Source organism: Clostridium oceanicum (assembly GCF_039521385.1).
Classification (GTDB): Bacteria; Bacillota; Clostridia; order Clostridiales; family Clostridiaceae; genus Clostridium_F; species Clostridium_F oceanicum.
In genome coordinates, this window is record NZ_BAAACG010000010.1 from 115,344 (window position 1) to 173,014 (window position 57,671).

The 57,671-nt window shown below is 28.1% G+C and carries 47 protein-coding genes (1 of these 47 only partly in view); 1 reads left to right on the top strand and 46 read right to left on the bottom strand.

Features of this window, described 5'->3' with window-relative positions; all coding sequences use genetic code 11:
• Positions 1-108: 108 nt before the first annotated feature.
• From ABDZ71_RS11015 to ABDZ71_RS11240, 46 genes are all read right to left on the bottom strand, one after another.
• The gene (locus ABDZ71_RS11015; protein ID WP_343761631.1) at positions 109-1,719 is read right to left on the bottom strand and encodes a mannitol dehydrogenase family protein; all 1,611 of its coding nucleotides are present in this window, start codon (positions 1,717-1,719) and stop codon (positions 109-111) included.
• A gap of 27 nt (positions 1,720-1,746) precedes the next feature.
• On the bottom strand, positions 1,747-2,814 hold the full coding sequence (gene uxuA, locus ABDZ71_RS11020) for a mannonate dehydratase (protein ID WP_343761632.1): 1,068 nt from the start codon (positions 2,812-2,814) through the stop codon (positions 1,747-1,749).
• Between the two features lie 42 nt (positions 2,815-2,856).
• Positions 2,857-4,167, bottom strand: coding sequence for a TRAP transporter large permease (locus ABDZ71_RS11025; RefSeq protein WP_343761633.1), 1,311 nt, complete (start codon positions 4,165-4,167; stop codon positions 2,857-2,859).
• Between the two features lie 15 nt (positions 4,168-4,182).
• The gene (locus tag ABDZ71_RS11030; RefSeq protein WP_343761634.1) at positions 4,183-4,668 is read right to left on the bottom strand and encodes a TRAP transporter small permease; all 486 of its coding nucleotides are present in this window, start codon (positions 4,666-4,668) and stop codon (positions 4,183-4,185) included.
• A 1-nt stretch (position 4,669) separates the two neighbouring features.
• A complete protein-coding gene (locus ABDZ71_RS11035) occupies positions 4,670-5,692 on the bottom strand; it encodes a TRAP transporter substrate-binding protein (protein WP_343761635.1) in 1,023 nt (340 codons plus the stop codon).
• Positions 5,693-5,827: 135 nt separating this feature from the next.
• Positions 5,828-6,775: a sugar kinase gene (locus ABDZ71_RS11040; protein WP_343761636.1), complete on the bottom strand. Its 948-nt coding sequence runs from the start codon at positions 6,773-6,775 to the stop codon at positions 5,828-5,830.
• A 16-nt stretch (positions 6,776-6,791) separates the two neighbouring features.
• Positions 6,792-7,439, bottom strand: coding sequence for a bifunctional 4-hydroxy-2-oxoglutarate aldolase/2-dehydro-3-deoxy-phosphogluconate aldolase (locus ABDZ71_RS11045; protein ID WP_343761637.1), 648 nt, complete (start codon positions 7,437-7,439; stop codon positions 6,792-6,794).
• Between the two features lie 67 nt (positions 7,440-7,506).
• A complete protein-coding gene (locus tag ABDZ71_RS11050) occupies positions 7,507-8,508 on the bottom strand; it encodes a LacI family DNA-binding transcriptional regulator (RefSeq protein WP_343761639.1) in 1,002 nt (333 codons plus the stop codon).
• A 156-nt stretch (positions 8,509-8,664) separates the two neighbouring features.
• Positions 8,665-10,071, bottom strand: a complete 1,407-nt coding sequence (gene uxaC, locus ABDZ71_RS11055; RefSeq protein ID WP_343761640.1) for a glucuronate isomerase — start codon at positions 10,069-10,071, stop codon at positions 8,665-8,667.
• A 516-nt stretch (positions 10,072-10,587) separates the two neighbouring features.
• Positions 10,588-11,133, bottom strand: a complete 546-nt coding sequence (locus ABDZ71_RS11060; RefSeq protein WP_343761641.1) for a sigma-70 family RNA polymerase sigma factor — start codon at positions 11,131-11,133, stop codon at positions 10,588-10,590.
• Between the two features lie 327 nt (positions 11,134-11,460).
• The gene (locus tag ABDZ71_RS11065; RefSeq protein ID WP_343761642.1) at positions 11,461-11,691 is read right to left on the bottom strand and encodes a hypothetical protein; all 231 of its coding nucleotides are present in this window, start codon (positions 11,689-11,691) and stop codon (positions 11,461-11,463) included.
• A gap of 133 nt (positions 11,692-11,824) precedes the next feature.
• Positions 11,825-15,490: an SIR2 family protein gene (locus ABDZ71_RS11070; protein ID WP_343761643.1), complete on the bottom strand. Its 3,666-nt coding sequence runs from the start codon at positions 15,488-15,490 to the stop codon at positions 11,825-11,827.
• Between the two features lie 523 nt (positions 15,491-16,013).
• Positions 16,014-16,838, bottom strand: a complete 825-nt coding sequence (locus ABDZ71_RS11075) for an amidohydrolase family protein (protein ID WP_343761644.1) — start codon at positions 16,836-16,838, stop codon at positions 16,014-16,016.
• A gap of 17 nt (positions 16,839-16,855) precedes the next feature.
• Entirely contained in the window at positions 16,856-17,674 is an 819-nt protein-coding gene (locus ABDZ71_RS11080) for an alpha/beta fold hydrolase (protein WP_343761645.1), read from the bottom strand.
• A 176-nt stretch (positions 17,675-17,850) separates the two neighbouring features.
• On the bottom strand, positions 17,851-18,135 hold the full coding sequence (locus tag ABDZ71_RS11085) for a hypothetical protein (RefSeq protein WP_343761646.1): 285 nt from the start codon (positions 18,133-18,135) through the stop codon (positions 17,851-17,853).
• Positions 18,136-18,330: 195 nt separating this feature from the next.
• Complete coding sequence (locus ABDZ71_RS11090; protein WP_343761648.1) at positions 18,331-19,905, bottom strand: P-loop NTPase family protein; 1,575 nt, start codon at positions 19,903-19,905, stop codon at positions 18,331-18,333.
• A gap of 176 nt (positions 19,906-20,081) precedes the next feature.
• Entirely contained in the window at positions 20,082-20,357 is a 276-nt protein-coding gene (locus ABDZ71_RS11095; protein ID WP_343761649.1) for a hypothetical protein, read from the bottom strand.
• A gap of 468 nt (positions 20,358-20,825) precedes the next feature.
• On the bottom strand, positions 20,826-21,737 hold the full coding sequence (locus ABDZ71_RS11100) for a hypothetical protein (protein WP_343761650.1): 912 nt from the start codon (positions 21,735-21,737) through the stop codon (positions 20,826-20,828).
• Between the two features lie 294 nt (positions 21,738-22,031).
• A complete protein-coding gene (locus ABDZ71_RS11105; protein WP_343761651.1) occupies positions 22,032-22,907 on the bottom strand; it encodes a hypothetical protein in 876 nt (291 codons plus the stop codon).
• Between the two features lie 213 nt (positions 22,908-23,120).
• Positions 23,121-24,206: an SEC-C domain-containing protein gene (locus ABDZ71_RS11110; protein WP_343761652.1), complete on the bottom strand. Its 1,086-nt coding sequence runs from the start codon at positions 24,204-24,206 to the stop codon at positions 23,121-23,123.
• Positions 24,190-24,486 (bottom strand): hypothetical protein, encoded by a 297-nt coding sequence (locus ABDZ71_RS11115; RefSeq protein ID WP_343761653.1) that lies wholly within the window; start codon positions 24,484-24,486, stop codon positions 24,190-24,192. Before ABDZ71_RS11115 ends, ABDZ71_RS11110 begins: the two co-directional genes overlap by 17 nt.
• A gap of 341 nt (positions 24,487-24,827) precedes the next feature.
• Positions 24,828-25,196, bottom strand: a complete 369-nt coding sequence (locus tag ABDZ71_RS11120; RefSeq protein WP_343762426.1) for an AbiH family protein — start codon at positions 25,194-25,196, stop codon at positions 24,828-24,830.
• Positions 25,197-25,829: 633 nt separating this feature from the next.
• Positions 25,830-26,537, bottom strand: a complete 708-nt coding sequence (locus ABDZ71_RS11125) for a hypothetical protein (RefSeq protein WP_343761654.1) — start codon at positions 26,535-26,537, stop codon at positions 25,830-25,832.
• 558 nt (positions 26,538-27,095) lie between these two features.
• The gene (locus tag ABDZ71_RS11130) at positions 27,096-27,698 is read right to left on the bottom strand and encodes a hypothetical protein (RefSeq protein WP_343761655.1); all 603 of its coding nucleotides are present in this window, start codon (positions 27,696-27,698) and stop codon (positions 27,096-27,098) included.
• Positions 27,699-28,075: 377 nt separating this feature from the next.
• Positions 28,076-28,363: a 50S ribosomal protein L7/L12 gene (locus tag ABDZ71_RS11135; RefSeq protein ID WP_343761656.1), complete on the bottom strand. Its 288-nt coding sequence runs from the start codon at positions 28,361-28,363 to the stop codon at positions 28,076-28,078.
• A 245-nt stretch (positions 28,364-28,608) separates the two neighbouring features.
• Positions 28,609-29,403: a nucleotidyltransferase domain-containing protein gene (locus tag ABDZ71_RS11140; protein ID WP_343761657.1), complete on the bottom strand. Its 795-nt coding sequence runs from the start codon at positions 29,401-29,403 to the stop codon at positions 28,609-28,611.
• 299 nt (positions 29,404-29,702) lie between these two features.
• Positions 29,703-29,975 carry a hypothetical protein gene (locus ABDZ71_RS11145; RefSeq protein WP_343761658.1) on the bottom strand — a complete coding sequence of 91 codons (273 nt, stop codon included), beginning with the start codon at positions 29,973-29,975 and terminating at the stop codon, positions 29,703-29,705.
• A gap of 428 nt (positions 29,976-30,403) precedes the next feature.
• On the bottom strand, positions 30,404-33,082 hold the full coding sequence (locus ABDZ71_RS11150) for a phosphoenolpyruvate synthase (RefSeq protein ID WP_343761659.1): 2,679 nt from the start codon (positions 33,080-33,082) through the stop codon (positions 30,404-30,406).
• A 366-nt stretch (positions 33,083-33,448) separates the two neighbouring features.
• Positions 33,449-34,063 (bottom strand): L-2-amino-thiazoline-4-carboxylic acid hydrolase, encoded by a 615-nt coding sequence (locus tag ABDZ71_RS11155; RefSeq protein WP_343761660.1) that lies wholly within the window; start codon positions 34,061-34,063, stop codon positions 33,449-33,451.
• Between the two features lie 4 nt (positions 34,064-34,067).
• On the bottom strand, positions 34,068-35,465 hold the full coding sequence (locus tag ABDZ71_RS11160; protein WP_343761662.1) for an ABC transporter ATP-binding protein: 1,398 nt from the start codon (positions 35,463-35,465) through the stop codon (positions 34,068-34,070).
• Positions 35,462-36,163: an energy-coupling factor transporter transmembrane component T gene (locus tag ABDZ71_RS11165; RefSeq protein WP_343761663.1), complete on the bottom strand. Its 702-nt coding sequence runs from the start codon at positions 36,161-36,163 to the stop codon at positions 35,462-35,464. The genes ABDZ71_RS11160 and ABDZ71_RS11165 overlap by 4 nt, the downstream gene beginning before the upstream one ends.
• Positions 36,163-36,756, bottom strand: coding sequence for an MptD family putative ECF transporter S component (locus ABDZ71_RS11170; protein ID WP_343761664.1), 594 nt, complete (start codon positions 36,754-36,756; stop codon positions 36,163-36,165). The genes ABDZ71_RS11165 and ABDZ71_RS11170 overlap by 1 nt, the downstream gene beginning before the upstream one ends.
• Positions 36,757-36,876: 120 nt before the next feature.
• Positions 36,877-38,622 carry an ABC transporter ATP-binding protein gene (locus ABDZ71_RS11175; protein WP_343761665.1) on the bottom strand — a complete coding sequence of 582 codons (1,746 nt, stop codon included), beginning with the start codon at positions 38,620-38,622 and terminating at the stop codon, positions 36,877-36,879.
• 1 nt (position 38,623) lies between these two features.
• On the bottom strand, positions 38,624-40,348 hold the full coding sequence (locus tag ABDZ71_RS11180; protein WP_425544714.1) for an ABC transporter ATP-binding protein: 1,725 nt from the start codon (positions 40,346-40,348) through the stop codon (positions 38,624-38,626).
• A 103-nt stretch (positions 40,349-40,451) separates the two neighbouring features.
• A complete protein-coding gene (locus ABDZ71_RS11185; protein WP_343761667.1) occupies positions 40,452-41,069 on the bottom strand; it encodes a TetR/AcrR family transcriptional regulator in 618 nt (205 codons plus the stop codon).
• Positions 41,070-41,183: 114 nt separating this feature from the next.
• The gene (locus ABDZ71_RS11190) at positions 41,184-41,801 is read right to left on the bottom strand and encodes an HXXEE domain-containing protein (RefSeq protein WP_343761668.1); all 618 of its coding nucleotides are present in this window, start codon (positions 41,799-41,801) and stop codon (positions 41,184-41,186) included.
• A gap of 186 nt (positions 41,802-41,987) precedes the next feature.
• A complete protein-coding gene (locus ABDZ71_RS11195; protein WP_343761669.1) occupies positions 41,988-42,491 on the bottom strand; it encodes a GNAT family N-acetyltransferase in 504 nt (167 codons plus the stop codon).
• A gap of 42 nt (positions 42,492-42,533) precedes the next feature.
• A complete protein-coding gene (locus ABDZ71_RS11200; protein WP_343761670.1) occupies positions 42,534-42,986 on the bottom strand; it encodes a MarR family winged helix-turn-helix transcriptional regulator in 453 nt (150 codons plus the stop codon).
• A gap of 183 nt (positions 42,987-43,169) precedes the next feature.
• On the bottom strand, positions 43,170-47,630 hold the full coding sequence (locus ABDZ71_RS11205; protein WP_343761671.1) for a hypothetical protein: 4,461 nt from the start codon (positions 47,628-47,630) through the stop codon (positions 43,170-43,172).
• A 718-nt stretch (positions 47,631-48,348) separates the two neighbouring features.
• Entirely contained in the window at positions 48,349-48,909 is a 561-nt protein-coding gene (locus tag ABDZ71_RS11210) for a GNAT family N-acetyltransferase (protein WP_343761672.1), read from the bottom strand.
• A gap of 312 nt (positions 48,910-49,221) precedes the next feature.
• The gene (locus tag ABDZ71_RS11215; protein WP_343761673.1) at positions 49,222-49,434 is read right to left on the bottom strand and encodes a hypothetical protein; all 213 of its coding nucleotides are present in this window, start codon (positions 49,432-49,434) and stop codon (positions 49,222-49,224) included.
• Positions 49,435-49,689: 255 nt separating this feature from the next.
• A complete protein-coding gene (locus ABDZ71_RS11220; RefSeq protein WP_343761674.1) occupies positions 49,690-50,472 on the bottom strand; it encodes a CPBP family intramembrane glutamic endopeptidase in 783 nt (260 codons plus the stop codon).
• 426 nt (positions 50,473-50,898) lie between these two features.
• A complete protein-coding gene (locus ABDZ71_RS11225; protein ID WP_343761675.1) occupies positions 50,899-54,324 on the bottom strand; it encodes an FtsX-like permease family protein in 3,426 nt (1,141 codons plus the stop codon).
• Between the two features lie 11 nt (positions 54,325-54,335).
• A complete protein-coding gene (locus ABDZ71_RS11230) occupies positions 54,336-55,037 on the bottom strand; it encodes an ABC transporter ATP-binding protein (RefSeq protein ID WP_343761677.1) in 702 nt (233 codons plus the stop codon).
• A gap of 49 nt (positions 55,038-55,086) precedes the next feature.
• Positions 55,087-55,806 (bottom strand): SAM-dependent methyltransferase, encoded by a 720-nt coding sequence (locus ABDZ71_RS11235; RefSeq protein WP_343761678.1) that lies wholly within the window; start codon positions 55,804-55,806, stop codon positions 55,087-55,089.
• Between the two features lie 515 nt (positions 55,807-56,321).
• Entirely contained in the window at positions 56,322-56,882 is a 561-nt protein-coding gene (locus ABDZ71_RS11240) for a hypothetical protein (RefSeq protein WP_343761679.1), read from the bottom strand.
• Between the two features lie 431 nt (positions 56,883-57,313).
• On the opposite strand from ABDZ71_RS11240, the gene ABDZ71_RS11245 reads away from it, so the two are divergent.
• Positions 57,314-57,671, top strand: the 5' portion of a protein-coding gene (locus ABDZ71_RS11245) for a helix-turn-helix domain-containing protein (protein ID WP_343761680.1). Its footprint extends 152 nt past the window's final position; only the first 358 of its 510 coding nucleotides appear in the window; its start codon is at positions 57,314-57,316; its stop codon lies off the right edge, out of view.

Here is a 57,671-nt window from a genome sequence, read left to right on the forward strand (position 1 = left end):
ACTCTTTAAGATTTAATTTAACATTCATTTAACATTAAAGATTACTTAAGCATTTCTTCAGATTGTAAACAAATAATATAGTTTACAATCTGAAGAAATTGTGAATGCTTATTTAGAAGTGTATTTTTTTAATGTTTCTCTAACGGATCCCTTTGAAGCTATTAATTCTTTAAAGTAGTTTTCGATTTTTTCACCTAGGCCTACTTTGTATAAATCAACTCCAAATATAGATTCCTTAGTTAATATTTCACTTAAGGCTTCGTGAACATTTTCTTCACTCTCCATTTTCACTTTAGAAATTATAGGAGTTAATGATGAAAGAAGTGGATCTGGGCTTAATTCAAAATTGTTTCCTCTATCATCTATAGCCATTAAATAACGGCACCATCCTGCTATGGCAAGTGGTATATATTCTAAAGATTTAACATCTAAATCTTCCGCTTTAATGTAAGCTTTGATTGTTTCTCCAAAACGTATGCCAATTTTTTGTGAAGTATCACAAGCGATTCTTTGAGGAGTATCTGGCATAAATGGATTTGGGAATCTTACGTTAATAACTTCATCTATAAAGTCATTTGGTGATATAATTTTTGGATTAACAACTACAGGAAGAGCTTCTTTATATCCTATATTTTTTATTAAATTTACAAGCTCTTTATCCTTCATTTCATCAGATATTTTATCATGTGAAAGCAAGCATCCGTAGACCGCTAGCGCTGTATGAAGAGGATTTAAGCATGTACAAACTTTCATTTTTTCAACTTTGTCTACTGTTTCTTTATCTGCATAGATTATGCCACCTTTATCTAAAGGAATACGTCCATTTTTAAAGTTATCTTCGATAACTAAATATTGTGGTTCTTCAGCATTAACAAAGCAAGATATATATGTGTTTTTTGAAGTAGTAACTAAGGCTGTATCTTCAAATCCAATTTTATTTAGCATTTCTATAACAGACTGAGCTGGTCTTGGAGTTATTTTGTCTATCATGCTCCAAGGATAAGATACATCTTCTTTTACATAGTTTAAGAAATCTTCTTCTACTAATTTATTATCTACCCAAGCTTTTGTAAATGTATTAATTGCATTTTCAAGTTTAGTTCCATTGTGAGAGCAGTTATCCATACTAACCAAAGTAAGTGGAGTTTTGCCATTTTTGAATCTTTCATATAAAAGAGCTGTAAGTTTACCTATATAGCTTGTAGCTGAAGATGGAACTTTTTTAAAATCACTTTCTACATCTTTTAGTAGCTCTCCTTTTCCATTTACTAAGCTATAACCCTTTTCTGTAATAGTGAAAGATGCCATTTTTAAGCTTTTGTTTGTAAATATCTCTTTTAATCTATTCCAATGTTTTTCATTAGCTGTATCTACACATAAAGCTTCTGCAATACTTCCTATTACTTTTTTATCTAAGTTTCCATCTTTTTTTAATGTAACTAAAACATTTAAATTATCATAAGCATTGTAGCTTTTTTCAATTATTTCATAATCATAACCTTCTGCTACTATTATTCCAGTATCAATTATTCCTCTATTTAATAAGTCTTGGCAAACTGCCGCTGGGAAAGCTCTAAATATATTTCCTCCACCAAAATGTATCCACTGTGGATTTTCTTTAGTATTTTCTACCATCTTATTTCTATCGAATTTAGGTAACTCAAAACCTGCTTCTTCCCAAATTTTATTATTAGTCAATTCCGCTTCTCTAAGTTTCAAAATAATACCTCCCTAAATAACTAAGTTTTATTTATTTGATTTTTCAATAGCCTCTAATAATCCATTTAAGTAAGCTGCGCCTAAAGCACGATCATATAAACCGTATCCTGGCATAGAAACTTCTCCCCAAATAGCACGACCATGGTCTGGACGAACTGGACCATCAAAGCCTGTTTCATAAAGTGTTTTCATTATTTCATACATATCAATTGAACCATCCTTTGAAAGATGGGAAGCTTCATCAAACTTACCTTTTGAATGATGTATTATGTTACGAACATGGGCAAAATGAATTCTTCCCTTTGAAGCTTTTATTATGTCGCAAAGATCATTTTCTGGATTTGAACCTAAAGATCCTGTACATAAAGTAAGTCCATTAAATTTAGCATCTACTGCTTTTAAAAGTTTTAAAATATTTTCTTTGCTGTTTATAATTCTTGGTAAGTTAAATACTGGCCATGCTGGATCATCTGGATGAATAGCCATCATTATTCCATGTTTTTCACATACAGGGCGAATCTTATTTAAAAAATATACAAGGTTATCAAATAAAAGCTTATTGTCTACTTCTTTATATTTTTCAAATAATTCTTTTACGTGAGCTAATCTTTCTGGTTCCCATCCTGGCATTACAAATCCATTACTGCTGCTATCAATTTCGTTAAACATTTTTTCTGGATCTATCTTATCTATTAAATCTTGATTATAGGATAAAACTGTTGAACCATCGCATCTTTCTTTTGCAAGATCTGAACGAGTCCAATCAAATACAGGCATAAAGTTATAGCAAACTAATTTAATTCCTGCTTTTCCTAGGTTGTCCAATGTTTCTATATAATTTTCAATATATCCTTCTCTATCCTCTGATCCTATTTTAATAGAATCGTGAATATTTACGCTTTCAATTCCTTCTATTTTTAAACCACTTTCTTCAACTTCTTCTTTAAGTTTTAATATATCTTCTAAAGACCAAACTTCCCCTACCTTGCTATCATAAAGTGTAGTTATTACTCCTGTAACATTTGGTATTTGTCTTATTTGGCTTAAAGTTACTGAATCATGTTTGCTTCCAAACCATCTTAGTGTCATTTTCATAATTAAAATTTCCTCCTCAAATAATTTCAAATATTTAATTTATTATTTTTTATAACCCATTAATAGAGGTAGCCACATAGTTACTTTTGGTACATATGTTGTAAGAAGCAACACTGCATATATAGCTACGTAATATGGTATTAATTTTTTCATTACATTTTCTATCTTGGTTTTTGCAACCTTAACACCTACAAATAGTATGTTTCCAACTGGTGGTGTTATTGTACCTATACATAAGTTGAATGTAATCATTATTCCAAACTGTATTGGAGACATTCCTAGGTTTTGACATATTGGTAGGAAAATCGGTGTAAAAATAAGTACTGCTGGAGTTATATCCATAAAAGTTCCTACAAATAATAGAACTATATTTATGATTAAAAGTATTACAACTGGACTATTTGTAAGAGTTAAAAGTGAGTTTGAAATAGCACTTGGTATTCCTGTAAAGGCCATAACCCAAGCCATTATGCTTGATACTCCAATTAAAAATACTATTATTCCTGTCATCTCTGCACTTTCTTTAAAGATATTATATAAATCTTTTAACTTTATAGTTTTGTAAAAGAATAGGGATAATACTAAACTATATACAACTGCAACTACTGAACCTTCTGTTGCTGTAAATACTCCTGCTATAATTCCACCTATAACAATTAAAATCAAAAGCAAACTTGGAACAGCTTCTAAAGCAACTTTTAAACCTTGGCTTAAAGTTATACGCTTAGTATTTTTATATCCTTTTTTCTTAGCTATAAAGAATGCAACTATCATACAACTAAGTCCCCAAAGTATTCCTGGAATATATCCTGCCATAAAAAGCGCCGCTACTGAAGTTCCTCCACTTACAAGGGAATAAGTTATAAGTACATTACTTGGAGGTATTAAAAGCCCTGTTGGTGCACTTGCTATATTTACAGTTGCCATATAATCTTTATCATATCCATCCTTTTCAGCAATTGGTCCAATCATAGAACCCATAGCTGATGCTGCTGCAACACCAGAACCTGAAATTGCTCCAAACATCATGTTTGCAATTGAATTTGTATGTGCCAATGCTCCTGGTACTCTACCTGTTAATACCTTTGCAAAATTTATTAATCTTAATGCTATTCCACCTTTGTTCATAATATTACCTGCTAATATGAAGAAAGGTATAGCTATCAATGTAAATACAGATATTCCTGAAAAGGTTCTTTGTGCACCAGTTAAAACTGCAGCATCAAAATTTAATGTTGGTAATATAGCTAGTATTGAAGATATTCCTAAGGAAATTGCTATAGGAACTCCTGCTAAAAGTAGTATTATTAAAACAACAGCTATTATTAATCCTGATATTAAGGCTATACTCATTTATCTCTTCCCCCTTTATTTAGAAGTTTCTGACTTTAATTTTGAAATCTCTTCGAATATATTTATTACACTGTACAAAGCAGTTAAACATCCACTTATAGGAACTATAACGTATATATAAGACATTTTGACTCCTAAAGATGCAGTTATTTGCATTGTTGTAAGCTTGGTAATTTGTGTTCCTCCATATATAAGAACAATTACTGCAAAGATAAGTATCATAAGTTCTGAAAAAATACTTAACATTACCGCTCCTTTCCCTTTAAAAAGATTTGCAACAAACTCCATTCTCATATGATCACGTTTTCCAAAAACTAAAGCAGAAGCAAGAAGTGCAAGCCATGTAAAGGAAAATGTAAGTAACTCTTCTGAAATTGTACTTGGAGAATTAAACACATATCTTGTTATAATCTGATAGGTTCCTAGGATTGTTATAAATGCAAATAATCCAATACAAATTACTTCTAAAATTTTATTTAAAGAATTTTTTAGAGCCTTCATATTATTTACCTCCCTTTACTGAATACTTTTTATTTACTTCTTGTATCTTGTCATAAATAGGTTTTAACTTTTTATTTTGAGACAACAGTTCTTTATGTAGTGGCATTACTTTTTCTTTAAATGGTTTTATGTCTGTCTCCCTAAACTTAACTCCCATTCCTTTTGCCTTTTTAATAGCTTCCTTAACTTGCTTGTCCCAATTTTCTCTTTCAACCTTTGTAGCTTCTTTAGCAGCTCCATCAAATACTTTTCTATCTTCAGTGCTTAAGCCTTCTAAAAATTTAACATTTGCTACTAATATATCTGGAACCATCTGATGCTGGTTATATACATAGTTTTTTGCAACTTCTCCATGTTTGTTATTTGTAAGTGCTAATTCATTATTTTCAGCACCGTCTATAACACCTTGCTGTATTGCTGTATAAACTTCTCCAAAACTCATAGGAGTAGCTGATGCCCCAAGTAGCTGCATCATTCTAACATTAACAGGACTTTGAATAACACGTATTTTCTTTGATTTTAAATCCTTTGGAGTTTTTATAGGAGTTTTAGCATAAAAGTTTCTTGTTCCTGCATCAAACCATGTAACTCCTTGGAATCCTGAAGCCTTTGTTGATTCATATATACCGTTAATTAATTTTTTATCTTCCATAACAGCATGATAAGCTTCAGTACTATCAAATAAATATGGTAAACTAAATATCTGATATATATTATCAAAAGTTTCAACATTTCCTGTACTTGTAAGTACATAGTCTATTGCACCGGTTTGAGTTAATTCTAAAGTTTTTACTGAAGGACCTAATAGTTCATTAGGGAATATTTGAACATCATATTTATCACCTAATCTTGATTCAACATATTTTTCAAAAGCTAAAAGTCCTAAATGATCTGGATGTTCCTGTGATTGACTGTGAGATATACGTACAATCCTCTTCTTTTCTACACTAGTACATCCTGTAAAAGAAAAAATCAAGGAACCTAAGGCAAGGATTATAATGGTTTTCTTCATGAATTTAAGCATAGTCATTTCTCCTTTTCATCTCAATATTTATAAACTGCAATCTTTTTATAATCATTTATCTATCCATAGTTTTTTTATTTTATATATTATTTTGTATTTTTTATATATTATTTGTACTTCCTTATTTGCACTATCCTATCTGTCTATGGTTTTTTTATCTCCCATAAAAGCTTCCAGTTGATTTAAATAGGGGTATCCTTCCATATCTCCTTTAACTAAAGTAGCCATAGCTCCTAGGGCATTTCCTAATTTGCCGCATTCAAAAAGGCTTAATTTTCTTAATATTCCGGATAAAAATCCTGCTGCAAAACCATCTCCTGCGCCTACAGTATCAACAGTACTTTTAATCTTGTATCCCTTTACATATGTATTATTATTTTTATCCGCTGCAAAGCATCCATCTGCTCCAAGTTTTACTGCAACAATTTTTGCTCCCATTTCTATAAACTTAGAAGCTATTTCTTTTTCATCTGAGCTTTCTAAAAGCATTTTCCCTTCATCTATTCCAGGAAAAATTATGTCTGACATGCTAGCTATTTTAAGAAGTACTGGCTTTGCTTTTTCAAGATCCCAAAGTTTTAATCTAATATTTGGATCAAAGGAAATAAGAATGCCATTTTCTTTTGCTACCTCTAAAACTTTAAACACAACATCTCTTGTGTCTTTAGATAGGGCTGGAGTTATTCCTGTAATGTGAATTATTTTAGCTTTTTTTATGTAATTTAAATCTAAGTCGTCTATGGTAAGAGTACTTGCAGCTGAATGTTTCCTGTAATAATACACATTAGGGTCTTCTCCATCAAATCTTTCTTTAAACAAAAGTCCTGTACTATAATCTTTAGTAAACTTAACTTTTGAAACGTCTACACCTTCGCCTCTAATAGTATTTCTAATATATCTTCCAAACTCATCATCACCTAGCTTTGAAAACCAAGCGGACTCATAGCCAAGCCTTGAAAGTGCTATGGCCACATTAGAATCTGCTCCTCCTATGGATCTATCAAAGCTATGGACGTATCTTAAAGGACCACTGTTTTGTGGACTAAAAACTATCATGGATTCTCCAAATGTTAATACTTCCATACTCTTTAACCTCCTTTTAAAGATTAGCTCTTGCTTTTTTTACTTCTTCTACAAACTTTTCTGCTGTTTTTGTAACTAAGTTATAATCTCCTGTTTTTGCTCCTTTAGTTAAATCTGAACCAGTTCCAACAGCTACAGCTCCTGCTTTTATCCAATCTTTTATATTGTCTAAATTAACTCCACCAGTTGGCATAAAGTTTCCTTGTGGAATTGGACCTTTAAAAGATTTTATAATGCTTGGACCATAAGCATTACCTGGGAATACCTTTAAAATTTCTGCACCATACTCTAGCGCCTCAACTGCTTCTTTAACTGTCATTATTCCAGGCATTACAGCTACTCTATATCTATTACATAGCTTAACAGTTTCTAAATCAAGATAAGGACTTACTATGTATTTTGCTCCTGCAAGAATACAAGCTCTTGCTGTTTCTGAATCTAAAACTGTACCTGCTCCTATTATTAAATCTTCATCTTTATAAATTTCAGATATTTCTTTTATAATATCTACAGCTCCTGGAACGGTCATAGTTATTTCTAATGCTTTTATTCCACCTTTTTTTACTGCATCAATAACTTTTATTCCTTCTTCTTTTGAATTAGCTCTTATTACAGCTACAACTCCACTTTCCATTATTTTTTCAATAGTTTCAATCCTTTTCATAGCTCCTCCTATTTATAACACTTATTGTTCACGTTAACAATAAGTGTTAAATTTTTAGGCGGCAAAATTATTTTAATTTTGCCACAGATTCTCTCTTAACAAGTTCTGTACTAACGTATATTTTTTCTCCACTGCTTCTTTTATTATTTATAATATCAAAAAGTCTTTCTACACCTTTTTGCCCTACTTCTTTAATAGGTCTTCTAACAGTTGTAATAGACGGTTCCATATATTCTCCAAATCTGTTATCATCAAAGCCCATAATTGAAATATCCTTTGGAACTATAAGCTGAGCCTCTGTTACAGCTTTCATAGCACCTATAGCCATTTCATCATTTGAGCAAAATACAGCAGTAGGTTTATTTTTAAGATTTAATAACTCTTTCATAGCCTTGTATCCACTTGAAGTAGTGTAATCTCCTTCTACCATATAATCACTGTTTATTCCTATATTGTTATCAATTAATGCATTTAAAAATCCTTCTTTTCTTTCAATTGTTGCATTAAAACCTTTTTTACCTTCTATTATTGCTATGTCTTTATGTCCCTTTTCTATAAGATAATTTACTGCCTTATAAGATCCTTTTTTATCTCCTGAAAGTATATTTACTATAGAACTATCATCTATATCTCTATTTAAAACAACTAAAGGTATCTTTTTATCCTTTGCATAATATATAAAAGAATTATCACTGCTGCTTTGACTCATAAGTATTATTCCATCAAAATTCTTACTATTTACAAAAGTAAAATCTTTATAATCATCAATTCCTCTAACTACTAAATTATAGTTATTTCCAATAGCACTATTAACTCCACTTACAGTTTCATAAAAAAAGTTAGGGGATGTAACTTTGCTTATAGTTGTGAAAAATAATCCTATATTATATGACCTATCAAGAACTAAGCTTTTAGCACTATAATTAGGTACATAATTTAACTCTTTTGCTATTTCTAATATTTTGCTCTTTGTTTCTTCATTTATAAAGGGACTATTATTTAATGCCCTAGATACAGTAGTATGAGAAACATTTGCAATCCTCGCTATATCTTTTATTGTGACTCCCATTTTCTACACTCCTAATTTCATAATAAATAATTATATCATACCATACCTTTAAGTACTTAACTACAAAATTTCGTTACTATAGAGGCTTTAATTATAATTTCTACTATTAGGAGTATTCCTTAAACACCTTAAATTTATAAGTAGTTTTTGTTCACGTTAACAATTTAAATCAAAATAATGATTTGCATTGTTAAAGCAAATTCCTTTAACTACTTCTCCTAAAAACTCTAGGTCATCTGGTATTTCACCATTACAAACCCACTCACCTATTAGATTACATAGTATTCTTCTGAAATATTCATGTCTTGTATAGGATGTAAAACTTCTTGAATCAGTAAGCATTCCTACAAATCTACTTAAAAGACCAGTGTTTGCTAAGACCTTCATTTGCTCTATCATGCCTTCCTTATTATCTAAGAACCACCAAGCAGAACCAAACTGCACTTTTCCTGGAATTTCTGTTCCTTGGAAGTTTCCAAGCATAGTAGAAAGCACATAATTGTCTTTAGGATTTAATGTGTAAAGTATTGTTTTTGGTAAAGAATTTTCTTTGTCTAGTGAATCTAATATTCTTGAAAGAGGATATGCTACTTTTTCATCATTAATAGAATCAAAGCCTGCATCCACCCCAATTTTATTAAACATTCTTGTATTATTATTTCTAAGAGCTCCTATATGAAGCTGCATTGCCCAACCTAATTTGGCATATAATTTTCCAAAGAATTTTAATGTGTAAGTTTGATATTTTATCTCTTCTTCTTTTGTTAAAGTTTCCTCTTTTAAAGCTTTATTAAATATAGCTTCTGCTTCTTCTTTTGAAGTTTCTATATAGCTTATACTATTGAACCCATGGTCTGCCACCTTGCATCCTACAGAGTTAAAAAATTCTATTCTCTCTTCTATTGCCTTTAAAAATTCATCGTAAGTTTTTATAGATTTATTACATATTTTAGATAGCTTGTCCACCCAAGGAAGAAAAGTATCTTTACATATATCAAGGCCTTTATCTGGTCTTACTGCTGGTAGTACCTTTACATTAAAACTTTCATCTTTTTTAAGTTTGATATGATACTCTAGAGTGTCTATTAAATCATCTGTAGTACATAGGGCTTTAACATTTGATTTAACAATTAAATCCTTTGCTCTAAAACCATCTTGTTGAAGCATTGCATTTACTTTTTCCCAAATTTCTGGAGCTGTTTTTTCATTTAAAACTTCCTGTATTCCAAAGTATCTTTGAAGTTCTAAATGAGTCCAGTGATATAGTGGATTTCCTATAGTCATAGGTACTGTTTTTGCCCAGGCCATAAACTTATCATAATCACTAGCATCTCCTGTAATGTATTTTTCAGCTATTCCATTGGTTCTCATAGCTCTCCATTTGTAATGATCACCATATAACCAAGCTTCAGTTATATTTTTAAATCTTTTGTTTTCAAAGATTTCCTTAGGACTTAAATGGCAATGATAATCTATAATGGGCATATCTTTTGCATAATCATGGTATAACTTTATTGCTACATCATTACTTAATAAAAAGTTTTCATCCATAAATTTTTTCACAGGTTTCACCTTATTTCTGTCAAATTATTATCATTGTTAACGTGAACAATCATTGATATTATTATAAATCAAAAATTCTAAAAATTCAATAGTAATTTTGATATTGTTTTCAGAAATTATAGATACGCTTTTAAAAAAGCATATATTACTAGAAATGCTCTTCACTTCATTAAGAAATCTTAATTTATTTTTTTAGATATATACTAAAAAATATTAACTCGCTAAGCTCAAACAAATATTTTTCTTAACATATATATCTTACTAGAAACCTCATCTTCATATGTTAGAATTGTTAATATAACTCCTTTTGAATTCGTTAAAGGAGTAAAATATCATAAAATACCTGCTTAAGCAACTTACACCAAATTAAAATTTAGGTAACTCAGATTCATCCTTCATCTGAGTAAGCGACTCACACCAAATTTTAATTTGGGTTCGCTACTTAAGAGTAAATTATATCTAAATTTCTATAATTTTTAGTTGCGAAACTTTTAACAACAATTTTTGTTTTATTTGTTAATTGCTAATTGCCTCTCTAATTTCTAGTTGCTTTTTCAGTTTTTCAACAATTCTAATCTTTTCATATCTTGTCTTATTGTAGCTTCTACCATTTTCTTTTGCTATATCTTTTATAGTTTTCTTTTCTATATAAAATCCATTTAAGATGTTTTTCTCTCTTTCAGTTAAAGTATCTATAGCTTTGTATATATCTTTAGTTTTTTCATAAGCTATAACTTCATCTTCTACAGTAAATTCATAAGGAAACTTATCATATTTTTCCTCTGGAATTTCACGATAGTGCTTTATCTCACCTTTTAGAAGTGCTTTGTAATTTTGCTTTATAGCCTTTATGCAGTAAAACTTAAAACTTTCACCGCTACCTTTATACATATTTGCCGCTTTCATAACTGATAAGTATCCATGCTGTACTAGATCCTCATAGTCATAGCATTTAACCCTATACCTTGAAGATTCTTTAAGTATAAGAGGAACAAAAGCTTCTATTATCTTTTCTATAGTCTTTTCGTCCCCTTCTCTGTATTTTTTCAAAAGTCTATACATAAAAATACCTCCTATTTTTAGATTGATAAAATCGTGTATTGCTAGAAAAACTCTTCGATTTGTTCATTGCTAATTGTTAATGTAACTCAGATTCATTCTTCATCTGAGTAAGTGATTCACACCAAATTACAAATTTGGGTTCTCTGCTTATGCGAAAAACCCCCAAGAGATTTGTCCCCTGAAGGTTTTTAGTAGCTTGAATTTTTAGTTAAATAATCTGTTTTTCTAGTAATACATCTTTTTACATCTTAATAATATCATGTATTTTTATGTACTTTCAATGGAGGTTTACTGTAGGTATACTGTATTTCTCATATGATGATTTCACTACTTTTGTTTCCACTCTGAATTTTTTCTAATTCTTGCATCTACAGCAATAATTGAACTTGTATCAATGTAAATTCTTCTTATATCTTTCATCATTATAATTACACAATCATCTTCTATCTTAATAGTAGTTCCTTTTCTCATAGATGTTCCTATATCCTTTTGTTTAGTTTTAAACATTACATCTTCAATATCTTCTCTTAATATTTTTTCTAGTGTTTCTTTTTTCATTAGTTTTCCTCCTTGGTACGATATACAATTGTTATTAAATTTTATGTGATAAGATTTTATATTAGAGTAAGGGCAAAATAACCTTTAAATGTTGTCTAAAATTCTGTATATACTCTTTGTTTCTATTCACTTATTAACTATTATCACTTCTAAATTTTTTTAAAAGCCTACTAAATATTTCATATCCTAAATCAACTCCATGATTACATATCTTAATAGCTAGCTTAGCATCCTTAGAATATATTTTTTTAACAATATCAGTAAATTCTATGCTAATATGATTTATTTTATCAATCATCATAAAAAGTATTTCACCAACATATTTAGCTTGTATACTATCAGTTATAAGTCTACTTCTGTTTTTTAATATACGATAATAATTATTTATACTTTTTACTTCTTTAATACATACACATATTTTGTTATAGATATTTTTATCAATAGCATTAACTACAGGCAAATAATTAATCATATCTTCTGCAATATCTTTAAATACTGACTCTTTAATTAACTCATCATATAATTTGTTCCAAATTTTTTCCGAATTTTTTTTATACTCAGCCGAATTGCTTTGATGTTTATAAAAATCAACGTCATTTATCATATTAAGAATTGAAGATATTTCTTTCTTTTTTCGTCTAAAAAGAACCAAATTAAAAATATTATTATTTTCTTCATCTTCAAAATCTATTATCTTATACAAAGTTATAAATTTAATATATATACCACGATAATCAACATTTTTATTATCATCATTAAATTCCTTACATTCATTAATCACATATTTATAAATACCACTAGTATGAAAGAATTTATGAATTTGTTTATATAATTCATTGTTTAAATATACATAACCTGTAATTGAAGCTATACTAAATCTATTATTGGGAGTAAAAAATAATTTTTTTAGATTTTCAAGAGTTCTATCAGCATTAAGATACATTAATGCATTTAATCTTGTTGCTACAATTGATCTTACTTTATAATTAATATCCTGTTCACTTAATCTTTCTTCTATATAATCTATAAGTTTCTCAGATATATTTTTGTTTCCATCAATTTCACATATTTTTAAAGCACAATCTATAATAATATCTATTCCATAGCTTTCAACTCCGCTAAAGCTCCTCGTATAAATTTTATCTATATCTTTATGTTCTTTCCAAGGCTTATGTTTTAAACACTCAATTAAAATATTGAATATTTCATTTAATTTCACAGTATCTGTTATACTATGTATATAATTATTTAGTATACTCAAGGTAATATTTATAGCATAAGTTACATCATCATTTATTTGTATTTTAGATAATCTTCCTATACACTTGATTGAAAAATCTAAAATAGAATCACCTAATAAACTATCTACTTTTGTTTTAATCATATTACATTTTTCAACAAAAATGCCTATCAATATTGGTGGCATTTTTATATAACATTCCAAAATGTACTCTTTTTTATCGATATGTTTTTCCAAATACTCAAATAGTTCCTCACCAGCGATAAATGAATCATATCTGTCTACCGTCTTGTCTTTAATATATTTACAAATATAATCATAAATTTCACTAGGTATTGTCTCATAAAATCCATCTGGGAAAAATGGTTTTTCTTTAGACCTATCAAGTCTTGATCCATTCATTTTTTCATTCAATTCTTCAAATGGATCACCCATATTATAGTATTCTTGTTCTTTATAATAATTTATAATACCACTAACTTCTGTATCAAATTCAGCTAAGAGCTCTAATACTTTTACCTTATATCCATTTATAACTTTATTACTATGTTTATCATTATTTTCGATTGAAAATTTTGTATTTTCAATCCATCCAATAAGTTTTTTCTTATTTTCGTTATCACTACAAATTTCTTCATTATTTTTCTTTAATAAATAATAGACTTGAGTATATATCTTATGGTCATTAAATGGATTTTTATCTAATTGAAAAAATATTTCATTAAAATCCTTATATTTCTCAGATATAATATAAATAGCCGCAATCTTATAAAATTCTCTTTCATCTGTAATCCATCTATTAATTACTTGATGTAACTCCTCCTTGTTTAACATTAATACAGAATAACGTAATAATTCAGTTAAAAATATATAATAGTCAATATCATTTGTATAATTTATAATATCTAAAACTTCCAATCTATTAAATGAATACGATTCATAATTATTCATATCAATTATTGATGTTATATATCTTTCTATAATTTCAACCATTATATGGGCATTGTTATTATTAATATTTGCCTTGATTAACTCAAGAACATCATTGAATCTATATTCTGCTACTATAGGCTTAATCTGTCCATTACTCGTACCTTCTTTTATATTATATCCTAAAATAAAATCATAAAAATATTTTTTAGAATCTATAGAAATTTTATTAAATATATTATTTTCTATTAAACCATCAATCCAAAGTATATTACTATCTAAATCGTATTTAATAGCTTTTCTAAAAAATTTGACTATTTTCTCAGTAATATATTTTCCAGGAAGATTAATAAATATAAACCACATTGAGTAAATAACTAACCAATTTTTCATTTTCTCTTCTTTATCACATATTTCATCTGAAATTTTTTCAAGTTGTTCATAAGCTATATCAAAAAATCTCTTATTAGTTTTATTCATTTTAATCAAATCCACAAAAACATACAACATATCCCAATATTGACCTCTATATCTACCATTATCAAGTCTAATAATATTAGGACATCTATCAATATTAAAATAATCCTTATTTATTAATTCCTCTATCCATAACATAAAATCTTTTGATTTTGGTAATTCATGCATAAATATATGTTCATTTTTTTTATTATTATTGATTAAATTAAAAATAATAATTTTATTTTGGTTTGAGTAATGCCTTATATTTTTTTCTATTTCGGAAAATTCATCTACAATCATAAATGTAGTATTTTTTATTTCTTTTACCCATTTTCTTATAATATTTATTTGTTGATTAAATCCTTTTTTATCCTTTGAATAGGGTATCAACTTTATACCTAATGTTTTATAATACTCCGCCATATGATTAGCATACTCTAATTCATAAGAAAAAAAGCCTTCAAGATAAAAATGCCTATCATTTACACCATTACTATTCTTACTTATTAAATAATCTAAAACTTCAAATTCATTTAATCCGTAACCTAAAAACAAAATTCTATAATTATCAAAAACAAATTGAAGAAATTTTTTAAATTTAGGATTGTTATAGGTTGATAAATACTGAGATGTTGTAAACACTAAGGAGTTTCTATCGTCTTTTCTCCCATGAATATGATAAATAAATGGTATCGTCTTTTTTTCAAGTACTGCTGATCTACAATCACTCACAGAAAAATATTTCACACTTTCTTCTTCATCGTTAAATAAAGCTTTTTCAAGTAACATATCTGCATTTGTTGTAAAATAAACACCTTTAAGTTTAGCTACCTGATTATATATATCAGAATTATTATTTCCATCAAGGTCTTTATTAAAAATCTTATAAAATTCCTCTAATTTATTCTCTTTTTTGTATTCTTCAAAAGCTATTGTGATAAGTTTTTTATTATCACTTATGCAACTTAATTGTTCTTTAGTTTTATAATCAATTAGATTATCTTCAGCTAATCCTTCTAATAAATCTTTAGCTAATTGGTTCCAACTTGAACAATTAGCCAACCTTGAAATTCCAGCCCCTAAAAAAATGGCTAATTCTTTTTTATTATATGCATCTCTTATTTCTTCTGGAAAATCAGGTATTTCTAATATTTGTTTAAATCTTTCCAATAATTTGTCTTCCTTTCCTATCAATAGTCAAATTTCTATAAATAAAGTTTTGTTGTTTATATTCTAATTTTTAAATATTTTAGCCCTTACATAAAAAGCTTATATAATACTAATCCACCATTATATAACTGCAAGAACTTTACATATTTATGTATATTTTAACATATCATTGTATATCATAACATACTTTTAAAATACAATTCTCCATATACTTAGCATCCATATAAAAATTTGAGTTAAGCTTTAAAAATATGCTAAATTAAGTTCTAATTTTAACATAAATACCAAAACTACTTTTTTTAAAAAAAATAAAAGCATTATTGTACATCTTACAATAATACTTTAATGTGTTAAAGATTCTGAAAGTTACTTTTACTTTTGACCATATACTTTTAACAATTTTGCTCTTTCTTTAATGACAAAAAGTCTCGATATTCATTACATATACTCCTTAATTTTGGGAAAGAATCTACTCCATGTATTCTATATATTCTTAATAATACTCTCCAATATTTTAAATGTGTTATATCTGCAATCCTAATAAATTTGAAAGATTATTCCCCATTATATTGTCTAAATCTTTTTCAGGTAATGATAATTGTTTTAGCCTCTTTTGTATCCTATTAATATTGTCAATTCCATAAGGAGTATCAGAACCTAAAATCAATTTTGTACTTGAAACTTCATTTATAGCCTTCTTGATTATTCTCATTGGATATAATTGAGGTGCAGATAAATCATAATATATATTAGAATTTTTGGTGTTCTTATTTATTTTTTCAAAACCAATCATATGTGCAACAATAAATGTGGTATTATTAAATTTATTTGCTACCTTAATAAACTGGAATACTTGTTTTTCTGATAATAAGTGTATAAATATTGGCATGTTTTTTTCTGTTGCCCACTTAATAATGTCAATGCTTTTCTCATCACAAATATCAAACCTATTCCAGCATTGATGCATTTTAATAATTCTAAAATTATACAATTTATAGAATTCATTAAGCTTTTCAAGACAATCTTCATCTTGGGGATTCACCCAGTAAGCATTTAATATCCTTTCTGGATATTGCATTGAAAGGTTATATACAAATCTGTTTTGCTCATCTATGTGATTAGCTACTCCACTCATTTTTGTTGCAAAGCAAATGATTTTATTAAAGAAATACCCCAAATTTGTACTTTTAAATGTATCTGATAACATTGGATAAGAATAATTTTTATCACTTTCTGGTTCTCCTGCACACAACAAAACCTTATCTATTCCATGGGAATCTAGATAACCTATTATGCTTTTGCCATTTAAATATGTGCCACAAGCATGTGCATGTCCATCTATAATCATAATTTATCCCTACCTTTTTATGATTTGTTAACTCTTTCAAGCCATTCGCTAACTAATGAATTAAACAAATCTTCCTGTTCTATCTGCAAATTGTGGCCTGCCATGTCTAGTATTGCAAAAGTGGCTCTTGGGTACTTTTCTAGAACATTCCAAGCATCTTTATAACCTACACAGGAATCTTGGCGTCCTAGTAACATAAGAGTAGGTTTATTAAATTCTTCATTTACCATAGCTTCATTGAATGAAAACTCATAACCATGCTTTTGAAAATTCTTCAAGAACTTACTATCTGCTAATTTGACTCCTGAAATTATTTCTTCTTTGTATCTTTTATATATTTTTTCATTTTGAACTACAGCCATAGAGGCAAAATCTTCAGCATCTTTTGAAGTTAATTTAGATAATAAATCCTTATCTTCTACTAAAACAACATGATTAGAAACATTTCTGTCCTTGCCTTCTGCTATTATGACGGGACAAATTAACAAAGCGCCATCTATTCTATTAGGCATTTTATAAATTAATCCTCTTGATAAGTAACCACCGTATGATTCTCCTGCAAGCAAGAAATTTTCATTTGGAATAACCTCATCTATAAATTCAATGAGTATATCAAGCATAATATCAGCATTTGTAATCCATGATTTAGCTTGTGACCTGCCCATTCCTGGCAAATCTATATATATTCTTTTATAATTATCTTCATTCTTAAAAATAGGTTCCATGGAAGCACTCATTAATCTATGATCTACAAAATAGCCATGCAACATAACAATCGGCTTCCCATCACCTATTATTTCATAGTTTATAGAGATATCTTTTATAGTACATTCCATACTTTTTCCTCCCTTTACGTGGTGCTATCTTTCCTTTAATTATTAGTAATACTACCTATAAAGATTAATGCAGGGGGATGAGGTTTCTTTATAAGACAAAACTTAATCATCGCCCTACATTACGCTCACCTATGTAATAAAATTTCTTATATAGATTATAAAGTTCTCATAGCAATCTAACATTTCCCTTTTGAAAATTCTATAGTTGAACGTCTTAATGAACTAGTTATAGCTACACATATAAGAATAATAAATGTAGGATTAACATTAAACCCTGAACTTACAAACACATTTTTCATAAATATACTAAAAGGAACAGCACATATTAAGCAAAAGATTAAACTTTTTACTGATTGATTGTTAGTTCCTATTAATTTGCTATCCAACTTTCTATATACAAATGCATATACTAAAACTGAAGCTAAAATTAAAATAGATTTATATGCTAAAGTTAAGTCCATAATCTCTCCTCCTCTTCTGTATTTCACTGTATAGATATACTTGTCTTATTAAGTTTTTCTAATTATACCACAAAATTACTATAAATTCATATTAAAATAAACTTAAGAAAATATGTATATTACTACTTATCTTCTTAAGCCTCTTGTTAGGATTTAATTTATTGTTTAAATTCTAATGATATGAATTAATCTATTTTAACAATAAACTTCCACTATCTTCTTATCTGCTAAATCTATAGAATTTTCTTCTTTATTTTCTGTGAAATTCTTGGATTTCCTTAAATCAAATATTAAAAGATATCCTTCCTTTAATCCATACTGATCTAAATATTTTCCTAATTGTATCAACCCTTTTTTATGATATTCTTGTCCTCTCCATATTTTAAGTTCTAGAATATACATTTTCTTATTATACGTTATTACTATATCAAATCTCTTTTCTTCTCCACCTTTTACTTCTTTAAATGCAAATCCAGTACCATTTATAATAGGAGCTAAAAATGCTAGAAAAACTAATCTTCCATCTTCCTCTAAAAAAGGATCTCTTCTTCTTGAATACTCATGTTTCATAAATTCTTGAAATTTTATTAATATTTTTTTGATATTTAAACTTCCATCTAAATTTAAATACATTTCTTTTTTATTATGAAATTCTAATTTTAGATTAGTTTCTATAAGAGAAGTCATGTAATTATATATTCTTTGTTCATATAATCTATTATTAATTTTAACTTTATCATTTGAATTTTTAAATATTCCATATATTATTCCCATAGTTATTAAAGGATTATCTTGATTATAAGTAATCTCATAACCATCTAATACTATTTTTCTTACTAATTCTTGAAGTTCTTTATTATTTTCTATATTCCCAATTAAACTATCAAAATTAGTATTACTCTCTTTTAAAATCTCCTTCACTGCTATTTCTAAATAAGCCTTTTCCCATTTCAAATTGTCTTTAGGCATTATTTTTTCATCTATTATTTTACAAAGTTTACTTACTAAAAAAGGGTATCCTGATGTATAAAAATAAAGCTTCTCTGCAAAATACTCTTTATCTAAATCTACTTTTTTATTTTCAGTATAATCATTTAACATAGTTTTTATCTCATCTATAGAAAAACTCATGTCCACATCAAAATCTGAAGCTATATTCCAAGGGCTATTATATTTATGTTCTTCATTGTCTCTAATCTTAAGTTTTAAAGTTTTTACATCGTGTACTCCTGCTAAAATCACACTATAAAATGTATAATCTCTTCCTTCATTTCTTAATAAATATTTATTTCTAAGCATACCTAAAAAACTTAAAAATAATTGATTGTTACTACTTTTATCCACTTCATCTATCATCAATACTATTTTTCTTTTAATCTTCATTATAAATTTAGTTATCACTCTTGATAAATCAATAAAGTTTTCAACATGATCCTTTTGTTCTTCTAAATATTCGGATATTTTTTCATCATTTATTAAAAAATAATCAGCCAATATCTGTAAAAACGCCTTAGAAAATTCTTGTTCTTTCTCAAAGACTAAATCTCCAATTCCTTCAAAGCTTATTTTTATAGGCAAATATTCCTTCATACTACTCAATTTTTCTGTTAATAAATACAATGTAGTTGTTTTTCCATATTGTCTTGGTCTATTTATAATAAAATATTCTTCATTATCTACAAGTTTTAATATGCTATTTAATTTATCAGATACATCTACCATATAATGTTTTTCTGGTATACAGGTTCCAGTTACATTAAATTTTTTCATATAACTTTCACTCTCCTCACACTATTATATTACCATAGAACAGAGTATTAAAACAGAAAGTTGGGAAATATCTATTTGTCTTTATATTATTCTATAAAAATAAACCTATCTTAAAAATTTAATTCTTAAGATAGGTAATTAATTTTTCTTTATAATTCATATGCCTATTTAAATACTTAGTTAAGTTGCTTTTTAATTTCTTTTATTTCTTCAATACTTTTTCCTGTTATACTTGAAATTAAATCTAATGTTAATCCATTCTCTAAAGAATTTCTAATTAGTTCAATATCTCTTTTTTGTATTCCTATTTTTTCCCCTTCTTTTCTTGCTCCATTTATCATATTAGCTCTTTCATGTAGTGATTTCTCTCTAGCTTTATAAATTTCTATTGTTTCTTTATCGCTGCTTAGATATTCAAGCCTTTTTTCTGCTCTTTTTATATCTTTATCCATCTCCATCAACTCCTTTAATTTTTCTTCAGGATGATTAAAGGTATCTCAGATTCATTTTTTCATCTGAATAAGCGATCCACGCCAAATTATAAATTTGGGTTCTCTGCTTAAGATTTAGACTCACTGCTTAAATAGATGTTATATTAAACTGGAAAACCAAAAACAATGATAATTTTTAGTTTTATTTAAATACATCACATGTTCATATTCAACCATAGTTAAATACCATTACTTTAAATCAATAATAGCACTTAGGTATTGATTTAACAAGCTTTTCCAAATATTTTCATGCTGATTTTTAACATTATAATAGAATATTCAGTATTTATTTAAAACCAATATTATACGCACTACACAGCATGTTCACCTCTACTCACGGTTTGGGTAATTAAAAATACTCTGTTATTGTATATCAAGTTTTTCATACAATATGGATAATAAGAAGCTTAGTATTTTCAAGTTATCAAACTAACTAGTCCAATAATCTAATTTTTGTATACTATCTTTCAGATTTTTAATGATTTCTTTCTTTCCAAATTTACTACGTAAATATTTAATAATTGATTTTCTTACACAATCTCTCAAAAACAGTATATCTTGATTTATAATTTTTGAACAATCTCCATCATGTACGAATTCAGACCTTTTCTTATATTGGTCAAGTAAGTTCTTATAACAAATTAATCGTTCTTTTTTACTTTCATATAAAAATACAGAACATCGTTTTGCCAATTTTTCTTTTTTTGCCTTTTCCCTACCTAGAAATAAAATCTCAAGACATGTAATTAACAAAGTAATCGAAATAAAATTCTCTTGATGATAAGATAAATCATAATATCTATGACAATTATTCAATAAATCATCTGATAACGGAAACTTCATAGAAGAAATATTTTTATTTAGTTTGTCGATTTCCTCATCATTACAATGAAAACCAGATATTGGATTTGTTACCATAGCTTCATTAATTGGAATAATGTTTTTAAATTCAGTTTCACCCTTCATTTTTATAGATAGATTTGTAAAACAAATAGGACTTTCAACAAACAGACGAATAGCTCTTATTTTATCATCAAGGTATTTAAGCACCTCATCACTCATTTTTGCAGTATACTCTTCAGCTTCTGTTTCATTCAAAGAAATTGTATCTGATTTAAAGACACATATTACATTAAGATTTTCGTTTATTTTTGCAGTTTCATAATCTTGACGTAATGCCATTACATCGGTTTCAAAAATTTCATCCAATTGATTTTTTGAGGGAATTAATGACATTAGCCTAAATTCAAACCCATTGTCGAGATTAACATTAAGTAAAGTTTTATCTACATTAAAAATCACTGCACATATTGTTACTGTATACCTTTGCTTATTATCCATAATTGTAATCCTCCTAATCTTATCATCTTTACGCTATTAAGTATGCTTTCAGGTGAAAATAACACCTGTATCGTGGTAAACAGACTCCCAGCTCAAGTCCCCACTGTCCACCAGCATCAACATTGTGCAAAAATAAAATTTAACTTTTATACAATAACTACATCCTGTTTTGTAAATATACTAATTTCACGTAAATACTTATTAACCTCTTTATTTCCTTATAATACACAGCTTTGATTTACATAACTGTAAAACTAAGCATTAAAAATTAATAACTGAACTTAATTTAATATTTCAATAAACTTTAATTAGTTCTTCTATAATTTCAAATGAATCCATACCATCATTAGCTAATTCATCTATCTTCTCTACATATTCATCAAAAGTCAATTGTCCTACTCTTATCTTTTTCTTAGTTTTTCTAAATATTTCAAAAAATTGTTCTGGAGATACAGGTATTGTAAGAATCTTATCAAAAAGATTAATCGTATCTCTGGAATGATTATCACATAATCTATAATTCCGACTAAATATGTATAAAGAATAAAATAATTCACATGCTTTATATAAATCAATTTGGCATACTGTTTTTATGATTTCTACTGATTTTACCCCTTCTTCCATATCATTGATATTTATTTTTCTAAAAGCAAATGCTCTAATTGCTTCAGCTTTTTCAATAGGACCTAATTGATTACCTAGTGTTGATTTATTAGCTATATTCTTAACCTCTTTATATATTTCATCATAATTATGCCTAATAGATAAATAGTTTGCAGCTTGAACCAATATACTCTCTTGTTTAATACTTAAACTAATACTCCCAATTATAAAAATCATTAAAGTAAAGACTAAGTAAAATACTATAAATAACTTAAAGTTAGCTTGTTCCCAATCAACACTAAATACAGTTAATATACCTAACATAAAAGTCAACATCGTTTCAGATATACTTTTATTTTTTACATAAATTGCAATAGAAACTATAAGTATTAATAAACACAATATGAATTGTTTATATTCAACTGTATTAAAATACATATTAATTATCCAATATACTCCAGCAATAAAACCAAAAAACAAAATTGGCATCTTTCTAAACAAATCCTTTATTACATTACCTAAAGCTTTTATAGCTTCATTAAGAGAATTACTTCTATTACCACTCATAATTATCTCCTTTTTCATTATAAATTTTATTTAACTTCTTAATGCCATACCCCTATCTAACAAACTATTTATAGAATTTGAGTAAATATACAGGCATTACGAAAAATTTAATAAACTATTTCATTCCCCCCCTATATACCCCTAATCTAAATTTCTAGTGTTCCCCTAATAGGTATAGACATAACTTGTCCAATTATATAAATACTAGGAAATTTATTCTATGTTAAATTTATAAATACGTTCAAATAAATTGAAATTCCTTGTTTCAAAATATGAATATGAATGGTTTTTAATATTTTCGTTTATCAAATGTCTACTTCCCAATTTTAAGAACTCATTTTGAGCATCTGCACTCCAATGTCGCCAAAGAATAGGTGCTACAGTCATATTTTCACAATTAAGAGTAAGCAAATTATTCAGATATTTAAGTACATATCTGGTTGGTACAATTTTTAACTGTTCTTTGAGAAATCCATATAGTGAGTTATCTTCCTTAAACCATGAAAAAATAATTTGAGTCCGTTGTTCTTGCGGAATTATAGAAATATAAACCATAGGTAAATCATATTTGGCATGTTCTATTCTATTTCCCAATATATCAAACATCAAATCAAAACACGTTGAAGCTGCAAAATAAACTCTATAATCTAATGTTAAATATATACTTTCAAGGCAATCATATTTATTGGTTAATATAGAATCGTCAAATTTCTTTTTAATCCCTTCTAATGCAGGTATTGACTTTTTCATCTCCCCATTCATAAAAACTGCATATGGATTGAAATTAATATCATATTTTTTCTTTAACTTAGTAAAACAATCTAACTCACGAACAACTTTATAGTATGTTGCTGCAAAATTTCTATATGCATATAGAAAAAAAGTATATTCGTCAAGATATACATCTCTTTTATCAATATCATAAAACATTCCATCATGTTTTGAACAAAAACAATAAAACTTAGTTGCCTTAGATTCAACTCCCATAGATTTCATTCTAAATTCATTTGTTACCCCGTAAACAACTGGCATAAGCACTTCTCCACGTTCTGCAATTAAATTTAAGACAGCTTTTTGTGAAATAGAATGCGCATGACTTTTTATATAAGAACATTCATCACTCTTTGGGTGTAAACATATCTTTCGATATTTTCTTCGTAAATCATCTAGATATAGCATAAATTTCTTATGAATAACTTGATTTTCATTTGGATTTATTTTTCCTTTACAACAATTTACATACTTTTTCCCACTTCCACATAAACAACGATCAGTAATTTTTTCAAATATCTCCTTCATACTTTTTAATCTCCCTAACCATCTCCAAGAAACTACAATTGCCCTCTACATATTCCCAATATACCATCATACGTAAACGAGATTTATCAATATTCGTTGCTGTACATTTTTGAGGACCAATAATAAATTCTTCAATTTCACATAATTGAAAAGTAATGTTTTCTACTATTTCTTCTGGTATCTTTTTATACATATTTTTACAGGAAACAACATTGTTTCTGATATTATCTAAAATGCCTTTTACATGATTAAGATCAGTAATATCCTTGGCATAAATCATATAAACACCACCTAAATCATTAGTATAGTTAGTTACCAAATTATTAATAGTTATAATATTCTCGTGTTCACAACGTTACTCAATCTTAGAAAGATAGATTCATGTGCTAACAAAAGTTAATAACCCACTAGCTTAGTTTTAACTTGATAGTAGGACCACTTACACTCACTCTTACAAATATCAACATCTTTTCGTAACCATTTTAAATACCTCAATAAGCATTCATATTCATTTATTCTATTCCTACTACTTTTGGTAAAATCATATTTTTCCTCATATGATTTAATTATTTCCTTTATTTTCTCAATTCTATCATCATTTCCATGTCCAATAATCAATTCTTAATCATCATCTTCCATACACTCCCCATGTAGATAATGAATCCTATGCTCTGAAATATTGTAAATTTTTTGAAGCGTATGAGTGTAGTTAAACACAAGAAAATAGTCCTCTTGTCCAAAATCAATTTTACTTGTTCCTTTATTCATAAATGAATTTATTATATGATAATTTACTTTTTTATCCAAAGTATTTTTAACCCACCTAATTAAATGTTCTACCAGATTATTAGCAGCGAAATCTTCATTCATTTCAATATCAATAGGCTCCGGGTTCTCTAGTCTTAAATCATCTTCATGTGTATCTAAAATAAAATCTTCGTTTGCATCACCAAGATGCTTTTCGAAATATCTTCTAGTATATAATAAAATTCAATATCAGGATATGCTTGATATATATTTCTATATTTCAAATCATATATTTTACCTATTTCTTCATAAAATTCTGGATTATTGTCTATTAAATAACATCCAAAATAATAATAACTACTAGGTAATCCATAAACAAATCAAAACCATTCTCAATAATATTTAAATACATACTGTAACATCACTCTTTTTTTAATAAGCTAGAATCACTTTTAATTTTTATAATGTAACATTATATACATAATGTTACATTATAAAAACATAACATAGTAATCATACCATAATATACCTGATCTTATTTATCACTATATGGTTTCAAAAATACATCTAAGATACATTTAATTATGTAAGACATTTTTTAACATCTTAAATAATTAACCTTAACATAGTAAAATAACAAACAAAACAAGTCTAAAAAATGAAATAGACTCGTCAATATTTTTCTGAGCTATCCTGTTTTGCAATAATTTTTTATAATATTATTTTATAAACACTGAAAGGCGTGTCCTCTACTATTCATGGAGTTAGATTCTCCCAAATACTCTGTTATTATATTGCAAGGTTTTCATATAACATGCATAATAAATCTCCTCAATTTAAGTAAAGATATATACCAATAACGCAACAGGCCTATATTTAAGTTCCTGTTAATTTAAATAATATATCACTATTTTTAGAAATAATAATTTCAAAGTATTCATTGCTATCTTGTAATCTATATATTTCATTTTCTATAAGCTTTCTAAGAATAATAACTTCACATAGATATCTACTCACATCAAAATCTATCTTACCTTTAAAATTTTCTTCTAAATATTGGCGAACATATATTTTAAAATCACACTTTAAGAATTTAATGGACGTGTGCATATCATTTTCATAGTAACACTTTAGTGATTTAATGACATTATTAACATCAACTAGTATTTCTTTATAATATTTATCAAGTATAAACCTATGAAATAACTTATCTTGAGTGTATGGATCCTTTAAAAACTCTAAATCTAAACTCTTCCTAATTCTCTTTAACTTTATTGTTTCTACTAATAACAATATTGGAAATATTAAATAAATACAATTAACAACACCTTCGTTTATATTCTTAAAAATCTCTGCAGTTTTTATAAGTTTCATAGCTATTGTATCCGATGAAAACCCAAACACAGTTAATAAAAAGGTAACCATTGTTGATAAAGAAAATGTACAAATTTTCCTATCAAAGTCTGACTTTATAACATCAATTTTAGCAATTAATAAACTTTCGAAATGTATTAACCTTTCATTATTAACTATATAATCAAAATATGATTTACAATCTATATTATTGTCACTAATTCTATTCATTAGTCCCCTCCAGTATAAATTCTATTATTGTTTATTCATCTTGTTTTTCAAACATCCATAGATTTAATACTTATATATAACTATTAAATCTATTAGTAGATAACATGTATAATTATATAACTAGCAATACTTGAACAAGTACACCATTTAATACCTACAACAATACTTCTGAAGAAAAAGACTATTTAGTTTTTATTAATATCTATAATTTAATAAATAAAAATAGAATACTGAAAAATACATAAAACTAAAGTACTAACCTATACTAGCACCTTTAGTATCATATTGTAATATTTTACGATTTTATTATATTTTCTTAGTACACTATTCTTTTATATTACAAGGTAAAAAACACCATAATATTTAATTTCCAATAATACATTGTTTCTTTTATTATTTATCTATAAATAGACTTAGCTATATGGTATAAGTTCCATTTTATATTTGTGTTTGGAAAATTCCATTGTATATATCCGAATTTCCTTACCTTTTTCTTCAACATCAATACAAAAACTTAAATCAAAAGGATGATTAAATACTGATAATCTGAACGCTAAATTATATCTTCAGAAAAGCTTTTAAATTAGCTATATCGGTGAATTTAATTTCTTTCACACTATCAAGAATTTTTTTTGTTTTCAATTTTCTTTTCAGTGACTTAATATTATATTTTGATTTACATTCACCTGTTATTAATTCTATTAGTTCTCTAATTTTAGAATAATTTTTATCAAATTTTTTTTCTAAATCAATTTTAAATGATTCCTCAAAATGTATTTGACCATCATAATAATTTGCAAAAATTAATTCTATATGATCTTTATCTTTATATATTTTATCATGTAATTGCTTAAACTCATTTTTTATACTAACAAAAGCTTCTAAATCAAAATAAACTCTGTTTTTATTTCCCTTAAAATCAAGAATTGTCTTTGTTGAACTTTGTTCATCTGGGCACAAATACGCTCCATATCCTGCCCAAAAAATATCTAGATATTTACCAGTATTTAAATTCCAATATTGATAACAATCTGATACTAAATTCTTAGCCATCCTAGTACCATATCTTGCCAATATAATTCCCACTATACGTCTTTCGTCATAGTCATATTTCTTACGTACATTCTCTTTTAATAAATCAATTGATAATGCTACTTCCATTTACTTCCCCCCATATTCACCTTATAGTATTCAATTTTGCATTTTATATAACACAATAACCAAAATTTCACTTTATTTACATCATTAAGTCTCTCAAATATGTAATTATTATATCATAAATTACTACTACAACGTAATATTTTACAATTTATACAATTATTTTGAATACGATTATTGTAATTTAAAAAATAAAAAAAGTCCTCACATCATGTGATACCATACTTCCAAAGTAAACAGCTTAATTAATTAACATTAAAATATCTATTTTGTATGAATATATAAAAAAACTACTTTAAAGCCTCTTGAATAAAACTCTAAAGTAGTATTATAATTCATATATAGATTAATCAATAAATCTACCAAATTTCTAAAAGCCACTATATATTTTTTATTTCCTGTTCTTTTAATGAATCAATATATTCTTTGGCTTCAACTAAGCCTGCTCCAGTAGCTATTCTATATTTTTTAACTGCTTCAATCCTTTTTCCTTCTAAAAGAAGGCCTTTTAATTGATCGGTTATTGTATCTTCAACTCCAACTTGTTTAGCAATTTTATTTAAATTTGCATTTATACGTGCAATATCACTTTGCATCTGTTTAATACTAGCTACTATAATCATTAAAAATCCTACCACTGCAAGACCTAAAATAACTTTATAATTCATAATTTTACCCCTTTCAAGTCATGATAGTTTCCCATTTATAATCTAAATATTAATAATTATAGCATATAATTCTAGCTACTTTATAAAATTTAAAATAATGTTAAACAAGTCACCCCATATTTCTCTATTAAAAAACATATGCCCTGCACCTTCTAATATACTTAACTTTGAATTAGATATAGATTTATGTAGCAATTTAACGTTTGTAGAGTTTGATGCTAGATAGTCCTTCCCCCTATAAATAACTAATTATTCTTATTACTTATTTCATTTAGGTAATCTATAACCGGTTTTTCTGCTTCTACTCGTTTAACAAAATCTTCAGTTATAAAGTGTTCTCTTAATTCTAAATACATTTGTATTATTACATTCAATGATTTTATGCAGCTTTCAGCATCATATGATGCTATAGTTTCTTTTAATAAATCTACAGTATTTGGAGCATAGAATTCTATTTTTCTTACGCCCTTTGGTAATTTACCATTTTTCATCAATATCAATGGACCTATTACCATTTGTCTTAATGATGATATACAATCTATAGCTTCAAAGATTTCACCTCGACCGATTTTAGTTGCTCCGTAATGAATCCATACCCAAAATCTATCTTCCATCCATTGTAAACTTGGAGCTGGAAATTTTGCACTATCTGATTTTATAGCCTCTGATATACAATTGTTTCTTTCCCATAAGATACATGGATCTTCAACTCTTTGTGCTATATCCTTTAAGGATACAAACTTCAAATCAACATGTAACAATTCTGGACCATATAAACATATTAATAGTCTTGGCTCACCAACATGATAACCAATAAAAGCTGACAACAATGTACCTAACTTTTCTGCAATTTCCTGTCTTTCATTCATTACTTCTTCATAAAATTTATCATCTATTCCGATAACAAGGTCAATATCTGAGTATTCATCCATTTCATTTGTAATATATGACCCTCCTGTTGCAACTCCTACAATCCTCATATCATTTTTTAATACTTTTATTGTGTTATCTATAAAACTTTTATGATTTTTTGGTATCATATAAAGCATCTCCTTTTTCCAACAAACCATATTTTAAAAGTAAATATTACTATAATATACCACATCTTAAAATATAACTCAATGGGTAATTGGAACCTATTAATTAAAGCAATTCTCACTTTTATAGGACTATGTATTAAACTATAATGAAAATTGCATCAAAATAAAAAAGCACTAGCAGTTAGAATCTTTCTAACTGCTAGTGCTTCAGTTCTTTATATTATTCTCTATTATATTGTTTGAATCTTTTTCAAGTAATAATAATTGTTTTAGTCTTTTTTGTATCTCATTAATATGACTTATTTTAATATACCTGTTTTTCTCCAAAAACGTGTAACAATAAATAATGCTAATAGGGAACCAATAAATAATATCACTTTTTTTATATCATTCGTAGTATTTAATGCAAAATATAAAAAGCTACACATTACACCTATATAAAACAAATTTACTAGAGCTATAATAACTACTTTAATAGCTTTTGGTATGCTTTCTTTTCCTATATATTCAATGCATAAATCAATATTTAAAACAAAACTTACTAGTATATCTAAAAAAAACTCTACAAACATTTTATAATTATTCCTCTCTATACTTTAAACTTATCATTAGTGGTATTTACATTCTCATTCTATGAATCATTTTAAATATACTATAGTCATTTAAATGATTTAATTACATCTATATATATTGATAAAACTTAGTTTTAAAAGTATATATACAAATTCTTGGATAAATTAAATAGATATTAATTTACTTTATATTATTATTATAAACATATAAAATTAATAAAGTCTTAATCAAACCTTTAGATATTATTAATCTTAGTAATTTTAAAGCTATATAAACAATCCCCTCCAAATTATCTTAATTTCATATTAACTTATTTCAATTAATATTGTCCACTCTAATTGGGGGGCCTATAGGCTGTTAATTGTTATCTCCTGTTTTTATCCATTATTGGTTTACTATTCTTGTTTCCCTGTTTACTTTTTATTTTTTATTTATTATTTGCTGTTTTATTATTTGCTGTTATTTTTTCCACGTATCCTGAAAAGCCGTTAACTCTAATCCTATCGCCTGTTTTTATTAGTTTGGTTGCGTTTTTTACACCGACAACTGCTGGCATTCCGTACTCTCTGGCAATTACAGCTCCATGGGTCATTAATCCCCCAACTTCTGTGACTAGGGCTTTAGATGAAATAAATAAAGTTGTCCAGCCTGGGTCTGTAAAAGGAGCTATTAAAATTTCACCGGATTCAAAATGAGCATTGTTTGGATTTAAGATAACTCTAGCCTTTCCTTCAATAACCCCCTGGGAAACTGGTATGCCTGGCAATGAATTAGAAGGTATATCCTTATTTACATAGTTACCATAATAAAGCTCGCCGTTACTTGTAATTACTCTTGGGGGATTGAGTTTACGATTTCTTATATATGCTTCTTTACGGCTTTTTATAGTATCTTTTAGGTTTCCTTTAAATTTATTTTCCACTACATCATGAATTTCATAAAACCAAAGGTAATAAACATCTTCTTTTTCATCTATAATCCCTTTATCTTGTAAAATTGCTGCTTCTTTTAATATGGACTTTTTAATAATCCAAAAGATTCTAATTAAGCAATACTTAAAGTGCTCTCTTAAGGCTATTCCTTTTCTAAAGGTGTCAATTAATTTGTCTAAGTTATCTATTTTATTTTTACTTAAGCCTTTAGCTTTAGCCTTTGAAATTATTTTGTTTCTTTCTTTTTCTACATCTTTTAATCCCTTATCAAAATTTATTTTATGCTCTCCATAGGATTTTGCATTGGCAACACTTATAATAGAAGGAAGCAAAGATAAAGGATTTTCAAGCCATCTTTCATTAGTTATATCTATCTCTCCAGGGCATCTCATTCCATACTTACTTAAAAAATCAGTTAATGCATCATAAAATTTAGATCCTCCATTAAATCTTTTAAGTTTATCTATAAAATTAGGATTGTTAGTTCTTTTTAAATAGTTAAGAACTTCTGGATATTTTCTTGCAATATCTCCTAAGTCTCCAATAGCTAAGCCCATTTCTGCAGTAACATTTCCTCTTAAAGACTTGTTTAAGGTTTGTATATTTAAGGATTCTCCAAAATACTTGTTATATTTTTTCTGTAATGATTTTTGTGATAACATGCCTATTTGTGTAGCCGGTGGCAAGGTGAGAAATATTCTATTTAAAGAATTTAGAATTTCATTTTGGATATAGTTCATTGCATCTTTGCCGGATAGCTTTTTAAGATTAGTATCAAAGGTAGTACAGATATTGTCTATAGTAGCATTTGTTCTTTGAAGCCAAGTTAAGGAAGCATCGTTTTTCGTTTCTTTTAGAAAACTTACTAACATTGTGCTTAAATTGCTTGCAATAATATGCTTTATAGAAGAATGCTCTATTTTGCTATGTTTAAAATCATCACTAGAAGTTGCTTCTTTTATTGAATTAATCATTAATTCATCCATCATTGGCGATTTATCCAGCAAGGTGTTTTTTAAGATTGGTGTCTTTAAAACTTCAGTTATATCTACATAAGCTCTGCTTCCTATATCCTTTACGAAGGGATTTTTCACCTCTTTTGAAGATTTGTCTCTAGGCATGCAAAAGAAACTGGCAACGCTTATCCCTAAAGGCTTTATTGCATTTGTCATCATTTGCTGATGGCCAAAGGACATGTATACATGGAAAAAATCATTGTGAGTTTTAGGAATAGGATATAAGGTTGTAATCCCCCTACTTTGAAGTATATATAACTTTTTATTGTAATAAGCCCATTCTATATCCTGTGGTGCCCCATAAAAATCTTCAATATCTTTACCAGTTTTGCTTAATTTTAATATCTCTTTATCCTTTAGCACTTGAGATTTTTTAAGGGAATCAGATATGGATTTTTTAACTATGCCGCCTCTATTATTGTTATACATTCCGATGGTCTTTGTTTTTATATTCTTTTCTATTATATTGTTAAGTTTTACTTTGTATAAATCTGAAGGAGCAATCCCCTGTACCAAGGTTTCACCAAGTCCGTAAACTGCATTTATACAAGTAGTGTTTCTATTTTCATTGATAGGGTCTGCAGTAAACATTACCCCTGAAGATTCTGATGGAATCATCCTTTGGACAACTACAGAAAGAAAGACCTTTTTATGATTGAATCCATTTTTAAGCCTATATAAAATAGCCCTAGTAGTAAAAAGTGATGCCCAGCATTTTTTTATATGAAATATTATGCTTTCAATGCCCATTATATTTAAATAAGAATCATGTTGCCCGGCAAAGGAAGCATAAGGCAAGTCTTCAGCTGTACCACTTGATCTAACTGCAAAGCTACCTTCAAAGTCAAAATTATTAAAAATATTTCTTACAGACTTTTCTATCACATAGGGCATATTAGCTGATTTAATGTAGGAAATAATCTCTTTGCTAAGTTTATTTATAGCGTTGGTTTCATTTACTTTTAGTTTAGAAAGCTTGGAATAATAACTATTCATATATGCACAGGAATTGATAAATTTTTTGAAAGCTTCCGTTGTAACAACAAAGCCTTCTGGTACATTAAATCCATTTTTACATAAGAGTCCTAGATTCAATGCTTTTCCTCCAACTTCTGGAAGACTAGATTTACTTATTTCACTAAATTTAGCTACATACAATAGATATCATCTCCTCTACTGACAATATCTATTGTATTCATAAAATACTGTTTTGTTTCTAGTATTGCTACGTTTTAGTGGATATCTTATAGTAGTGAAATAAATTTAATCCTTACGGGTATTGGTAGTAAAATAAAATCACCCACATACATAGCAAAATATAGCCCTTTGTAATTAAATATTACTTTTAGCTTAAACCTCTCTTTGTTTAATGCTCTTTTATTTAATGTTTTTTTAGCCTTCTGTAGTATTTAGGCATAATTATGTATTTTACAGATTGTTAATAGCAAAATAAATCTACCTCTTATGAGAAAGAAAATACCCCGGCCACATATAGCAAATCTGTGATAAAATTTTCATACATTATTATAATGAGTTTTTATGGTTTGACAAAAATCTAAAATCACATAATTCATCACCATTTCCCAGTGTTTTTTTTCTATCCCAAATCACGTTATCCATATTACCGTACACATAATCATCTATTTGGCAAAAAATCGGAACTAACTCTACACATCCTTCTTCTTTCATTATGTCAAAATATAAACACTTTTTAGCATGAAATTCTATAGTATCTTTATTATTTTTTATCCATTTCATTTTCCATCCTGGCTCACAAAAACTATTTTTTATCGCCAGAGGACATAATTTTCTAAATAAAGAATATCCAAAAGGTAACTTCCCTATAGTTTTAAAAAAATCTGCCATTGATTTATTTGCAATTATTGCTGAATCTTTTATATATCTTAAGCTTTCTTCTCTACTATATCCAAATTCAATCATTTCCATATAAACTGCTATAGATGGTAATATTGCCTTTTTCATATGTACAGCCATTTTTTTATTGGATAAATCATGTTTACTAATTAACAAAGTCAATCTATGGTTAATTTTTTTTAATAAAACTTCATTATCACATAATATCCCTTTAAATAAAAGATACTGCATTGAACTTTTCTTCAAAATTTTATTACAATTCATAATTCTATTCCCCCGTCAAATTATAATAATGTGTACAGCAGGCATTAACTAATTCATAATCATGAGTAATTATGAAAATAGCTTTGCCTAATGAAGCAGCATATTTTATGGTTTTAGCCAATATCTCCATATTTTTATAATCCAACCCACTACTTGGCTCATCTAATATTAGAATCTTTCTCTCTGATAATAAACCACACACTATTGATAGCCTTTGTTTTTGTCCTCCTGACAAAGCATATGGATGTTTATACCTTATATCGTATAGATCAAATACCCTTAATAGACTTCTAGCTTTATCTAATAGTTCTGGTGTTTTGTTAATTCCTGTAAGTATTTCTTGTTCAATACTATTTGTAAAAAATTGTGTTTGAGTTTCATTTGCACCATACCATACTTTTTTATTTCTTTTTTTGTGAGTAATTTTATTGCCTTCAATTAAAACATTGCCCTTACTCTCTTTGTATATGCCACTTATCACTTTGGCTAATGAAGTTTTCCCAGATCCATTAGAACCTAATATAGCTATTATCTGACCAGCATATCCTAAAAAGGAGCAATTATTTATTATATTTTTCCCTTTAATATTAAGTACTATATTCTTAATCTCTATTAAAGGTTTTTTGTCTTCTTTAATAGAAATTTTTTGTAAAGGCTTTATAGTTGTTTTAAAAGGGCATCTTATTCCTAGTTCTTTCTGTTTTAATAAACCAAGTGCCTTTATTTCCTCTTTGGTATATTCTCTAATAATCCTTCCATCTTTGATGTATAAAAACCTGTCAACTATATCCATTAGATAATAAATCCTATGCTCTGCAAATATCATAGTAGTACCATAATATTTTAAAGTCTTTAGTATACAACTTAGATTTTCAATGCCTTCATCATCAAGGTTTGCTGATGGTTCATCAAAAATCAAAATTTTAGCTTTAGCTACCATTGCAGAAGCAATAGCTACTTTTTGACGTTCTCCACTAGATAATCCAGACAATTTTTTCCCTTTTAATTCTTTTAATTTAAGTTCTTTTATAATGTCATTTGTATAATCTACTATCTTATCATGGTCAAAGCCATAATTTTCACATGAAAAAGCAATCTCACCTTCTACTTTATCGGAAAAAAACTGTGTTCTTGGATCTTGAAATACACTACCTACAATCTTACCTCTTTCCCACATAGATAATTCTTTTGTATCCTTACCATTTATATAAACACTTCCTTCAAATTTTCCTTCAGCAAAATAATGAGGTATTAATCCATTTATAGTTCGTATTATTGATGTTTTACCATTACCAGAAGGCCCTATTATAGCCACTGTTTCACCTTTTTTAATCTTAAGTGATACCTCTTTTAAACAATAGGCCTTGCCATAAGCAAAAGAGATATTTTTTAAATGAATCATTTTATTCCCCCCTTTTGCAATATATAACAAAAAACAAATATTATTATTGTAATCCCGATACAATCCTTAAACCCTTTTTCGTCACAATAGTAACTCCCCCTATTACAGGGGGCTTGTACTCCTCTAACCATAGCAGATGCTGACAGTTGATCTGCTGTGTTAATACTCATCATTAACATTGGTACTAATACATACTCATATGTTTTTAAAGGACGCAAAATCAAATTTTTGATACCTGTTAAATCACGATTGTGCATTGATTCTCTTATGCCTTTTATAGCAGACCTAACAGTCGGTATAAATCTACAGGTAACCAAAACTCCTAAAATAAAAGATTTTGATACATGTATTTTAGACAAAAAAGAACTTATAATACCAGGTGATGTAGTCATAACATCTTGCATAGCCATGAATATTGGTGTTAGCCACCAAAATATAAAAACATAGAATTCAGAAAAAACAATAATTGGCAACATATACTTATGACTTAAATAACGTATAATACTTAAAATCAAATATAAAGGTATATAGCTTTTTAATATTTTGTATTTTCTTTGAATTAAAAAATTACATGTAAGACCTAAAAACAAAATTGGCATGTATTTCACATTTTCTAAAAGAAATGTTCCTAATATAGTTAATATTAATATTATTAATTTTGTAAGTAAGCTAAACTCCAATTTGTTTTGTGATTTCATTATAATACTCCTGCTTTATCAAAATGTTTTTTAGTAAGCTTAGTACCATAATAACTTCCTATTAACCCAGATATAGCTGCAAATGCAACAATGAATATTATCCACTTAGGCTCAGTGTAATAATTTTTATAGCTATTTATATATTCCATAGTCATCCCGCCATTTAGTGATGCTGTTACATAATCATCCCACATGATGAAAATAGGAAGGATTGATGTACCAACATAGGCCATGCTAAAAAATGTCCATGCTTTTATTATTTGTTTATTATTCTGATTTTTATATAAGAATAATTCACATATAATACCTACTAATATTAAATAAATACTTATAAACCAATATCCCATCATTAAATAAACTAAAGCTAAAATTGAACTATATACAAATGTAACCAATGGTTTTTTTACTTTTTTTATCATTACAACATATATTGGTGCAGATAAAAAACACACTACACCAGATGATAATACTAAACTAAAAAATTCATTAACCATAGAAACAGCATTAACAGCTAATTGTACTACCACTATTAGAACACTTAAAATCACCATTGTTATAATATCTCTGACTGAAAATTTATTTATTTTATTCATTATTTTCTCCTCCTTTTATTGCTTCTATCACAAATGTTGGTATACTTCTATAGGCTATTTGGTATATTTTCATTCCATCTAGGCCTGTCTACATTAGCTAGTGGCAATTTTAAAAAATATTTAAAGTTGCCATCCTATAGCCTCTTCTCTAGCTGATATGAATCTTTTATATATTCCCTCTTCTGATATTAATTCATTGTGTTTTCCCACTTGTTCTACTTGTCCATTATTAACTACAAGTATTTGATCTGCCTGTTGCACAGTACAAAGACGATGAGCTATCATAATTATGGTTTTATTTTTGGTTAATTCATTAATGGCAATTTGTAGACCCTTTTCGTTTTCTGGATCAACACTAGCTGTTGCTTCATCTAAAATAACTATAGGAGCATTTTTCAGTATAGCTCTAGCAATAGATATTCGTTGTTTTTCTCCTCCTGATAAACTACTCCCCCCTTCACCTACATATGTATGGTACCCCTTTGGAAGAGCTTCTATAAATGAATGACAACAAGCTTTTTTTGCTGCCTCTTTAACTTCCTCTATTGTTGCATCTGGCTTACCAAAGCGGATATTATTCAATATTGTATCTTCAAATAAGTATACCTTTTGAAATACTGTACTAAAATTATCTAAAAGGCTTTCGCAAGTAAATTCTTTAACATTGTGGCCACCAACTATAACCTCTCCTTTTTGAACATCCCAAAAACGTGTTATTAATCTACATAGTGTAGTTTTACCACTACCTGAAGGTCCAACTATTGCAGTGGTAGTATTTTGTGGTATTTTTATATTCATATCTTTGATTACATCTCTATCATCATATGAAAAATATACATTCTTCAATTCTATATCGTAGTTATCTAAATCAATTGTAATTCCATCTTCATCCATAAGTGGAGTATTATTTAGATCGTCTATTCTGTCTAGTGATGATTCTATTACTCTAGTTAAAGATGATACGCTTCCAACTATCTCCATCTGTGCATATATCATAAAACTAGCAATAAGAAGAATGAAACACTTTTCAATAGTAATATCACCACCAATAAGAAGATAGGGAGCTACTATTAAAATTGCTGATGCAGCAATTTTGAACACTAATTGATATACTGCTGTTAGACTTGAAAATACTCTCTCTAACTTTATATTAGCATTTGAACTTTCTTCTATAGCATTTTTTACTCCTTCACTTGAAATCCCTCCAAGGTTATATGCTTTAACTACTGCAATGCCTTGTATGTATTCTAAAATAGCAGTAACCAATCCAGCTTGGGCTTTCTGCCTTCTTGGAGATAATATCTTACTTTTCTTTTGTAAATATACATATACAATCATTGAAAGAATGATACCTACGATAGTAATAACACCAATGTGCCATTCATATGCCAGTATCCATAAAGCAATAACAATTCCATGTACAAAAGCACAAATAACTTTATCAAATATGGTAACTGCTATAGTTTCAATATCACCTAATGTAGTAGTTGTAGTAGCTGTTATTTCTCCTAATACATTATCATTGAAATAACCCATTTGTACTCTTTTCATAAGTTCCCCTATTTCCAATCTTTTATCTTGACACATGCCAAAACTTGCTAGTACACGCTTTTTATTTGATATGTTAGAAAATATAATTCTACCTACTATACTAGCTAACATTACTAGAAAAACAGTCCAAACATCAGTCATCCCAATTACTTTTTTGCCTTCTGTGGACATAATTAGCCACCTAATAAGCATTAAAATCCCCATTATGGGTATAATTTCGAAATTAGAACGAATAAAACTGGAAATTACAGACATAACAATATCTTTATGATAGTTTCCAGAAAAATTTAGTAAACGTTTAAATAGTTTTATCATTTTATGATACCTCCTCTATTGCATTGTCTTTAAAGCTAATATGAGCTTGCCAAAGTTCTTTATACAATTTGCATTTCTCTAAGAGATATCTATGATTTCCCATATTCTCAATTTTCCCTTTATTCATTACAACTATTTGGTCTGCGTGAACAATTGTAGATAATCGATGAGCTATTACTATTAACGTCTTGTTTTTTATTAGTTCATTTATAGATTTTTGTATTATACTTTCATTCTCAGGATCCGTAAAAGCTGTAGCTTCATCTAGCAATACTACTGATGCATTCTTTAAAATGGCCCTAGCTATAGAAATTCTTTGACGCTCTCCACCTGACAATTTCCCTCCAGCATCTCCTACGTTTGTATCATAACCATTTGGTAATGTGATAATAAATTCATGAGCACTTGCTTTTTTTGCAGCCATTTCCACTTCTTCATCAGATGCATTTTTATTTCCTAGACGTATATTCTCTCTTATAGACAAATTAAATAAGAAATTATCTTGTGATACATAAGCTATGGTTTCCATTATTTGAGATAAGGGCAATTCTTTAACGTCTATGCCCCCTATCTTTATACTTCCTTTATCAACATCCCAAAAACTAGCAATAAGCTTAGCAATAGTAGACTTACCACTACCTGATGGTCCTACTATTGCTGTAATACCTGATGGAACTGTTGAAAAACTAATATCTTTAAGTACTTGTACCTCACCATAGGCAAAACATGCATTTTCAAATGTTATTGTATTGTTCTTAATATTCTTTCTATCTATAGGTCTATTCATTTCTTTCGCTTCCAAAATCTCTGCTATTTCTTTAACTGTACTGTCTACCATTGCTAAACTGTCCGTATATTCTAAGGCTTGTATAAGTGGTTTGATAAGACTTAATGATAAAATAATGCAGGTTATAAGTACAGGTATACTAATGCTGCCTTTCATAAACAGATATGTACCCATTGGTAAAACTCCAAGAAGAGATGTAGGCATTATACAAATAGCTATAGTGTAATATCCATTTGTTTTTTTAAACCATTCACTTTTAGAATTACTATTCTCCTTCACAGCATCTGTATATTTTTTGTAAGACCTAGCTGATTGGTTAAACATCTTTATTACTTCAATACCATTAATATACTCAACTATTGTAGCATCCATATTTCTACCTGCTTTTAATACTCTAGCATAGCGAGTTTCGTAATCCTTCATCATACCCATATAGCATACTAACCCTATGGGTATAGTTACCAAAGCTATCAATGCTAATCTCCAATCCAAGAAAAAGAAATAAATAGACAAGCATATAGGTACTAAAAGATTTGATGTTAATTCTGGTATCATATGTGCTAAAGGCAATTCAATCTTTTCTACAGTATCAACTATTGATGTTTTAAATTTTCCAGATGGGGTATCAATAATATATCCCATAGGCACTCTAGAGAGTTTTTCAGTTATTTCTTGTCTTATATTTTTTAGGATTATAAAAGCACTCTTATGTGATAAAATTGTTGACATGGTTGAAAATATAACTTTTCCTAAATATCCAATGAGAGCTATCAAAGCTATATACATTATGTTCGCCCATTTATAATCATTTTCAAATAGCCTTGATATAAGATTAGATACAGCAAAGTAAGGTATCATACCAAATGCTACACCGGCTATGGAAAGTAAAATTGATGCAATCATCTTGTTTTTACATTGTTTAGCAAAATTTAAAATCATACTAATACTATTTTGTTTATTATCTTTCAAAACAGAGCCCCCTTCTATATTCTGATATGTTTTATTAAATAGATATATTTTTACTCAGTTATAGTGGCAGTAATTATTTAAAAGAAATCAAACTTTCCCATCCACTGTTAAAAAATAATGCCAATTCCTCTACATATCCCAAAGCTTCTTCTTTTGCCATATCATGAGCAACTGTTTCAAACACTGCAGTAAAATACGCACTTGTTAGCATATGGTGTAGTTGTTTATTAATGTTACCTTTCACTTTATTTAATTTTCTAAGAGTTTCATAATATTCAGTTGTCCTTTCAACCTCAATATTGACTAAATCATTAATAAAGTTTTCATATTTAGTTCCATCTGCACAGCAAATTAATAATTTAAATTGTTCAAAATTATCATATATATAATCCATAAAATATCTCAAATACTCAGTTGATAACTTTGTACTATTAATTGTTTCTTCACTGTCAATAAGATCAAAGTGTGAATCTTGAGCCTTTTTAAAACTTGTAAACATTTCATTAGATACATCTTCAACCAATCCATCAAATAAGGATTCTTTATCTTTATAATATCCATAAAAAGCACCTAACGTAAAACCTGCATCTTTAACTATTTTTCTTAATGATGCACTCTTAAATCCATTTTTTAAAAACTCTTTTTTTCCTGTTTCTAATAATTTTTTTTGTGTATCAGTACTATTTTTCATAACAACCTCCATTCCATAATATATCACCGATATATATCACTGATATATTATCATAATTGATAACGATTGTCAATATCATTTTGTACTTTCCAAAATTAATTAAACTATTACCATTTAATGTTTTTTAAGCCTTCTGTGATATCTAGGGATAATAATGAATTTTGCAGATATAGGTAATAATAAGTTAAACATAAATCCAATGAACATATAAAGATTTACATATGGATTTGTAAAAGCCCCATTATTACTTAGTAAATTAATCATAATAATCGAATAAGGTACATGAAATATAAATGATGATCTAATTCCTGGATTAAATATCATTTTCCCTTTTATCCCCATAACTAAATGGCCAAACGCCTGAAAGAAAAAGAAATAGGGTATCCATGCGAAAAACTTTATATTAATAAAACCAAGTCCAGAAAACAATGGAATGATGAGCCATATATAAATGAAATTAATCCAAAATATTACTTCCCTATCTACAGGTACAATTTTATCCCTAGGATTTACTTTTAATAAATTCTTATTGAAAAATACTGGAAACCCACCAGGTAAAATATATTCTTCTATTTCATGTACCAAATACAGTGGAAATGCTAATAGAATCATAAACTCAATAAAATCTATTCGTGAATACAGTGGAATTAAGCTTCCTAAAACATAAATCAAAACTAATATTGCAGCTTTTTGCCAATTATCTTTTACCCATTCTATATAACTATTTCTCATAATAACCTCCATAATTTAATGCTTTATCTTATTAGTTTATTATTTCCAATCAAAAATATATTTATATATACATTGTAATAAAATTACAAATGCACTAGCTTTAGAATAAATTCTAAAACTAGTGCATCAGGTTTTTAACTATGATATTTTTGAAAAAATATAGATTCAAATAATGCTTCATCCTTATTATATTGTTTTCTCAAAAGCTACTCTTTCACTTCCATCTTCTAAATGAATTATTCCACAATACTGAAATTTGTTTTTCTTAAGTAGTTTTTGCATAGATATGTTTTCGTGCTCTGTGTCTACTTTGATACTATGGACATCTTTACTTAAACAAAGCTCTTCTACACTTTTTATAATTTGAGATGATAATCCTAATCCTTTATAATTATTGTCAACAGCTATTCTATGAATAACTGCATATTCATTATTAGTAATCCATTCCCCTTCATAAATAGAGTCATATGTTGATTCTCCATCAAAAGAAACTGCTGCAGTAAGAACAATATTATTATCTTTTAACAAGACATAACTATTTCCTTCAGCAATATCATTACTTATTGTTTCAACATCAGGATAACCATCCTGCCATTGATCAATCCCCTCTTTTTTAAAATAATCTTGTGCCTGTTTAATAATGTTCATTATACTATCAATATCACTTTTAACTGCTTTTCTAAATTCCATTTCAATTCTCCTCTCTTGTTTTGTTATATAAATTAATTAATATTATTGCTTATTTTTTATATCAATCCAGTATTCTTCTATATTTTCACTCATTCTTTTTATTAATTTAGTTGCCATTTCCTTTTCTTCTTCACTAAAATTTTTAAAGGATGTTCTAAACTGCTTATTTTCTTCCTCAATCATAAATTCATATATTTCCAAACCCTTTTTAGTTGCAGTTAATTTATATTCTCTCTTATCATCTTTATCTTGTTGTTTATTTAAATATCCAATGTCAATAAGCTTTTTTACTGCTTTTGTAGTTGTAGTTTTATCTACTTTTAACAAGTTTGATAAATTTACAAAGTTAATTCCAGGATTTTCACAAACTCTAGTTAAAAACATATATTGACTTTTTTTCAAATTAAATTTTTTATATTCAAAATCAGCTTTAGAATTTATACATCTAGATAACGTTCCTACAAATCGCAATACTTCGCCTTCTAATTTTTTCATATTTCTCTCCTTTATAATCAAATATTAGTTGAACTATCAATTAATATTTAGTATATATTATTTTAGTTGAAACTTCAAGTATTTTTTAAAAAAGCATTATAAAAACCTATCTTAACGCCTATATTTCAAGGCCTAAGATAGGTTTCAATTAAAAACTAAATCTATTTTTTATTATTATAAACTTTATACTTGTCCAGTATTTGAACCACTGAAAGCTCCAGAATATTGATTTTGTGTTGAATATGAAATTGAATTTAATACTCTTTCTCTCTCTTGTGGATTGCTTATTTGAGATACTATAGCATCTTTATAATCATTAAATCCTACTGAACTTTCTATCAAACTTTCTATAGCATTAGAATCTACTACTTTATCTCCTATTGTAATATTTAAATTTTTACTGTCATCAAAGTCTTGAATTTTTACTACATCATAATCATGAATTAAGGCTAAGTAATTTTGCTCTTCATTTTCCATAAACACTAAATCATTTATACTAGAAACTCCACTGGTACTATCAAAAATTAGTTTATCCTGAGATTCATAATCTTTAATAGTATCTTTGCCAAAATCATTTGAAAAGACGAAACTATCGGCTCCATCTCCACCAGATAAATAGTCATCTCCTATACCACCATTTATGACATCCTGACCAATATTTCCAGTTATAAAATCTGCTCCTTCATCTCCATTTAAAATTGCAGAAGCTTTACCTGCTTTTATCATATCATTACCAGAACCACCATTTAGTTTATTAATGCCTTTATCTGCTCCTTGAAGAATATCACTATCACTGCCTCCATAAAGTTCACTATATACACCATTAGCTCTTATAAAATCATTTCCAACTCCGCCATGAAGTATATTTTTACCTGCTCCTGTAAAATCTCCACCTAGAAGCATGTCGTTACCGCCATTACCATAAGCAGTTAAGGATCCTACTGTACTTTCATCTTCAATTTTTGAAAGTCCTATTACATCATTATTTTCTGTACCTGAAATTTTATTTGTAGTCTGTAATGATCCTTGGAAATAAAGTGATGTTCCTTCTACAGCTGAAAAATCTATATAATTTTCCTTAGCACCGGCTCCTATAATTCTAATTTCTTCAGGTTTTTCACCTTCATTTAAAACAATATCAGAATCATCTTTCATAGAAATTTTATTATTTACTTTAGTAAGTCTTATTTCTTCAAAATTAGAAAAACTCAAGTCATAATCTTTTCCATCACCATTTTGTCTTAGATAACTTAAATTATTATCTTTTACAGAATACTTAAAATCAAATGTTTGATCATCATTTTCTTTTATAGCAGAAAGATCTAATATATCTGTCCCTTCTCCACCATCTGCCATGGCTCTAACTACACTATCTCCAGTTCCATCATTATAAACTCTTTCTACATTAGCTAAAATAACATCATCATCCCCAGCTTTTGTTTCGATTTTAGGGAATATAATATCTGATATAGTAGATATAACTCTGTTATTTACATCTGGAAGATTATTATATTCTGTTACTTCTCTTATTTCTGGATTCATTGAACCATAATGAGCATCAGTAACTGTTCTAGTACTATAAGTTTTCAAACCACTCATATCATCAACTACATCTATCCAACATTTGAATCTTGCATATTTAGGATCCTCTCTATAACTATAAATAGGCTCTCTACCTAAACCACAAGCTCCTGGAATACAACCACCACCTGTATAACCTGATATATACCTCTCTCTATGTCTATGTTTGAATTCTGTACTAAACATTTGTAATTGACTATTACTATAAGATATTTGAGTAGCAGTATCTATAACTCTCGGATTTTTCACTTCATTGCCATCCTCGTCTGTTATAGCATCTTTTCCGGTTCCATATCCTAAAGAAACAGTATCTAGTACTTCTCTTCCATTTATGTTTTTCAAATTAGCTCCTGCTGGCAATATACTTACACCGGCTGCTGTTTTTAATTTATATGCACCGTTAGATTCTTCTCCTTTTACTTGTAAGTTGTCTTGGATACTTCTTACATCATACCCGGACCTATGATATTCTTCATCTTTAAATAATTCATTTATTTGTGCTGGAGTAAGATATGCTGTTAAAAATTGAGTGTGAATAGTATGGGCATTTTCCTTTAAAAAAGTATGAGCATTATTTAAATTATTTTGAAATTCTGAATCAGAAACAATGTATTGTTTCATCATATTATCAAATGAACCAAATTTATCTATAAGTTCTTCTCTTGCCTCTTCTCTTATTGCTTCATTATACGCTCCATGAGTTAAATTTATAAGAGGAGTACAATCTAGTGAAGCTATTTTATGAAGGGCATCATAAATTATTCTATCTACTTCATTATCTGCTGAATCTCTAAGCTTTTGATACTCTATTGCCGTTTCAACAGATTCAACTGAAGGAAGTAGTGGGTTTAAAGCTAAAAAGAAATTTCCTACGGCTCTTCCAACTTCTGCTGGACTTGAATCCGACTTTAGATCTGCAAGTCCTCCAGCTGCTGAAACTACTCCTCCGAATGCACTTATAACCATTCCAACTACTTGTGTTATAGGTCCTCCTACTAATCCTACAACATCTCCTGCTGTAGCAATTACTGATCCTATTAAATCCATTATTTCACTAGGTTTAGCTTCTCCATCTGCTACATTAGCTATTGCAGAACCTACCCAAGCTAAATCAGCAGCTATAGCTAATCCTCCTACTACTTTTCCTCCCGTTCCACCACTAGGAACATCTGGAGTTAATGATTGGCTTGGCAATTTAGGTGGATCTACATTTCCAACTCCTGAACCTAAAGGTCTATAGGTACCTTGGATTCCTGATGTAGCCACTACATCTGAAACACTTCCGTGACCAAAATTTATTCCACTTGTTGGAACATCTGGCACTCTAGGTGGAACAACACCATCAGGATTTAAAGGTTTATATGTTCCTCCTGCCATAGGATCTGTAGCTACTATATCTGAAACATCTTTTGATACAAATCTTGTTGATTGAAGAGAATGAGTATCTGTATCAAAATTATAACTATAACTGTATTTTTGATCTAACATATTAGAAGTTGTATACTTTTCTCTTAGAGTTTCTAAAAATGATTTTCCGTTAGTTAATGATTCTGTCTTAGCTTCTACAAAACTATTTATAAAATTAGCTGTACTAAATATACTTACAGATGCTTGAGATATAAATGAAAATACTTCTGTTGTAGAAGCGCCATCTTCAAAGTCCTTTACTGCTTTATAAATTATATTTCCCATTGCTAGCATAGAAACTGGATCTTTTACCCATTTAGAAAGTAGTCCACTTACCTTTATATGAGATTGTCCTGTGGCTTGTGTATGTAGCTGCATAGCACCTGTTATACCACCATAAATTAATCCTGCAAGTCCAACTCTTTCTCTTCCTGTTAAGTTTTTTATAGCTAATTTATCCTCTTCAGTTAATTCAAATTCCCCAAATAATTTGTCTGCTATCTCATTTGCAAATTTTTCTTGCTCTTCTGTTGCCGTATTACTTTCAGAAGTTATATACTGCTGAAGACTATCTACTCTTTCTTCTTCTTTATGATACTCATTTTTAATCGTTTCCAAAAATTGCATTAAAACATTCTTATCTGAGTTTTCATTTGAATCAGTACTACCATCATTGTTGCCACTGTTTAAAAAAGATAGTATTTTTATTCTTTCTTCTTGTTGTATTCTTGGAGCTGCCTCTATTTGTTGTATATTGGCTCTTATTCCATCAACCTCTTTAGATACTTGCTCAACTAACATTTTTGTTGAAGTTGAAGATGATTCCCCTTGTAATTTACTTATTCCTAAATTTACTGCTTCTAATAATTTATCATAAGCAGGCCAAGTTGGAACAGGCGCTCCATAGGAGGCATGGGCTGGACCTAGTAGTGTACTTTTTTCTAAATCATCCATACTAGTCAGTCTATTTTTAATCTCTGTCAATTCTCCTAATGTCATATCTTCCAAAGGTTTATTCACTGAAAAGTTACCAGTGCTAACTGTTTCTAACCTTTGTGATACCCCTTGAACAGAAGATCTTTCTTGTTCTTTATTATTTAATTCACTATTTAATTCTTCTAACTTCTCAGTATAGTCTGTTGTTGTAAGTAGTTTCTGTAGTTGTTCTTCTCTTTTTTGTTGTACCAATCTTTCATATGCTTCTGCATCTTGTATTCTTGGGTCTGACTCTATTTGTTGTATGTTTGCTCTTATTCCCTCAACCTCATTAGATGCTTGCTCAACTAATGTTTTTATTGAAGCTGAAGATGATTCCCCTTGTAATTTACTTATTGCTGATCTTACTACTCCTAGAAATCTATCACGAGTATAAGACATTAACGTAGGTGCTCCTCGTCCTCCATGAGCATCGCTAAATGCAGCTAACATTTCAGATTCTGAACCTGGGTAACTAATACGTCTTAATCTTTCCTCAACTGTTTGTAATTCTCTTAATGTCATATCTTCCAAGGACTTGTGTAATTGAAAATTATCAGTATTAACTGTTTTTAAACTTTGTAAAGCCCCTTGAATAGCAGCTTTTTCTTGTTCTTTTTTATTCAATTCACTATTTAATTCTTCTAACTTTTCAGTAAGTTCTGCTATTGTATGTTGCATAATACTTTATCCCCCTTATGATTAGTCTTTTGTTAAGTTGCATAAATCCAAATAAAAATCTAATTTATTTTTATGATCACCCCCTAGAAATATTTAATTTAATGTAAAACATATGAAAATATTTTACATTAAATTAAATATTTCTATTGGTCTTTAAGTACTTTAGTAATGATGTATGAAATAACCATAAAATTATTTTGACCATCAAAGTAATTATTTTAAAATTAAGCTAACATTTATAATACAGAATTTTCCTAATATTAACTCTAAAATAATATCATTTATAAATATTAATTTTTATCTTGTTAATAATTTTAACATAATTTATTTATAAAACTTGTTAACTATTTATTAAATATGAAAATTAAACCATAAGTACCTTATAACTTAGTTTTATCCTATATATACATCATTTACATTTATAATCCACACAATTTTTTGAATATTTGTTTAAATTTTATTCATATTCTAAATTTTCTGCATTTTAAATACAAATTAAATATTTTTACTCATATTGAAAATTTATCTTCAATACAGATTTTTAAATTTTTATATAATGATAATAGATTCTTAATATTCAAGATTAAGTTATAAATTTACAAAATAATAAATGCACTAGCCTTAGAATTTCTTCTAACTGCGAGTGCATTATTTTTTTCTTTCTAAATTTAACTTTGTATATATAAGCTATTACTAATTTCTCTATGAAGAAGTGTCACTATCTAAATTTCACTGCATATTTTATGAAAGGTGATAAAATTGGTGTAGCAAAGTTTTTCAAAAGGGTAACATATTCAGATTTAGCTACTTTTTCTCCACCATAAGATAACATTTCATATGCTTCACCCATTTCAATAGTATCCATGTTTGCTAATCTGTATCCATTTTTTATGTAGAAACTTTTTCTTCGAATTCTCTGGTCGTTATTCTCAGCATTTTCATCTTCAGCTTCAATATTTAAAGCCACCCTATTCTTTGAAGTAAATACACGTATAGAATCAAGGGCACGACCGCCATAACCTTTCCCACGAAGAGAACTATCAATAGCAAGATACATAATAAAAGTTAGATTATTATACATGATTAAATAGCAAAATCCAACAAATCTATCTTCATCATACATGGCTAAGTACTCAATATTCTTTGACAAAGCACGGAGAGACAATAACCTTAGAGATATTCTTTCCTTATGTGGAAATGCATTCTTATATAATTCTTTTGTTTTATAATATTCTTTTGATTTAAATTTTACAGGTTTCAGTTTTAAAGGCTCAATCATACAATTACAATCCTCCTTTTAAAATTCAATAATCACATACTCTTATATTTAAAATAATTTCTATCTTATCTGTTTTGAAATTACAAATGCACTAGCTTTAGATTTAAGTCTAATCACTAGTGCATTTATTCTTTAATTATTATTTGCTATGTAGCAAATATTATTTATTAATTTTAAATTTAAAATTATCATTTATAACTGTTATCAGTTATTTTTTATTTTTATTTTCCATTTATTTTTTGCTCTTTGTTATCTATTATTTTTTATTTATTCTTTACTCTTTGTTAGCTGTTCTCTTTAATTTGTTATTTGTTATTTATTACGTTTAAATACCTGCATCAATGAAACTATTATAAGAATACATAAAACAGGATATATCATAGCTAAATCAATTCTTATAATGGGATCACTTGGAGGAAGAGTCTTGCTCCACTTATATACATAAAACTCCCATATACCATAAGCTATTAGCAATACAATAGTTGCAATTTGCGTCTTTGTTATTTTATTAGATAAACTTTTCATATTTTATCCTCCTTTGTAAAGTGCCTCTTTTGTATTAACTAATTATACCCTAGAGTTTATAACTTTACTAATTAATAATTTCTCTATTTGTAAATTCATATTAATATTGTAATAAAATCACTTATACTTTTACTACTTAATATTTAAAACACAAAGATTAATCTTATAAATTTACTCTTTAATGACCATTTAGCCCTAATAAAATAAATAATCTAAGGATAACTTATTTAATAGTAAGCAATCCTTAGATTAACCTTAACGATTATACTCTAATTTTTTACCTTCGAAAAATTTTTCTTTTATTAGTATTTTAACCATAACTATTATACCTAATACATTCGCCACACTTGATAACATTGCCAATAGTGGTGCATTATTAATTCCAATGATTCCTAGGGAAATAACACTAAAATCCCATAAAAAATGATAAAGTATTGGAACAACTATATTATTTAATTTTACAGATATTGTAGCGAAAAATAGACCCATTATAAAAGTAACAACTAATTGTCCTCCTGTTTTAGCTATAGATTGCCCACTCAAAATGTTAGAACAATGCATTAAAGAAAACATCAATGAACTTATTATTATTCCCTTCTTTATTTGTCCATTTTCTAAATATCTTTGTAATAACACCCCTCTAAACATAACTTCCTCAGTAAATCCAACTAATAAGGTTCCCCCTAATGCTGATATTATTAATGTTTTCTGTGAAGTATTTACTGAAGGTATTTCTAAAGATGTAACAAGAAGCATAAGTAAAATAACTATAATATTAGGTATTATGGGCAAAAATCCTTTTTTATTAATCTTTCTAAATCCCACTTCTTCAAAGCTATAATACTTTTTAATCACGAAAAATATAAATATGCAATATATTGTTTGTGGAATCCATACTGCTTTAAGAAACCCCTCATCTAAATATGAATATCCAAATACTGCTTTCATAATATAACTACTTGCTGATATCATAGCTATATTTATAATCATTATTATGTATGTTGCTTTCATTTTTTTCTTTTGTACTGCATTCTCCATACCATTATTCACTCCTTAATTGATAAATTATTATGTACTAGTATTGTAAATAATATATATTAACCTTCTCTTTAAAAAGTATTAATTTTCACTTAAGTTATTAATTATTTTTAATACAATAATTTCTAATGTATCTTTTTTGAAATTACAAATGCACTAGCTTTAGATTTAAATCTAATTACTAGTGCATTATTCCTTGATTAATATTTGCCATGCAGGAAATATTATTTATTTTTATTTATTGTTTTTAATTTTTTTATTTGCTCTTTGTCCTCTGTTCTTTGCTATTTTCTAATTGTATTTTCAATTGTTATCTGTTCTTTGTTATTTTTTATTTATAATTGGTAGTTTTTCATTTGTTATTTGTTATCTATTCTTTGTTATCTGTTCTTTGTTATCTGTTATCTATTATCTGTTCTCTCCATTCTATTCGTTGGATTTTAATGCTTCTATCATGTCTACTTTGTATAATTTTAAATGCATTACTGCCATAACAATTAAGGAAAATAGTATTGTTATAAGGGCAGAATATAGGTAACTTTTTATATGGATAGCAGGAGAAAACATTAGCATATCAACTTCTGCAGTTTCTAAAACAAATCCATGAAATAGCTTACCTACTGCGCATCCAAGTAATATTCCAAGTAGTGTTAAAATGTTATTTTCTCTATAAACATACATGGTTACTTCGTTATCGTAAAAGCCTAAAACTTTTATTGTAGAAAGTTCTCTAATACGTTCTGAGATGTTTATGTTGTTTAGGTTATACAAAACTATAAATGCTAAAGTTCCCGCTGAAATAATTAAAACCCACATAACGATATTTAAGCTATCGATACTCTTACTCATTGCGCTACTAGTTTTGCTTAAAAAGCTCATATTGGTAACTTTTTTGTATTCCATTAATTCTTTAGACAACTCATTTTCTTCCGTTTTAGTAAGATCTTTTTTAAATAATATTAAGTCAGAATTATAATCTGGTTTTTTATTAAAGACTTTTTCGTAATATGTTGGCGTTAGATAAACAAAGTGCATAGCGTAGTTTTCAACTATCTTATCTATTTTGATAGGAAATTTTTCATTATCATTGTTTGAAACTTCAAAGGTATCTCCTACTTTTAGTTTAAACATTTTTGCCAATTTTTCATTTATGATGGCGCCATTATCTGTAAGCTTATATTTCTCTCCTGATTTTCTATCATTAAATAAGATAAATTTGTCTAAGTTTTCCCTTGTTTTAGGAACTTCAACCATTATATCTTGAGTACTTACTCCTTCTTTTTTAACCTTCATAGACTCTTTTGAAATAGTTAAACGATCCTTATAATTTGGAATTTTAGCTAACTTTTCTAAGTATTTTTCGTTATCTTTTTCTGTAGCATCTTTGTTATAGGTTACAATTCCTTGATAATGCCATAATTTATTAAATTGGATATTTACTACATCACCAATGGAATCTCTAAGTCCAAAACCTGTAACTATTAATGCCATACATCCTGCAATTCCAAGGACTGTCATAAGCATTCTTTGTTTATATCTAAATAAGTTACGAGCTGTTACTTTCTCATTAAATTTTAATCTATTCCAAATGAATGTGATTTTTTCAAGAAGAATTCTTTGCCCTGCCTTTGGTGCCTTTGGACGCATTAAAATGGCAGGAAGACTTAATAAATCTACTTTTAAAACTACTAAAGCTGAAACCAATGTACAAATTAAGGCTACTACAATAGACTGAATTGAATAGCTTAAATGGTATTTAATAATTATAGATGGTAAATTGTAAAGTGAGCCGTAAGCATTAAAAATTACCGCTGGAAAAACGTTAAATCCAATTAATAAGCCAAGTAAACTTCCTATTAAGCTTGCCGCAGTTGCGTAGATAATATATTTTTGAGAGATTTCCCAATTTGTATATCCTAATGCTTTTAATGTTCCAATTTCTCCTCTTTTTTCATCTACCATTCTAGTCATAGTAGTTAAACAAACAAGAGCTGCTATCATAAAGAAAAACACTGGAAACACTGTTGCTATAGAAGAAATTCTTTCAGCATTTTCATTAAACTCAGCATATCCTGGATTATCTTCACGGTCAAAAAAGTAATATGTAGGCTCTTTTAAAGATTTTATTTTTTCTCTTTCATTTTCAAGCTTTTCTAATCCATCTTCTAATTTATTTACTTCATCTTTTAGTTTCTTTTCTCCATCTAATATCTCTTTTTCAGATTTTTTAAGCTTTGCTTCTGATTCATCTAATTTGTTTTTTCCATCTGTTTTTGATTTTTCAAGCTGGCTTTTTCCATCATTTAAGGCTTTTTCACTATTTGCTAGCTGCTCTTTTCCTTTATTAATCTCTTTTAAGCCTTCATTATACTGATTTAATTCTCTTTCATATTTCTCTTTACCTTTGGATAAAGGTACTAATTTAAAGACTAATTCTTCTAAGGATCTAGCTTTAGTTTGAGATTCACTAGCCACGTTAGAAAGTTCTTCTGGAATCTCATTTGCTTTTTTACGAGTCACTTCATTCATAGAAACATTTGAAAGTGATATTATATTTGCTTGAACCTTACTTAAATTTATAAGAGGATTATTTAATTTACTAACCCAAGTATTAAGCTTATTCTCTGGGATTGCACTTCCTTTAGGAGTAGATTCTATGGTAGATGTCATATCTGAAACTAGAGAATATAATCCCTTTGTAAAGACTTTAATTTCTTTAATTTGTTCTTGAACTTTGTAGCTATCAGTGTTAGAATCAACTCCAGCAGCTTTTAGTTCATTTTCCATTTTATCTATTTCTATTTTAAACTTATCTAAGCCAGCTTTGCCCTCTGCTAACTCTTTTTCCTTGCTTTCAAGCTCTTCTTTACCCTTTTGAAACTCTTTAGAACTAACTTCTAACTTAGCTTCTCCTTTTTTAATCTCTTCATTATATGTAATTTTGCCCTGAGCTAGCTCGATTTTACCTTTATCTAATTCTTCTTTTCCCTTTTCTAAATCTAATTTGGACTCTCTAAGCTTTTTTTCTCCATCTTCTAAATCTTTTTTATAATCTCTAATGTTTTCATCTGCTTCTTTTTTAATCTCTATTAATCGCTTTTCAGGTCTATTTTTAAAATCTGATTTTAGCTTTTCTTTATTTGAAGCTATTTTTTCATCATACTCCTTTGAATATGACATTTCTTTATTGGTATCTTTATACCTTATGTAAACTTCTGTGTAAGACTGCATATCAAAATCTTCTTTTGGAACAACAGCAAAATAATCAATAGATCCTTTGCCTACATTTGTATTTCCCCTAGAAATATTTTCGATATACATAGGAGAATTAACAAGTCCTACTACGGTATATGTCTTTGTTTTAAAATCATCATCTACTTTATCTTCTTCGCTAAATTTAAATGTATCACCGATTTTGTACTTTTTATATGAAGAAACTCTACTGTCTAAAGCAATTTCTCCACTTTTTTTAGGAAGTCTACCTTGAGTTACTCTATATTCATTAAGATGCTTATCTTTATTTAAATCATAGGAAAAGAATCGTACAACCTTATTGTCCTTTGATAAACTCACATCTTTGCTGTATAAAGCTTCAAAGTCTAAAATATTTTTGTCTTTTTTTAATATGTCTAGGTCTTTTTCACCTAAACCTAAGGTAGATATGACTTTTGTATCCATTAAGTTTTTCTTTGAGTAATATGTATCTGCTGTGTTGACCATATCTGGCCCAGTGGCTTTGATTCCTCCATAAAAGCATACACCTAATAAAATAATGCCTAATATAGATAGAAAACGAGCCTTGGATCTAAAAATTTCTCTAATATTATTCTTTTGTAAAGCTCTCTTTTTCATTTTAATACCCCTTACCACGAAATATCTTCAATAGGAATAGGATTCTCATTTAATTCAACGCTACGGACTTTTCCATCGTTTATTTTAATAACTTTATCTGCCATAGGAGCAATTGCCGAGTTATGAGTGATTACAATGGCTGTAGTTCCTGTATTTTTGCAACTATCTTTAAGAAGCTTTAAAATTTGCTTTCCTGTTTTATAATCTAAGGCTCCTGTAGGTTCATCACATAGTAAGAGCTTAGGATTCTTTGCTAATGCTCTAGCTATTGCAACACGCTGCTGTTCTCCTCCTGAAAGTTGAGCTGGGAAATTTAATTTTCTGTTTTCAAGTCCAACCTGTTTTAAAACATAATCTACATCTAAAGAATTAGGAGAAACTTGAGATGATAGCTCTACATTTTCCTTTGCAGTTAAGCTAGGAACTAAATTATAAAATTGAAAAACGAAACCAATATCGTGTCTTCTATAAGTAGTTATTTCCCTTTTACTTAACTTAACAATATCTACGCCATCAATTATAACTTCCCCACTATCGTAACTATCCATCCCTCCAAGGATATTAAGTAAGGTAGATTTTCCCGCTCCACTAGGTCCTAAAACAATAACTAGCTCTCCCTTATCAATTTCAAAATTAATATCTCTATTTGCATATATTTCATTATCTCCAACTTTAAACTTTTTCGTGCCGTTTTTAACCTTAATAAAGCTCAAATTTTTCACCTATCCTTTATGAATTATCTATACTTAACTATATTATTTGCTATTTTTTATTTCCTATAATAGAGATTAAATTCATGTACCTACCATTATCTGTTTCAATCATAGGCCTATCACCTTTAGCATATTCATTATCTGTATTTAACCAATCACTCCAAGCCTTTTCAAAACAATCAGAATCTAGCTCTTTAATTTCTTTTATTTTAAAGCCATCGGATTTTGATAATGCATTTTGCCACCAATCACAAGAATTCCATAGTGGAAGAGCTTCTTTATCCCAGTAAGGTTTCATCTCTTTAGGAACATTGTCATGTATTTCATATTTCATGCCAGGGATAGCTATAGCAATTAAAGCATCTTTTTTTAATAACCTTTTTAAATACTTATCAAAATATGTTTCATTGCTTCCAAAATAGTGATATGAATCTACGCTTATAACTGCATCAAAATACTCATCTGCAAAAGGTAGTGCTGTAGCATCTCCATGTATTGGTATAATTTGATTTTCTAAACCTAACTTTTTAAAGCGCTCATAATTTTCACTGGCTGGAATCCATAGATCTACTGCAAATACTTGTACTCCATATTCTTTTGCTAGAAATATTGAGGTTAAACCTTTACCACATCCTAAATCTAACACTCTCATATTCTTCTTTAATGGGACATCTTTTAATAGATTTTCTAGTATAAGCATTGAGTTAGGTCCCATCATATTTTCTTTAATAAATTCATCGTCATAGTTTTTGCTCTTTAAATGTTCCATATTATCTGCCTCTCTCTTAAACAAAATTTTAAAGAATTTGCCTATTTAAAGGATTTCCCTTACATAAAAGAAAACAACCCTAAAAAACATTAATATAATGCTAAGTTTTGTGCTTTCTGTAAGGCTTTATAGGTGCAATAAGCTACTAGTAACCCCTCTATTATAATTCTTGACACAAAATTTAGAGATAAAATACAAGCTTTCTTTATAAGAGTATTTGTAGATAATTACTAGAAAATAAGCTGCACCTTTAAAAAAGATATACTATAAGTATATCAAACTTTTAGCTTACTATAAATTTAAAAGTCCTGGGATTTTTGAATGGTATATGGGGACTTTGAAAAGATATACTAAGGATATATTTTAAGTATAACTATTTTTCTTAAGGTTGTAAATCCAATAAATTTACTTATGTGTAATGTAATGTATTTCTAATAGGATTACTTAACTTAGATCTAATTATTTGTATAGCCTTAGGTGGTAAGAATAGCTATGATTGAAATTCAGTTGTAATTCTAATCTCTAGTAGCAGGGGCATATGCATGTTTTGAAATTAAATAAGCTGTTAATTCGTAAAGAAAAGAAAGAAGTAAAAGACTGCCAAAGATTTTTGAAAGTCCATTTATGCCACCAAAACCAAATGTAAAAATAATTAATACATTGCTCCCTATAAATATAGAAATTGAAATCAAAGTTAAGAAAAACTTGAATTTACTTTGTGAGCATTTTGCTACAACAAGATAAACTAAGCTTTCAATAATCATAAGTGAAGCTAAAAAAACTGGGAGTAAACTCACAAGATAAGGAAAATAGATAATTGAGAAAACACCGCCTACTATCATGAAACCTGTAAGTAAAATATTAAAATAATTGATAGGTATTTTAGGCGTATCTTTACTAGTAACATAGTATGAGATATTTAAACTGCCAGCTAAAATCATATATGCAGAAGCTAAATAGATCATACCGCTAGACAAAAATTTAGGAAATAGAAATGTAATAATTGAAACTACTCCAAGGATTACAGCTCGAAGAAGTGCATATTTTGCAAACTTTTTAAACAATGTAATTTTCATAGTTATCCCATCTTTCTATTGTTTTATAATGATAGAATAACATTTCATTCTTACTTTTGTATAAATCTAGTCTTACTATTTTGTAAGAATTTCCAATTTTAGTTTTAAAAGCTAAGTAACTTGAATTTTAATCATTTCTTTTTTAAGAATGCCTCTGTCACAAGGAATAATTGAATTTTAATAATAAAGATGACATACTTATAATAAAAAGAAATCTGTATAAAGCAGTTGATTTCTATGCCTACTATAAAAGAGTAAATCAAATAAGGGTATGTATAAATTAGAATTTCTCCCACCAAAGTTAAGTAAGTCCACACATCCCCAACAGCATACCAGGGCTAAAGGGCTTAAATGTTAATATGCGTTGCTTGTAGCAACGAGCAGTTCCTCATATAATAATGCTAACGATTGAAAGAAAGGGGGTATCCATATTGTTAAACAAAAACATAAAAGCAATCAGAAAATCAAAAGGGCTTTCACAGCAAGAACTTGCTATCAAGCTGAATGTGGTGCGACAAACAATCTCTAAATGGGAGCAGGGATTGTCGGTTCCTGATTCTGATATGCTGATTTCCATATCGGAAGTGTTTGAAACACCTGTAAGCACTTTGCTTGGAGAAACTGTTATGAATCCTAAGGTGGATGACTTAAAAGCAATTTCAGAAAAACTTGAGGTCATAAACTTGCAGCTCGCACAAAGGAAAGCAACGAGAGGAAAAATGCTTCATTGGCTCCTTATATCATTGTGTGCGGTCATAATAACAATTTTTTCTATCTTAATTGCATTAA

Bases quoted from the DNA above. Each gene is read 5' to 3' on its own strand.
- ABDZ71_RS11235 (WP_343761678.1), bottom strand. From the start codon at position 55,806: ATGGAACATTTAAAGAGCAAAAACTATGACGATGAATTTATTAAAGAA.
- ABDZ71_RS11050 (WP_343761639.1), bottom strand. From the start codon at position 8,508: ATGGGAGTCACAATAAAAGATATAGCGAGGATTGCAAATGTTTCTCAT.
- ABDZ71_RS11045 (WP_343761637.1), bottom strand. From the start codon at position 7,439: ATGAAAAGGATTGAAACTATTGAAAAAATAATGGAAAGTGGAGTTGTA.
- ABDZ71_RS11035 (WP_343761635.1), bottom strand. From the start codon at position 5,692: ATGCTTAAATTCATGAAGAAAACCATTATAATCCTTGCCTTAGGTTCC.
- ABDZ71_RS11140 (WP_343761657.1), bottom strand. From the start codon at position 29,403: ATGATACCAAAAAATCATAAAAGTTTTATAGATAACACAATAAAAGTA.
- ABDZ71_RS11105 (WP_343761651.1), bottom strand. From the start codon at position 22,907: ATGAGTGGTAATAGAAGTAATTCTCTTAATGAAGCTATAAAAGCTTTA.
- ABDZ71_RS11110 (WP_343761652.1), bottom strand. From the start codon at position 24,206: ATGAAGGAGATATTTGAAAAAATTACTGATCGTTGTTTATGTGGAAGT.
- ABDZ71_RS11040 (WP_343761636.1), bottom strand. From the start codon at position 6,775: ATGGAAGTATTAACATTTGGAGAATCCATGATAGTTTTTAGTCCACAA.
- ABDZ71_RS11205 (WP_343761671.1), bottom strand. From the start codon at position 47,630: ATGCAACATACAATAGCAGAACTTACTGAAAAGTTAGAAGAATTAAAT.
- ABDZ71_RS11225 (WP_343761675.1), bottom strand. From the start codon at position 54,324: ATGAAAAAGAGAGCTTTACAAAAGAATAATATTAGAGAAATTTTTAGA.
- ABDZ71_RS11175 (WP_343761665.1), bottom strand. From the start codon at position 38,622: ATGATAAAACTATTTAAACGTTTACTAAATTTTTCTGGAAACTATCAT.
- ABDZ71_RS11195 (WP_343761669.1), bottom strand. From the start codon at position 42,491: ATGGAATTTAGAAAAGCAGTTAAAAGTGATATTGATAGTATAATGAAC.
- ABDZ71_RS11170 (WP_343761664.1), bottom strand. From the start codon at position 36,756: ATGAATAAAATAAATAAATTTTCAGTCAGAGATATTATAACAATGGTG.
- ABDZ71_RS11060 (WP_343761641.1), bottom strand. From the start codon at position 11,133: ATGTATAGACTTTTGAAAAAATACAGAGAAGGGGACGAAAAGACTATA.
- ABDZ71_RS11165 (WP_343761663.1), bottom strand. From the start codon at position 36,163: ATGAAATCACAAAACAAATTGGAGTTTAGCTTACTTACAAAATTAATA.
- ABDZ71_RS11215 (WP_343761673.1), bottom strand. From the start codon at position 49,434: ATGAAAAGTTTATCTAATAAAATAACAAAGACGCAAATTGCAACTATT.
- ABDZ71_RS11135 (WP_343761656.1), bottom strand. From the start codon at position 28,363: ATGAATTATAAAGTTATTTTAGGTCTTGCAGTGGTAGGATTTTTAATG.
- ABDZ71_RS11145 (WP_343761658.1), bottom strand. From the start codon at position 29,975: ATGTTTGTAGAGTTTTTTTTAGATATACTAGTAAGTTTTGTTTTAAAT.
- ABDZ71_RS11130 (WP_343761655.1), bottom strand. From the start codon at position 27,698: ATGGAAGTAGCATTATCAATTGATTTATTAAAAGAGAATGTACGTAAG.
- ABDZ71_RS11085 (WP_343761646.1), bottom strand. From the start codon at position 18,135: ATGGACTTAACTTTAGCATATAAATCTATTTTAATTTTAGCTTCAGTT.
- ABDZ71_RS11240 (WP_343761679.1), bottom strand. From the start codon at position 56,882: ATGAAAATTACATTGTTTAAAAAGTTTGCAAAATATGCACTTCTTCGA.
- ABDZ71_RS11090 (WP_343761648.1), bottom strand. From the start codon at position 19,905: ATGAAAAAATTTAATGTAACTGGAACCTGTATACCAGAAAAACATTAT.
- ABDZ71_RS11100 (WP_343761650.1), bottom strand. From the start codon at position 21,737: ATGGATAATAAGCAAAGGTATACAGTAACAATATGTGCAGTGATTTTT.
- ABDZ71_RS11025 (WP_343761633.1), bottom strand. From the start codon at position 4,167: ATGAGTATAGCCTTAATATCAGGATTAATAATAGCTGTTGTTTTAATA.
- ABDZ71_RS11185 (WP_343761667.1), bottom strand. From the start codon at position 41,069: ATGAAAAATAGTACTGATACACAAAAAAAATTATTAGAAACAGGAAAA.
- ABDZ71_RS11095 (WP_343761649.1), bottom strand. From the start codon at position 20,357: ATGGATAAAGATATAAAAAGAGCAGAAAAAAGGCTTGAATATCTAAGC.
- ABDZ71_RS11180 (WP_425544714.1), bottom strand. From the start codon at position 40,348: ATGATTTTAAATTTTGCTAAACAATGTAAAAACAAGATGATTGCATCA.
- ABDZ71_RS11160 (WP_343761662.1), bottom strand. From the start codon at position 35,465: ATGATTCATTTAAAAAATATCTCTTTTGCTTATGGCAAGGCCTATTGT.
- ABDZ71_RS11210 (WP_343761672.1), bottom strand. From the start codon at position 48,909: ATGATTGAGCCTTTAAAACTGAAACCTGTAAAATTTAAATCAAAAGAA.
- ABDZ71_RS11065 (WP_343761642.1), bottom strand. From the start codon at position 11,691: ATGAAAAAAGAAACACTAGAAAAAATATTAAGAGAAGATATTGAAGAT.
- ABDZ71_RS11075 (WP_343761644.1), bottom strand. From the start codon at position 16,838: ATGATTATAGATGGACATGCACATGCTTGTGGCACATATTTAAATGGC.
- ABDZ71_RS11200 (WP_343761670.1), bottom strand. From the start codon at position 42,986: ATGAAAAAATTAGAAGGCGAAGTATTGCGATTTGTAGGAACGTTATCT.
- ABDZ71_RS11155 (WP_343761660.1), bottom strand. From the start codon at position 34,063: ATGAATTGTAATAAAATTTTGAAGAAAAGTTCAATGCAGTATCTTTTA.
- ABDZ71_RS11030 (WP_343761634.1), bottom strand. From the start codon at position 4,668: ATGAAGGCTCTAAAAAATTCTTTAAATAAAATTTTAGAAGTAATTTGT.
- ABDZ71_RS11220 (WP_343761674.1), bottom strand. From the start codon at position 50,472: ATGGAGAATGCAGTACAAAAGAAAAAAATGAAAGCAACATACATAATA.
- ABDZ71_RS11125 (WP_343761654.1), bottom strand. From the start codon at position 26,537: ATGAATAGAATTAGTGACAATAATATAGATTGTAAATCATATTTTGAT.
- uxuA (WP_343761632.1), bottom strand. From the start codon at position 2,814: ATGAAAATGACACTAAGATGGTTTGGAAGCAAACATGATTCAGTAACT.
- ABDZ71_RS11190 (WP_343761668.1), bottom strand. From the start codon at position 41,801: ATGAGAAATAGTTATATAGAATGGGTAAAAGATAATTGGCAAAAAGCT.
- ABDZ71_RS11115 (WP_343761653.1), bottom strand. From the start codon at position 24,486: ATGATTTATGCCAAGGATATTACTGATCTTAATCATGTAAAAGGCATT.
- ABDZ71_RS11080 (WP_343761645.1), bottom strand. From the start codon at position 17,674: ATGGAATGTACTATAAAAGATATCTCTATAAACTATGAAATAATAGGT.